The 55,124-nt window shown below is 63.9% G+C and carries 55 protein-coding genes, 1 pseudogene and 1 riboswitch (1 of these 57 running past the window's edge); of the genes and pseudogenes, 28 read left to right on the top strand and 28 right to left on the bottom strand.

Annotated features, from left to right (window positions below):
• Positions 1–19 precede the first annotated feature (19 nt).
• Positions 20–949, top strand: coding sequence for an electron transfer flavoprotein subunit alpha/FixB family protein (locus tag ACYG9Z_RS10385; protein WP_023685323.1), 930 nt, complete (start codon positions 20–22; stop codon positions 947–949).
• A gap of 120 nt (positions 950–1,069) precedes the next feature.
• Positions 1,070–1,948 carry a 3-hydroxybutyryl-CoA dehydrogenase gene (locus tag ACYG9Z_RS10390; RefSeq protein WP_023671668.1) on the top strand — a complete coding sequence of 293 codons (879 nt, stop codon included), beginning with the start codon at positions 1,070–1,072 and terminating at the stop codon, positions 1,946–1,948.
• A gap of 27 nt (positions 1,949–1,975) precedes the next feature.
• On the opposite strand, the gene ACYG9Z_RS10395 is transcribed toward ACYG9Z_RS10390, so the two are convergent.
• The 3 genes from ACYG9Z_RS10395 to ACYG9Z_RS10405 all read right to left on the bottom strand — a co-directional run bounded on the left by ACYG9Z_RS10395 (position 1,976) and on the right by ACYG9Z_RS10405 (position 5,304).
• Positions 1,976–3,910, bottom strand: a complete 1,935-nt coding sequence (locus ACYG9Z_RS10395; protein ID WP_050586831.1) for a PAS domain S-box protein — start codon at positions 3,908–3,910, stop codon at positions 1,976–1,978.
• A gap of 202 nt (positions 3,911–4,112) precedes the next feature.
• On the bottom strand, positions 4,113–4,751 hold the full coding sequence (locus ACYG9Z_RS10400; protein ID WP_023671666.1) for an NrsF family protein: 639 nt from the start codon (positions 4,749–4,751) through the stop codon (positions 4,113–4,115).
• Position 4,752: 1 nt separating this feature from the next.
• Positions 4,753–5,304, bottom strand: coding sequence for a sigma-70 family RNA polymerase sigma factor (locus ACYG9Z_RS10405; protein WP_023751704.1), 552 nt, complete (start codon positions 5,302–5,304; stop codon positions 4,753–4,755).
• A 204-nt stretch (positions 5,305–5,508) separates the two neighbouring features.
• On the opposite strand from ACYG9Z_RS10405, the gene ACYG9Z_RS10410 reads away from it, so the two are divergent.
• The 3 genes from ACYG9Z_RS10410 to ACYG9Z_RS10420 all read left to right on the top strand — a co-directional run bounded on the left by ACYG9Z_RS10410 (position 5,509) and on the right by ACYG9Z_RS10420 (position 9,321).
• On the top strand, positions 5,509–6,516 hold the full coding sequence (locus ACYG9Z_RS10410; protein WP_023751703.1) for an iron ABC transporter substrate-binding protein: 1,008 nt from the start codon (positions 5,509–5,511) through the stop codon (positions 6,514–6,516).
• A gap of 154 nt (positions 6,517–6,670) precedes the next feature.
• On the top strand, positions 6,671–8,242 hold the full coding sequence (locus ACYG9Z_RS10415; RefSeq protein WP_023751702.1) for an ABC transporter permease: 1,572 nt from the start codon (positions 6,671–6,673) through the stop codon (positions 8,240–8,242).
• Positions 8,239–9,321, top strand: a complete 1,083-nt coding sequence (locus ACYG9Z_RS10420) for an ABC transporter ATP-binding protein (protein WP_023751701.1) — start codon at positions 8,239–8,241, stop codon at positions 9,319–9,321. The genes ACYG9Z_RS10415 and ACYG9Z_RS10420 overlap by 4 nt, the downstream gene beginning before the upstream one ends.
• Positions 9,322–9,356: 35 nt before the next feature.
• On the opposite strand, the gene ACYG9Z_RS10425 is transcribed toward ACYG9Z_RS10420, so the two are convergent.
• The 4 genes from ACYG9Z_RS10425 to ugpB all read right to left on the bottom strand — a co-directional run bounded on the left by ACYG9Z_RS10425 (position 9,357) and on the right by ugpB (position 13,550).
• Entirely contained in the window at positions 9,357–10,418 is a 1,062-nt protein-coding gene (locus ACYG9Z_RS10425) for a sn-glycerol-3-phosphate import ATP-binding protein UgpC (protein ID WP_023751700.1), read from the bottom strand.
• Positions 10,419–10,425: 7 nt separating this feature from the next.
• The gene (gene ugpE, locus ACYG9Z_RS10430; RefSeq protein WP_023751699.1) at positions 10,426–11,274 is read right to left on the bottom strand and encodes a sn-glycerol-3-phosphate ABC transporter permease UgpE; all 849 of its coding nucleotides are present in this window, start codon (positions 11,272–11,274) and stop codon (positions 10,426–10,428) included.
• A gap of 9 nt (positions 11,275–11,283) precedes the next feature.
• Positions 11,284–12,168 carry a sn-glycerol-3-phosphate ABC transporter permease UgpA gene (gene ugpA, locus ACYG9Z_RS10435; protein WP_023731064.1) on the bottom strand — a complete coding sequence of 295 codons (885 nt, stop codon included), beginning with the start codon at positions 12,166–12,168 and terminating at the stop codon, positions 11,284–11,286.
• 71 nt (positions 12,169–12,239) lie between these two features.
• Entirely contained in the window at positions 12,240–13,550 is a 1,311-nt protein-coding gene (gene ugpB, locus ACYG9Z_RS10440) for a sn-glycerol-3-phosphate ABC transporter substrate-binding protein UgpB (RefSeq protein WP_023726977.1), read from the bottom strand.
• Between the two features lie 479 nt (positions 13,551–14,029).
• On the opposite strand from ugpB, the gene ACYG9Z_RS10445 reads away from it, so the two are divergent.
• Positions 14,030–16,477: a bifunctional diguanylate cyclase/phosphodiesterase gene (locus ACYG9Z_RS10445; protein WP_023751698.1), complete on the top strand. Its 2,448-nt coding sequence runs from the start codon at positions 14,030–14,032 to the stop codon at positions 16,475–16,477.
• A 91-nt stretch (positions 16,478–16,568) separates the two neighbouring features.
• Here ACYG9Z_RS10445 and tlpA read toward each other — a convergent pair whose 3' ends face one another.
• The gene (gene tlpA / locus ACYG9Z_RS10450; protein WP_023734604.1) at positions 16,569–17,261 is read right to left on the bottom strand and encodes a thiol:disulfide interchange protein TlpA; all 693 of its coding nucleotides are present in this window, start codon (positions 17,259–17,261) and stop codon (positions 16,569–16,571) included.
• 34 nt (positions 17,262–17,295) lie between these two features.
• On the opposite strand from tlpA, the gene argH reads away from it, so the two are divergent.
• The 3 genes from argH (at position 17,296) to lysA (ending at position 20,320) form a co-directional block, all read left to right on the top strand.
• The gene (gene argH, locus ACYG9Z_RS10455) at positions 17,296–18,696 is read left to right on the top strand and encodes an argininosuccinate lyase (protein WP_023735182.1); all 1,401 of its coding nucleotides are present in this window, start codon (positions 17,296–17,298) and stop codon (positions 18,694–18,696) included.
• 68 nt (positions 18,697–18,764) lie between these two features.
• Positions 18,765–18,971, top strand: a complete 207-nt coding sequence (locus ACYG9Z_RS10460; RefSeq protein WP_023751697.1) for a hypothetical protein — start codon at positions 18,765–18,767, stop codon at positions 18,969–18,971.
• A gap of 80 nt (positions 18,972–19,051) precedes the next feature.
• Positions 19,052–20,320: a diaminopimelate decarboxylase gene (gene lysA, locus ACYG9Z_RS10465; RefSeq protein WP_023751696.1), complete on the top strand. Its 1,269-nt coding sequence runs from the start codon at positions 19,052–19,054 to the stop codon at positions 20,318–20,320.
• 20 nt (positions 20,321–20,340) lie between these two features.
• Here the strand turns inward: lysA and ACYG9Z_RS10470 are convergent, their stop codons facing one another.
• The gene (locus ACYG9Z_RS10470; RefSeq protein ID WP_023694025.1) at positions 20,341–20,643 is read right to left on the bottom strand and encodes an ArsR/SmtB family transcription factor; all 303 of its coding nucleotides are present in this window, start codon (positions 20,641–20,643) and stop codon (positions 20,341–20,343) included.
• Between the two features lie 50 nt (positions 20,644–20,693).
• Here ACYG9Z_RS10470 and ACYG9Z_RS10475 point away from each other — a divergent pair, with 50 nt between their 5' ends.
• The 3 genes from ACYG9Z_RS10475 to ACYG9Z_RS10485 all read left to right on the top strand — a co-directional run bounded on the left by ACYG9Z_RS10475 (position 20,694) and on the right by ACYG9Z_RS10485 (position 24,773).
• Positions 20,694–21,635, top strand: a complete 942-nt coding sequence (locus tag ACYG9Z_RS10475) for a threonine/serine dehydratase (protein WP_023751694.1) — start codon at positions 20,694–20,696, stop codon at positions 21,633–21,635.
• Between the two features lie 136 nt (positions 21,636–21,771).
• Positions 21,772–24,360: a TIGR02302 family protein gene (locus ACYG9Z_RS10480; RefSeq protein WP_023751693.1), complete on the top strand. Its 2,589-nt coding sequence runs from the start codon at positions 21,772–21,774 to the stop codon at positions 24,358–24,360.
• A gap of 41 nt (positions 24,361–24,401) precedes the next feature.
• The gene (locus ACYG9Z_RS10485; protein ID WP_023685340.1) at positions 24,402–24,773 is read left to right on the top strand and encodes a glyoxalase superfamily protein; all 372 of its coding nucleotides are present in this window, start codon (positions 24,402–24,404) and stop codon (positions 24,771–24,773) included.
• Here the strand turns inward: ACYG9Z_RS10485 and ACYG9Z_RS10490 are convergent.
• The gene (locus tag ACYG9Z_RS10490; RefSeq protein ID WP_023685341.1) at positions 24,770–25,633 is read right to left on the bottom strand and encodes a LysR family transcriptional regulator; all 864 of its coding nucleotides are present in this window, start codon (positions 25,631–25,633) and stop codon (positions 24,770–24,772) included. The two genes, ACYG9Z_RS10485 and ACYG9Z_RS10490, sit on opposite strands and share 4 nt — an antisense overlap.
• A 224-nt stretch (positions 25,634–25,857) precedes the next feature.
• Between ACYG9Z_RS10490 and ACYG9Z_RS10495 the strand changes: the two genes are divergently transcribed.
• Positions 25,858–26,808: a DMT family transporter gene (locus ACYG9Z_RS10495; protein WP_023751692.1), complete on the top strand. Its 951-nt coding sequence runs from the start codon at positions 25,858–25,860 to the stop codon at positions 26,806–26,808.
• Positions 26,809–26,815: 7 nt separating this feature from the next.
• On the opposite strand, the gene ACYG9Z_RS10500 is transcribed toward ACYG9Z_RS10495, so the two are convergent.
• The 3 genes from ACYG9Z_RS10500 to ACYG9Z_RS10510 form a co-directional block, all read right to left on the bottom strand.
• Entirely contained in the window at positions 26,816–27,187 is a 372-nt protein-coding gene (locus tag ACYG9Z_RS10500) for a response regulator (protein WP_460222812.1), read from the bottom strand.
• 65 nt (positions 27,188–27,252) lie between these two features.
• Positions 27,253–27,795: a hypoxanthine phosphoribosyltransferase gene (hpt, locus tag ACYG9Z_RS10505; RefSeq protein ID WP_023673315.1), complete on the bottom strand. Its 543-nt coding sequence runs from the start codon at positions 27,793–27,795 to the stop codon at positions 27,253–27,255.
• Between the two features lie 23 nt (positions 27,796–27,818).
• Positions 27,819–28,454, bottom strand: coding sequence for a hypothetical protein (locus ACYG9Z_RS10510; RefSeq protein WP_023751691.1), 636 nt, complete (start codon positions 28,452–28,454; stop codon positions 27,819–27,821).
• Between the two features lie 179 nt (positions 28,455–28,633).
• Between ACYG9Z_RS10510 and ftsE the strand changes: the two genes are divergently transcribed.
• The 3 genes from ftsE (at position 28,634) to ACYG9Z_RS10525 (ending at position 31,128) form a co-directional block, all read left to right on the top strand.
• The gene (ftsE, locus tag ACYG9Z_RS10515) at positions 28,634–29,293 is read left to right on the top strand and encodes a cell division ATP-binding protein FtsE (RefSeq protein WP_023685344.1); all 660 of its coding nucleotides are present in this window, start codon (positions 28,634–28,636) and stop codon (positions 29,291–29,293) included.
• The gene (locus ACYG9Z_RS10520; RefSeq protein ID WP_023673312.1) at positions 29,286–30,275 is read left to right on the top strand and encodes a cell division protein FtsX; all 990 of its coding nucleotides are present in this window, start codon (positions 29,286–29,288) and stop codon (positions 30,273–30,275) included. The genes ftsE and ACYG9Z_RS10520 overlap by 8 nt, the downstream gene beginning before the upstream one ends.
• Before the next feature lie 133 nt (positions 30,276–30,408).
• Positions 30,409–31,128, top strand: coding sequence for a YdcF family protein (locus tag ACYG9Z_RS10525; RefSeq protein WP_023673311.1), 720 nt, complete (start codon positions 30,409–30,411; stop codon positions 31,126–31,128).
• Positions 31,129–31,133: 5 nt separating this feature from the next.
• On the opposite strand, the gene ACYG9Z_RS10530 is transcribed toward ACYG9Z_RS10525, so the two are convergent.
• Complete coding sequence (locus ACYG9Z_RS10530; RefSeq protein ID WP_023751690.1) at positions 31,134–31,766, bottom strand: pyridoxamine 5'-phosphate oxidase family protein; 633 nt, start codon at positions 31,764–31,766, stop codon at positions 31,134–31,136.
• A 112-nt stretch (positions 31,767–31,878) separates the two neighbouring features.
• Between ACYG9Z_RS10530 and ACYG9Z_RS10535 the strand changes: the two genes are divergently transcribed.
• Complete coding sequence (locus ACYG9Z_RS10535; RefSeq protein WP_023685345.1) at positions 31,879–32,784, top strand: LysR family transcriptional regulator; 906 nt, start codon at positions 31,879–31,881, stop codon at positions 32,782–32,784.
• A gap of 116 nt (positions 32,785–32,900) precedes the next feature.
• Complete coding sequence (locus ACYG9Z_RS10540; protein WP_023742891.1) at positions 32,901–33,710, top strand: lysophospholipid acyltransferase family protein; 810 nt, start codon at positions 32,901–32,903, stop codon at positions 33,708–33,710.
• A gap of 69 nt (positions 33,711–33,779) precedes the next feature.
• Here the strand turns inward: ACYG9Z_RS10540 and ACYG9Z_RS10545 are convergent, their stop codons facing one another.
• The 3 genes from ACYG9Z_RS10545 to ACYG9Z_RS10555 form a co-directional block, all read right to left on the bottom strand.
• A complete protein-coding gene (locus tag ACYG9Z_RS10545; RefSeq protein ID WP_023751689.1) occupies positions 33,780–34,406 on the bottom strand; it encodes a LysE family translocator in 627 nt (208 codons plus the stop codon).
• 83 nt (positions 34,407–34,489) lie between these two features.
• The gene (locus tag ACYG9Z_RS10550; protein WP_023751688.1) at positions 34,490–35,437 is read right to left on the bottom strand and encodes an aldo/keto reductase; all 948 of its coding nucleotides are present in this window, start codon (positions 35,435–35,437) and stop codon (positions 34,490–34,492) included.
• Between the two features lie 164 nt (positions 35,438–35,601).
• The gene (locus ACYG9Z_RS10555) at positions 35,602–36,135 is read right to left on the bottom strand and encodes a gamma-glutamylcyclotransferase (protein WP_023673305.1); all 534 of its coding nucleotides are present in this window, start codon (positions 36,133–36,135) and stop codon (positions 35,602–35,604) included.
• Between the two features lie 124 nt (positions 36,136–36,259).
• Between ACYG9Z_RS10555 and ACYG9Z_RS10560 the strand changes: the two genes are divergently transcribed.
• Both ACYG9Z_RS10560 and ACYG9Z_RS10565 read left to right on the top strand, forming a co-directional pair.
• Positions 36,260–37,258: a DUF2125 domain-containing protein gene (locus ACYG9Z_RS10560; RefSeq protein ID WP_023751687.1), complete on the top strand. Its 999-nt coding sequence runs from the start codon at positions 36,260–36,262 to the stop codon at positions 37,256–37,258.
• Positions 37,259–37,382: 124 nt separating this feature from the next.
• A complete protein-coding gene (locus tag ACYG9Z_RS10565; protein ID WP_023751686.1) occupies positions 37,383–38,306 on the top strand; it encodes a sugar kinase in 924 nt (307 codons plus the stop codon).
• Positions 38,307–38,313: 7 nt separating this feature from the next.
• On the opposite strand, the gene ACYG9Z_RS10570 is transcribed toward ACYG9Z_RS10565, so the two are convergent.
• Complete coding sequence (locus tag ACYG9Z_RS10570) at positions 38,314–39,249, bottom strand: prephenate/arogenate dehydrogenase family protein (protein WP_023735196.1); 936 nt, start codon at positions 39,247–39,249, stop codon at positions 38,314–38,316.
• A gap of 4 nt (positions 39,250–39,253) precedes the next feature.
• Positions 39,254–40,363, bottom strand: a complete 1,110-nt coding sequence (hisC, locus tag ACYG9Z_RS10575) for a histidinol-phosphate transaminase (protein ID WP_023686716.1) — start codon at positions 40,361–40,363, stop codon at positions 39,254–39,256.
• Between the two features lie 126 nt (positions 40,364–40,489).
• A riboswitch (SAM riboswitch) is annotated at positions 40,490–40,567 on the top strand.
• A 60-nt stretch (positions 40,568–40,627) separates the two neighbouring features.
• Between hisC and metX the strand changes: the two genes are divergently transcribed.
• Entirely contained in the window at positions 40,628–41,797 is a 1,170-nt protein-coding gene (metX, locus tag ACYG9Z_RS10580) for a homoserine O-acetyltransferase MetX (protein WP_023685352.1), read from the top strand.
• The gene (gene metW / locus ACYG9Z_RS10585) at positions 41,794–42,408 is read left to right on the top strand and encodes a methionine biosynthesis protein MetW (RefSeq protein ID WP_023685353.1); all 615 of its coding nucleotides are present in this window, start codon (positions 41,794–41,796) and stop codon (positions 42,406–42,408) included. The genes metX and metW overlap by 4 nt, the downstream gene beginning before the upstream one ends.
• A 7-nt stretch (positions 42,409–42,415) precedes the next feature.
• On the opposite strand, the gene ACYG9Z_RS10590 is transcribed toward metW, so the two are convergent.
• Entirely contained in the window at positions 42,416–42,736 is a 321-nt protein-coding gene (locus ACYG9Z_RS10590; RefSeq protein WP_023685354.1) for a DUF1330 domain-containing protein, read from the bottom strand.
• A 248-nt stretch (positions 42,737–42,984) separates the two neighbouring features.
• On the opposite strand from ACYG9Z_RS10590, the gene ACYG9Z_RS10595 reads away from it, so the two are divergent.
• Positions 42,985–43,920: a glycosyltransferase family 2 protein gene (locus ACYG9Z_RS10595; protein ID WP_023673297.1), complete on the top strand. Its 936-nt coding sequence runs from the start codon at positions 42,985–42,987 to the stop codon at positions 43,918–43,920.
• A 51-nt stretch (positions 43,921–43,971) separates the two neighbouring features.
• On the opposite strand, the gene ACYG9Z_RS10600 is transcribed toward ACYG9Z_RS10595, so the two are convergent.
• From ACYG9Z_RS10600 to ACYG9Z_RS10610, 3 genes are all read right to left on the bottom strand, one after another.
• On the bottom strand, positions 43,972–44,760 hold the full coding sequence (locus tag ACYG9Z_RS10600; RefSeq protein ID WP_023685356.1) for a DUF1194 domain-containing protein: 789 nt from the start codon (positions 44,758–44,760) through the stop codon (positions 43,972–43,974).
• 64 nt (positions 44,761–44,824) lie between these two features.
• Positions 44,825–46,645, bottom strand: coding sequence for an ABC transporter ATP-binding protein/permease (locus tag ACYG9Z_RS10605; protein WP_023737439.1), 1,821 nt, complete (start codon positions 46,643–46,645; stop codon positions 44,825–44,827).
• 137 nt (positions 46,646–46,782) lie between these two features.
• On the bottom strand, positions 46,783–47,565 hold the full coding sequence (locus ACYG9Z_RS10610; RefSeq protein WP_023670688.1) for a class I SAM-dependent methyltransferase: 783 nt from the start codon (positions 47,563–47,565) through the stop codon (positions 46,783–46,785).
• 118 nt (positions 47,566–47,683) lie between these two features.
• Between ACYG9Z_RS10610 and gloB the strand changes: the two genes are divergently transcribed.
• Together gloB and ACYG9Z_RS10620 are read left to right on the top strand one after the other, a co-directional pair.
• Positions 47,684–48,451: a hydroxyacylglutathione hydrolase gene (gloB, locus tag ACYG9Z_RS10615; protein ID WP_023670687.1), complete on the top strand. Its 768-nt coding sequence runs from the start codon at positions 47,684–47,686 to the stop codon at positions 48,449–48,451.
• Positions 48,452–48,471: 20 nt separating this feature from the next.
• Complete coding sequence (locus ACYG9Z_RS10620) at positions 48,472–48,903, top strand: cupin domain-containing protein (RefSeq protein ID WP_023699114.1); 432 nt, start codon at positions 48,472–48,474, stop codon at positions 48,901–48,903.
• On the opposite strand, the pseudogene ACYG9Z_RS10625 reads toward ACYG9Z_RS10620, so the two are convergent.
• The 3 genes and pseudogenes from ACYG9Z_RS10625 to ACYG9Z_RS10635 form a co-directional block, all read right to left on the bottom strand.
• Positions 48,900–49,573 (bottom strand): annotated as a pseudogene (locus ACYG9Z_RS10625) (lysoplasmalogenase). The gene ACYG9Z_RS10620 and the pseudogene ACYG9Z_RS10625 overlap by 4 nt on opposite strands.
• Complete coding sequence (gene yddG / locus ACYG9Z_RS10630; protein ID WP_023714980.1) at positions 49,570–50,457, bottom strand: aromatic amino acid exporter YddG; 888 nt, start codon at positions 50,455–50,457, stop codon at positions 49,570–49,572. The pseudogene ACYG9Z_RS10625 and the gene yddG overlap by 4 nt, the downstream one beginning before the upstream one ends.
• Before the next feature lie 44 nt (positions 50,458–50,501).
• A complete protein-coding gene (locus ACYG9Z_RS10635) occupies positions 50,502–51,302 on the bottom strand; it encodes a DUF3108 domain-containing protein (RefSeq protein WP_023714981.1) in 801 nt (266 codons plus the stop codon).
• A gap of 260 nt (positions 51,303–51,562) precedes the next feature.
• Between ACYG9Z_RS10635 and rpmB the strand changes: the two genes are divergently transcribed.
• From rpmB to ACYG9Z_RS10650, 3 genes are all read left to right on the top strand, one after another.
• Positions 51,563–51,859 (top strand): 50S ribosomal protein L28, encoded by a 297-nt coding sequence (gene rpmB, locus ACYG9Z_RS10640; RefSeq protein WP_023670682.1) that lies wholly within the window; start codon positions 51,563–51,565, stop codon positions 51,857–51,859.
• A 162-nt stretch (positions 51,860–52,021) separates the two neighbouring features.
• Positions 52,022–52,702, top strand: coding sequence for a queuosine precursor transporter (locus tag ACYG9Z_RS10645; RefSeq protein ID WP_023737438.1), 681 nt, complete (start codon positions 52,022–52,024; stop codon positions 52,700–52,702).
• Positions 52,703–52,705: 3 nt separating this feature from the next.
• On the top strand, positions 52,706–53,377 hold the full coding sequence (locus tag ACYG9Z_RS10650) for a polyamine aminopropyltransferase (protein ID WP_023714983.1): 672 nt from the start codon (positions 52,706–52,708) through the stop codon (positions 53,375–53,377).
• Between the two features lie 5 nt (positions 53,378–53,382).
• Here the strand turns inward: ACYG9Z_RS10650 and ACYG9Z_RS10655 are convergent, their stop codons facing one another.
• The gene (locus tag ACYG9Z_RS10655) at positions 53,383–54,408 is read right to left on the bottom strand and encodes an esterase-like activity of phytase family protein (protein ID WP_023737437.1); all 1,026 of its coding nucleotides are present in this window, start codon (positions 54,406–54,408) and stop codon (positions 53,383–53,385) included.
• Positions 54,405–55,124, bottom strand: partial view of a cobaltochelatase subunit CobT gene (gene cobT, locus ACYG9Z_RS10660; RefSeq protein WP_023737436.1) — the final stretch only. The gene runs 1,179 nt beyond the window's last position; 720 of the gene's 1,899 nt are visible here — the last part of the coding sequence; the start codon falls outside the window, past its right edge; the stop codon is at positions 54,405–54,407. The genes ACYG9Z_RS10655 and cobT overlap by 4 nt, the downstream gene beginning before the upstream one ends.

A 55,124-nucleotide genomic window follows, 5' to 3' on the forward strand; every position in this document is an offset into this window, starting at 1 on the left:
ACTGGAAGGAACAGATAAAATGACCATTCTCCTCATCGCAGAACACGACAACGCCAGCCTTTCCGACCAGACCGCGAAGGCGCTCTCGGCGGCGCTGCAGATCGGTTCGGACGTGCATGTGCTGGTCGCCGGCAAAGGCGCCAAGGGCGCGGCCGACGCCGCTGCCAAGCTCGAGGGCGTGAGCAAGGTGCTGCTGGCCGAGGCCGACGAACTGGCCGAGCGCCTCGCCGAACCGCTCGCCGCACTCGTTGTCTCGCTGGCCGGCGCCTACGACACCATAATCGCGCCGGCGACCTCGTCGGGCAAGAATGTCGCGCCGCGCGTGGCGGCCCTGCTCGATGTCGCGCAAGTCTCCGAGATCATCGAAGTGGTTTCACCAGACACGTTCAAACGGCCGATCTATGCCGGCAACGCCATCCAGACGGTGCAGTCGAGCGACGCCAAGAAGGTCATCACTGTGCGCACCGCCTCCTTCCAGGCTGCCCCGGAGGGCGGCTCGGCAGCTGTCGAGACGGTCAAGGCCGCGGCCAATCCCGGCCTCTCCACTTTCGTCGAGAACAAACTCTCGGAAACCGACCGTCCGGAGCTGACCTCGGCCAAGATCATCATTTCGGGCGGCCGCGCGCTCGGTTCCTCGGAAAAGTTCCAGGAAGTCATCCTGCCGGTCGCCGACAAGCTCGGTGCAGCCGTCGGCGCCTCGCGCGCTGCCGTCGACGCCGGCTACGCCCCGAATGACTGGCAGGTCGGCCAGACCGGCAAGGTCGTGGCGCCTGACCTCTATATTGCCGTCGGCATTTCCGGCGCCATCCAGCACCTTGCCGGCATGAAGGATTCGAAGGTCATCGTCGCCATCAACAAGGACGAAGAGGCGCCGATCTTCCAGGTTGCCGATTATGGCCTGGTCGGCGACCTGTTCGTCATCCTGCCGGAACTGCAAAAGGCGCTTTGACGCTTTCTGCCAAAGCGTATTAAATTGTGAAAGGGTGGGGTAGACGAAGCTGCCCCACCCTTTTAGTTTGCACTGCACAAAAAGCAGGCCGCAAAGGCCTTTTCGACGGGATCGCTGCAAATGGCCAAGATCGAGACGATCGGCATCATCGGCGCCGGCCAGATGGGCGGCGGCATCGCGCATGTATCAGCACTTTCGGGTTTCAAGGTGCTGATCTACGACGTCTCGCCCGACCGTATCGAGAAGGGTATTGCCACGGTCAGCGGCAACATGGCCCGCCAGGTCGGCTCCGGCAAGCTTGAGGAAAAGCTGCGTAACGAAGCGATGGCGCGCATTTCCGCAGCCCCCACCATGGCTGATCTCGCCGGTGCCGATCTGGTGATCGAGGCGGCGACCGAGGACGAGACGGTCAAGCGCAAGATTTACGCGCAGCTCTGTCCCCAGCTCAACCCGGAAGCCATTCTGGCGACCAACACCTCGTCGATTTCGATCACCCGGCTTGCGGCGCAGACCGACCGTCCCGAGCGTTTTATCGGCATACATTTCATGAACCCCGTGCCGCTAATGAAGCTGGTCGAACTGGTGCGCGGCATCGCTACCGAGGATCAGACCTTCGAGGCGGCCAAGGCCTATGTGAAACAGCTCGACAAGACGATCACCGTCTCTGAAGATTTTCCGGCCTTCATCGTCAACCGCATTCTGTTGCCGATGATCAACGAGGCGATCTACACGCTCTATGAGGGGGTCGGCTCGGTCGATGCCATCGACACCGCCATGCGGCTCGGCGCCAACCATCCGATGGGACCGCTGCAGCTCGCCGATTTCATCGGCCTCGACACCTGCCTGTCGATCATGCAGGTGCTGCATGACGGCCTGTCGGATTCGAAATATCGCCCCTGCCCGCTGCTGGTGAAATATGTCGAGGCCGGCTGGCTCGGCCGCAAGACCGGGCGCGGCTTCTACGACTATCGCGGCGAGCATCCGGTTCCGACGCGCTAACCACCAGAACGAAAGTTCCGTGCTCCCTCAGGACGCCGCTGCAAGCGGCGGCTCTGCTTGGCCGCTTGACCCGGTATCGTCAGGCGCCACGGAAACACAGCCGCGGCCGGCGGCCTTGGCCGCATAGCAGGCAGCATCGGCCCGGGCGATGATCTCGTCGACTTCACCGCTGTTGCTGTGGATTGGCGCCAGCCCGATGCTGGCATCGATCGCATGCGGCCGGCCGTCCCAGCTGAACTGCAGGCCGCGGATGGCGTCGATGACCGAGCGTGCGGCAATCCTGGCGCCGGCGCTCGGCCCGGCTTTCAGGATGACCGCGAATTCGTCGCCGCCGAGGCGGGCCACGATATCCTCCGGCCCAAGCGCACCGCGAATGGCCTCGGCAACCCGCTTCAGCAAGGCGTCGCCGGCGGCGTGCCCGCCAGTGTCGTTGACCAGCTTGAAATGGTCTAGATCGATGAACATGAAATGATGTTCGCCCGCCGGCCTGGCTGTGCCGGCCTTGCGGCTCCGGTCGACCAGTTCCTCCATGGTGCGGATAAAGCTCGAACGGTTGGCAAGGCCAGTCAGCGCATCATGCGCCGCGGCATAGGCGAGCTGGCGCTGCAAGGCGCGCGCATCGGTGAAGTCCTGGAAGACAATGACAAGACCGCAGAACTCCTGGCGGTCGTTCATGATCGGCGACACCACCTGGCGGATGCTGCAGCGTGTGTCGTCGCGACGGATGAGGACGGCGCGACTGTTCTGGTCGACAGGGCTGGCGCTGCCGAGCGCCGGCCGCGTCATGCCGATCCTTTGCCCGGTTTCTTCGTCCACCGCCCAGTAGACATGGCCAAGCGTCTTGCCGAGCGCCTCCGCGCCAACAACGCCGGTGAGCTTTTCGGCGACCGGGTTCATGAAGGTGATGCGGTTGGCGGCATCGGTGCAGATGACGGCGTCGCCGATCGACTGCAGCGTCACCCTCAGCCGCTCCTTCTCGTCGGCCAGCATTGCCGCCGATACGATGAGGCTTTCCTCGGTTTGCTTGCGCTGGGTGATGTCGGTCAGGCTGCCGATGGCCCTGACCAGCCGTCCGTCCTTGTCGCGTTCGAGCGTCTTGCCGCGGTCGAGGATCCAGACCCAGTGGCCATCCTTGTGGCGCATCCGGAACTCGGCTTCGAAGAACGGTGTCCTGCCCTCCAGATGGGCACGATCGGCTTCGGCGACGTTTTCGCGATCGTCGGGGTGGATCATCGCCAGCCAGCGGTCGGGGTCGCCGTCCAGTTCGCCATCGGCATAGCCCAGCATCTTCACCCAGGTGGCGGAGTAGGTGGTGCCGCCCTTCCGCATATCAAGATCCCAGACGCCTTGTCCGGCGCTGGCCAGGGCAAAATTCCAGCGCGTTTCGGCTTCGGCTATGCGCGCCTCGGATTGCTTGCGCGCATCGATATCCTCGATCTGGGAGACCAGGTAGAGCGGGCTCCCGCTCTTCTCGTCGCGAATGACGGAACCGGCAAGATGGGCCCATACCGGCGTGCCGTCCTTCCTGAGGTAGCGCTTTTCGAAGTGGAAGGCGTTGACGGTGCCCGCCCGCATGCCGTCCATCGTCTCACGGCCGATCTGCACATCGTCGGGATGGGTGATCTGGAAGAAGGTCAGCGCCTCGATCTCCTGCTTGCTATAGCCGAGCATGGCGGCGAAGGCCGGGTTGGTTTCATGGATGCGGCCGTCGAGGCCGACAATGGCGATGCCGATCGCCGAATCCTCCATGGCGCGGCGGAAACGCTGCTCGCTTTCGGCGATCTGCCGGCGGTCGTCCAGTATCCGGTAAATGAACAGGGCGGCGAGAATCAGCGCAACGGCGGCGACCGGCACCGATATCTGCAGGCAGAGTTTCAGCACTTCGGCGCTGACATCGAGCCCCGACAGCAGGAGCGCGACCACGGCAGCGCAAAGCCCTCCGGCCGCAAGCACCAAAGCCACGTGACTGTCAGCCCGCAGGCTTTTTCGCTCTCGTCGCATCACTGTGCATGCCACCCCATGCGCAACACATTTCTGCAAAAAACACTGGATGATCGATTTTAAGGAAAGGTTGCGCCGGAGCCACCGGCAACACGGTGAACCCGCAAACAATTCCCGGCATGATTAAGGATCGGTGATTATTGGGCGATCTTGGACGGCCCGGTCACCAGCGCACGAAGAACCGTCCCCCGAGCGCGCCCAGACCGGCGAGGACGGCGATGGCGAGCGTGTACCAGGTGGCGACGAAAAGCGGCGAATCGTCGAAGCAGTGCGCGGCGTAGAAGGTCGCCGCCAGGCCGCCGGCGAGCAGTCCCGCGACCGCCCCGGCCAACACCGGCCGCGTCGGCGCTCCATAGCGCAGCATCCACAGGAAGACGGCAAGCGGGCCGATTCCGATCAGCGGGATGAAGCCCATGCAGATCATCATGTTGGAGCCGACCATGCGCGTGCTCCACATCGGCTCCGGCACCATGAACAGTTCGAGAGCCACCGCCACGGCCACCAGCAGCGGCGCCGCCAGCATCCAGGCCGCGGCTCTTGCCGTCGAAGCGCCCGGCGTCGACAACGCCCGGACCAGGCCAAAGGCGGTGACGGCGAGCACGATGGTGAACACGAACTTCGCCAGGAACCGCATCGTGTGCATGGCGGTCATGATGTCGGGACGCGGGCCGATGGTGAGAAAGAAGACCAGAGCCGCGATCACCGCCGCGGCTGCCGCCGCCATCAACCAGGCCGAGCGCAGCGGCATCGCCTTGCTGCTTGTGTCGGCGTCGAGTGCCTTGATGAGATCCTCCGTCCTCATGTCACTGCCGCCCGAAGCGCCCCTGCCCAAATCGCTTGGCGATCGCGGCAAGCCCGCGATGCAGCGACACCCGCACCGCCGTCTCGCTGACGCCGAGCCTGGCCGCCGTCTCGCCGATGGAGCGGCCGTCGACCGAGATCGAAGAAACGACGGAACGCTGCGCAGCCGGCAGTCCGTCCAGCGCCCGGTTGATGTCGCGTTCGCTGACGGTCTCGGTTTCCGGCTCGGCAAAGGTCTCGGCGATCTCGTCGATCTCGATTTCGATGCGCCGTCCGCGCCGCCGGAAAGCATCGATCAGCTTGAAGCGGGCTATCGCATAGATCCATGGCAACACCGGCGCGTCCTGGCGCCAGGTATGCCGTTTCACATGAATGGCCAGCAAGGTTTCCTGCACAACATCCTCGGGATCGACCCCGCCCTGTACGATCTTGCGCCTCGCAAAGCCGCGAACCAGCGCGGCGATCCGGTGCAAAAAGTCGGCGTAGGCCCCTTCATCTCCCGCGATCGCGGCCCGCATCAGCCGGGAAAGCTCGGCCTCATCCTTGCCGCTCACAAGAGTTCACTCCCCGATCTTCGCGCCTCGGCACCGATTTGTTACGTGTCCGGCGAAATGATGTCCAAGCCAAAGTGCCGCAAAATCACGAAAGTTTGCGGGAGCGGCGACCGATTGAAGCAGCCGAGCAATGTTGACTACTGCTGTCAGGTATCGATAGGTGCAGCCTGCGAAACCAGAACCACCGAGATTGAGGATGACGCCATGAGATACACGCTCTCCACCCTAGCGGGGGCCACAGCGCTGGCCGTGAGCATGATCGCCGGGCCGGCGATGGCCGCGGATGCCGGCATCATCGTCTACAACGCCCAGCATGAGAGCCTGGCCAAGGAATGGGTCGAAGGTTTCACCAAGGAAACCGGCATCAAGGTCACGCTGCGCAATGGCGGCGACAGCGATTTCTCCAACCAGATCGTCGCCGAGGGCGCTTCTTCGCCGGCCGACGTGTTCCTGACCGAAAACTCGCCGGCGATGGCCATGGTCGAAGCGGCGGGCCTTTTCGCGCCGGTCGACGCCGACACGCTGGCGCAAGTCCCGGCCGAGTTCCAGCCGAGCAGCGGCAAATGGGTGGGTGTCGCGGCGCGCAGCACCGTCTTTGCCTACAACAAGACCAAGCTCACGGCCGAAAAGCTGCCCAAATCGATGCTCGATCTCGCCGATCCCGCCTGGAAAGGCCGCTGGGCAGCCTCGCCTTCCGGCGCCGATTTTCAGGCCATCGTCAGCGCGCTGCTCGAGCTCAAGGGCGAAGCCGCAACCGCCGACTGGCTGAAGGCCATGAAGGAGAATTTCACCGCCTACAAGGGCAACGGCACGGTGATGAAGGCGGTCAATGCCGGCGAGATCGAAGGCGGAATCATCTACCACTATTACTATTTCGGCGATCAGGCAAAGACCGGCGAAAACAGCAAGAACGTCGAACTGCATTATTTCAAGAACCAGGATCCCGGCGCTTTCGTCTCGATCTCCGGCGGCGGCGTGCTCGCCTCGAGCAAACACCCGAAGGAAGCCCAGGCGTTCCTCAAATGGGTGACCGGGAAAGGCGGCCAGGACGTGCTGAAGACCGGCACGTCCTTCGAATACGCTATCGGCAAGGACGCGCAGTCCAATCCCAAGCTGGTGCCGCTGGCCGACCTGCAGGCGCCGAAGGTCGATCCGGCGACACTGAACTCCAAAAAGGTGACGGACCTGATGACGGCAGCCGGCTTGCTTTAGGCTGGGTTCGTCCTAAAAGGGCAACGATTGCGCTCCTGCCGGACTTTCCGCAGGAGCGCTCTGTTTTCGAGATGGCATTGTCCATGACAACACATTGCGTTTCCGGCCGCGCCTGCGGCGCCCCCGCCCCGGCGGCAGTGGCGCGGTCGAGCTGATGCAAACTGCGGTCGATCTCGCACGTTCAGGCCAGACAGTCGGGCGGTCCCGCCGGAAGCCCATGTCCTGGATCGCGCTTGCCGCCATAATTGTCTCGCTGCTGTCGCTGCTGCCGCTGGCGTTCATCATCTGGATCGGTGTGCAGATCGGCTGGGACACTGCTTCGGCCCTGGTCTTCCGGCCGCGCGTCGGCGAACTTCTGGTCAACACCGTGCTTCTGGTGGCGCTCACCGTGCCGATCGCCACCGTGCTGTCGGTGACGCTGGCATGGCTGACCGAGCGCAGCGACCTGCCCGGCGCCCGCCTGTGGGCTTGGCTGTCGGTGGCGCCGCTCGCCATCCCCGCCTTCGTGCATTCCTACGCCTGGATCACCATGGTGCCGACCTTGCACGGCCTGTGGGCCGGCGTGCTGGTCTCGGTTCTCGCCTATTTCCCGTTCCTCTATCTGCCGCTGGCGGCGGCTCTGCGCCGGCTCGATCCTGCTTTGGAGGACGCAGCCGCAGCACTCGGCCTTGGACCATGGCGGGTGTTTTGGCGTGTCGTGCTGCCGCAGCTGAGACTGGCCATTTGCGGCGGCGCGCTGCTGGTCGGCCTGCATCTGCTGGCCGAATACGGCCTCTACGTCTTCATCCGCTTCGACACTTTCACCACGGCGATCGTCGACCAGTTCCAGTCGACCTTCAACGGTCCCGCCGCCAACATGCTAGCCGGCGTCCTGGTGACTTGCTGCTTCGTGCTGCTCGCGCTGGAGGTGCTGGTGCGCGGCGAGGAACGCTATGCCCGTGTAGGCTCGGGTGCCGCGCGCCGCCAGCAGCGCACCAGGCTCGGGCGCGCCACGCTGCCTTGCCTGGCTCTGCCTGCCATCACCACGCTGCTCGCCATCGGCGTGCCCTTCGTCACCATCGGCCGCTGGCTGGTCGCTGGCGGCGCCGATGTCTGGCGTTTGGACGAGATCGGCCTGGCGCTTGGCCAGACGCTGTTCCTGGCGCTGGCCGGCGCCTTGCTTGCGACCATCGCCGCCATGCCGATGGCCTGGATCTCGATCCGCGCGCCGGGACCGCTGCAGCGGCTGCTCGAAGGCTGCAACTACATTGTCGGTTCGCTGCCCGGCGTGGTCATCGCGCTGGCCTTGGTCACCATTACCGTGCGCATCGCCATGCCGCTCTACCAGACGCTGTTCACAATCCTGGTCGCCTATGCCCTGATGTTCCTGCCGCGCGCCTTGATCAGCCTCAGAGCCTCGATCGCACAGGCGCCGGTCGAGCTCGAACGCGCCGCCGCCAGCCTTGGCCGGCCGCCGCTGAAGGCGCTTTGGTCGACAACGATTCGCCTGTCGGCGCCGGGGGCTGCGGCCGGCATGGCGCTGGTCGCGCTCGGCATCATGAACGAGCTGACCGCCACCCAGATGCTGGCGCCCAACGGCACGCGCACGCTGGCCATGGCGTTCTGGTCCTATAGCGGCGAGATCGACTATGCCTCCGCCGCCCCTTACGCCTTCATCATGGTGGCGATGTCGCTGCCGCTGACCTGGCTGCTCTATGTCCAGTCGAAACGGATGGCCGGGCGATGAGCTTTCTCGAAATCAGCGGCCTTACCAAGCAGTATGGTCCGGTGGCCGCCCTTGCCGGGGTCGACCTCAGCGCCGCCAGCGGCAGTCGCACCGCCATCGTCGGCCCGTCCGGCTGCGGCAAGACCACCTTGCTGCGGCTGATCGCCGGCTTCGAGGCGCCGGACCAGGGCCGCGTCGTGCTCGACGGCGAAGTGCTGGCCAATGGCGGCCATGCGGTGCCCGCGTATCGCCGCGGCATCGGCCTGGTGGCGCAGGACGGCGCCCTGTTCCCGCATCTCAGCATCGCCGACAATATCGGCTTCGGCATGGCCCGCGGCGAGGACCAGCGCGCCGAGCGCATCGCCGAGCTCGCCTATACCGTTGGGCTCGACAAGGCGATCCTCAAACGCCGTCCGCATCAGCTTTCCGGCGGCCAGCAGCAGCGTGTGGCGCTGGCGCGCGCCATGGCGATGAAGCCCAGGCTGATGTTGCTCGACGAGCCGTTCTCGGCGCTCGACACGGGGCTGCGCGCCTCGATGCGCAAGGCCGTGGCCGAACTGCTCGAAGCGGCCGGCATCACCACCATCCTGGTCACCCACGACCAGGCCGAGGCGCTGTCCTTCGCCAGCCAGGTCGCGGTGATGCGCGACGGAAAGTTCTCGCAGGTCGGCGCGCCGCGTGAGCTCTATATGCAGCCGAAGGACCGCATGGTCGCCGAGTTTCTTGGCGACGCCATCATCTTGCCGGCAAAGATTTCAGGCGGCTTCGCCACCTCCTCGCTCGGCCGCATCGCCGTCGACTCGAAGGAGCGGCGCGACATCGCCCGCATCATGCTGCGACCGGAGCAGGTGCAGGTAAAGCGCACGTCGCGCGAAGGCATGTCGGGTCCTGCGGGCACGATCTTCGCCGAGGTGACGGACTCGGAATTCGCCGGCTCGATGTGCACCATTGCGGTGCGGTTGTTGAACAACCCCGATCCGCCCGACGCCGCGGCGATCGGCAGCACGCCGCTGATCCTGCGCAAACCGGGTATCGACGCGCCTTCCGTCGGCGAGATCGTGCGCCTGACCGTCTCCGGCAAGGCGCATGTCTTCGCCTGAACTGCCGATGCGTCGGATTGGCGCGAGCGGCTGCGTCAATCGACTCGTTTCCCAGCATTGTCGAACCAATGCAGCTTCTCGGCCCTGGCCACGACGCGCAGTTGATCGCCGGGTTTGGCCGTGGCGCGGCCGGCCACACGCACGACGATGCGGTTGCCGCCGGCGGCACAGTGAAGAAAGCTTTCGGCTCCCACAGGTTCGACCGCCTCGACCGCCGCAGGCAGAATAAGCGCGCCGGATGATGCCTCAGCACTGAAGGTGACGTCGGCATCCTCAGGGCGGAAGCCAAGCGTGGCGGCGTTCGTAGGCGCGAAGTCAACCGTCTTGCCGTCGGTCAGCGCCGGACCAGCCGGTCCTTGCAAAAGAGGCAAAAGGTTCATCGGCGGCGCTCCGATGAAGGAGGCGACGAAGGTCGACGCCGGCTTCTCGTAGATGTCGAGCGGCGCACCCGTCTGCTCGACCAATCCGCCATTCATGACGACGAGAATATCGGCCAGCGTCATCGCCTCAAGCTGGTCATGGGTGACGTAGACCGAGGTGACACCGAGCGAGCGCTGCAAATTCTTGATTTCGACCCGCATCTGGCCGCGCAGTTTGGCGTCCAGGTTGGAAAGCGGTTCGTCGAACAGGAAGACTTTCGGATTGCGCACGATTGCGCGACCCATGGCCACGCGCTGGCGCTGGCCGCCGGAAAGCTCGCGTGGGCGCCGGTCGAGCAGCGCCGTGAGTTCCAGCACCTTGGCGGTCGAGCGAACCCTGCTGTCGATCTCGTCCTTGGGAGTACCCCGGTTGCGCAATCCGTAGGCCATGTTGTCGTAGACCTTCATATGCGGATAGAGCGCATAGTTCTGGAACACCATGGCGATGTCGCGCTCGGTCGGACCGATCGTGTTGACGATCTTGCCGTCGATGGCGACGATGCCGGAAGAAATGGTCTCAAGCCCGGCGATCATCCGCAGCAGCGTGGACTTGCCGCAGCCGGACGGCCCAACCAGAACGCAAAGCTCCTTGTCGGGAATGGCGATCGAGACACCCCTCACCGCCTCGACGCCGCCGGGATAGACTTTCTTCACATCCTTCAGATCGACGGTCGCCATCAGCTTCTCACTTTTCGGTATCGACCAGTCCGCGCACGAACCAGCGTTGCATCAGCACCACGATCAGGATCGGCGGCAGGATGGCCAGCATCGCGGTGACCATGACCAGATGCCATTGGGTATCGGCATCGGCGAAGGAGACCATCTTTCTAAGTGCGATGACGATGGTGTTCATGTCGTTGCTGTTGGTGACGAGCAGCGGCCACAGGTACTGCGTCCAGCCATAGATGAAGAGGATGACGAACAGTGCTGCGATGTTGGTGCGCGACAGCGGCAACAGGATGTCGAAAAAGAAGCGCCATGGTCCGGCGCCGTCGACACGCGCCGCTTCCACCAACTCACCTGGAATGGTCATGAAGAACTGGCGAAACAGAAGCGTGGCGGTGGCCGAGGCGATCAGCGGAATGATCAGGCCGGCATAGGTGTCGATCATGCCGAGATCGACCATCACCTTGTAGGTCGGCAGGATGCGCACCTCGACGGGAAGCATCAGCGTGATGAAGATCAGCCAGAAGAAGACCATCCGAAGCGGAAAACGGAAGAACACGATCGCATAGGCCGAAAGGATCGAGATGAAAATCTTCCCCACCGCGATGCCGAGCGCCATGATCGTGGTGTTGAGCAGCAATCGGCCGACACTGACGCCGCCGATGCGGCCGACACCGCCGAACAGCGCCCCGCTGTAATTGTTCCAGACCTGGTCGCCGGGCAAAAGAGGCAATGGCGGCTTGAGGATGGTCTGCAGCGTCTGCGTGGAGGCAACGAAGGTGTAGTAGATCGGGAAAGCGACGATCAGGATGCCCAGGATGAGCACGGCGTGGGCGATGAGGGGGCGAAGCGGGGACTGACCAATCATCGCTCGCGCTCAACCGTAGTGGACTTTGCGTTCCACATAGCGGAACTGGATGGCCGTGAGTGAGATGACGATGACCATCAGGATGACCGACTGCGCGGCCGAATCGCCGAGGATCAAATTGACGAAACCGTCATTGTAGACCTTGTAGACCAGCGTCTCGGTGGCCTTGCCCGGCCCGCCGCCGGTGACCGCATGGACGATACCGAAAGTGTCGAACAGCGCATAGACCGTGTTGACGACCAGCAGGAAGAAGGTCGTCGGCGCGAGCAGCGGGAAAACGATGGTCCAGAAGCGCTTCGTCTCCCCGGCGCCGTCCATGGCCGCCGCCTCTATCAACGTCTTCGGCACTGCCTGCAGCCCGGCGACGAAGAACAGGAAATTGTAGCTGATCTGCTTCCAGGCAGCCGCGGACACCAGCAGGATCATGGCTTGGTTGCCGTTAAGCAAGGGATCCCAGGCGATGCCGAGACCTCTCAAGGCGTAGGCCAGCGAACCGATCGAGGGGTTGAACAGAAACAGCCACAACATGCCGGCAATCGCCGGCGCCACCGCATACGGCCAGATCAGCAGCGTGCGATAGAGGCCTTTGCCGCGCACCACCTTCTCGGCCATGACGGCAAGCAACAGGGCCACACCCATGGCGACGATCGCGGTCGCCAGAGAGAACACCAGCGTAACTTTGATCGAGTTGAGGTAGGCCGGGTCGGCCAGCACCTTGCGAAAATTGGCGAGCCCGACGAACTTGCTCTTCAGCCCGAACGGGTCTTCCCTGAGCATCGACTGGTAGAGCGCCTGCCCGGTCGGCCAGTAGAAAAAGATCAGCGTAATGGCGAGTTGCGGCGCCACCAACAGGTAAGGCAGGGTCTTGTTGGGAAAGACGACGCGTGGAGACAGGGTGATTCCCTCGCTATTCAGGAAATCGTCCACGCGGGTCCGCGTGGACGAGGTTCAACTGACAAATCGCTTCAGTTTCCGATCGCTTCCTGAATCGCCTTGTTGCCGCGTGCGACCGCGTTGTCGAGCGCCTGCTGCGCAGTCTGCTGGCCGGCCAGCATCTTCTCGAACTCCTCGTTCTCGATGTCGCGCACCTGCGGCAGGTTGACGAGGCGCACGCCCTTCGAGTTCTCGGTCGGCGCCTTGCCCAGCATCTGCAGGATCGGCGTCTCACGGCCCGGATTCTTGTCATAGAAGCCGGACTTCTTGGTCGCCTCATAGGCAGCGAGCGTCACCGGCAGATAACCCGACTTCTGGTGCAGATACTCCTGCACTTCGGTCTTGGACAGGTAGGAGAAGAACGCCGCGACGCCCTTGTATTCCTCGTCCGATTTGTTGCCGAACACCCACAGGCTGGCGCCGCCCGGCGTGGTGTTCTGGGGCGCGCCCTTGGCGTCACTATCATAGGGAAGCTGGCCGATGCCGTAGTTCATGCCCGACTTGACGATGTCACCGAGACCCCCCGACGATTCGGTGAAGATGCCGCATTCTCCGGCAAGAAAGATCTGCTTGGCTTCGGATGTACGGCCGCCATATTTGAAGGTGCCGTCCTTGGCCAGGTCGGCGAGCGCCTGGAAATGATTGACGAAGATCGGCGCATTGATCTTGAGCTCGACGTCGGTTCCGGCAAGTCCGTTCTGGTTGGTGCCATAGGAAACGTCATTCCAGGCAGCGAAGGCCTCAAGGTGGATCCAGGTCAACCAGGTCGAGGTATAGCCGCAGGAAGCGGCGCCGCTCGCCTTGATCTTCTTGGCGGCTTCCCACACCTCGTTCCAGGTCTTTGGCGGATTGTTCACATCAAGCCCGGCCTTCTGGAAGATATCCTTGTTGTAGTAGAGGATGGGCGACGAGGAATTATAGGGGAAGGACAGCATGGTCCCGTCCGGCTTCGAATAGTAGCCGACGATGCCGGGCAAATACTGGCTCTTGTCGAAGGTCACGCCGGCGCTGGTCAGCACATCGGCCACCGGCTTGATCGCACCTTCGGCGGCCATCATGACGCCGGTACCCACGTCGAACACCTGGATGATGTCGGGCGCTTGCCCCGCACGAAAGGCAGCGATGCCGGCATTCAGCGTTTCGGGATAGGTGCCCTTGAAAACAGGGAGAATTTCATAGTCGCTCTGGCTGGCATTGAAATCCTTGGCGATCTTGTCGACCACCTCGGCATTGGCGCCGGTCATTGCATGCCACCAACTGATCTGGGTGGCGGTGAAGGCGGAGGTGGTGGAAAGCAGGGTCAAGGTGGCGGCAACACCGGCCGCAAAGCCGAACAACTTCATGTTTCATCTCCCGTTTGTCATTGGCGAAAGGGGCGCTCCCGCGAACGCAATATGTGTCGCTGATGACAATCGGACAACGGATTTGTTGCTGTTTCGTGAATTTCATACCCGGCTAACTTCGCGCCCCCTCGCCTTGCAACGAGGACAGAGAGAAATGCCAAGCCGGCTCAGCGATAGAATGGGGCATGGTGGGCCTGCAAGGATCGCCGACCGCCCAGCGATGCGTGAAGGGCCCGCGTGACAGCGCCACGCACCTGCACCGTGCGGCCGCCAAACCGGCGCTCGGCCAGATCGAGATCGGCCGAGCGGCATCGCGCCAGGCGCTGCTGTAACCGTGCGTCTGGAATGAGACAGGATCGCCGCAACGTACAACCCGAAAAACCCGCTGTAGTTGTAGTTCGCATAACCGATTCTTCGTCAAGCGTGGCATACTAATCAAGTGGACGGCTTGATTGCTGTGGGAGAGCAGGTGGGGCGAGATGCTGACGGTCTATAATTGTATCGTGCATGAGCACGATCTGAGACTGGTCGCACTGGCAGCGCTCATTTGCGGTATTTCTTCCTTCTCGGCGGTCAACCTGCTTCGCCATGTCGACCGCTCGAGCGAGCGCAACCGCTATACCTGGCTGATGATAGCAGCCACTTCCACCGGCTTCGGTATCTGGGCGACGCATTTCATCGCAATGCTTGCCTTTTCTCCCGGAATCCCCAACGCCTACAATACGGAAATGTCGGCGCTTTCGCTCGCCGGTTCCGTCGCCCTGACCGCTGCGGGCATGTGGATCGCCACCTTGCGCCGGGGCATCGACTACCCTCTGGTCGGCGGCGCGGTCCTCGGCGCTGGTATCGCCGCCATGCACTATATCGGCATGGCCGCCTTCGAGGTCGAAGGGCGCATCGTCTGGAACCCGCTGCTGGTCGGCGTCTCGGTGCTGACAGGCGTCACCCTCGCCGCGCTGGCGCTGCTGGTCGTGTTGCGACGGCCGTCCATGCAGGCCACAATCGCCGCCGCCATCCTGTTGACGCTGGCGATCTGCAGCCTGCACTTCATCGCCATGGGCGCGGTGTCGATCTTCCCGGACTCCTCCATCGAGATATCGCAGTTCACGGTCGAACCGGTGTCGCAGGCCTTCGCCGCCGCTGCAGTCAGCATGGCTATCCTGGTGCTTTCAGCCGCAGCATTGTGGATCGACCTTCGCTTCCGGCGTCACAAGCTCGAGGCCGAGCGCATGCACGGCCTCGCCAACGCCGCCGTCGAGGGGCTGATCGTCTGCGACGGCGCCCGCATCGTCAGCGCCAATGACAGCATCGCGGCACTCACCGGCATTGCGCCGGAAGTGCTGAACGCGATGCTGCTTGGCGACCTCTTCGGCGAACGCACCGCGGCCGGCATGTCCGACTGCAGCGGACAGGCACAGGAAGCCGAACTCAGAGCCCATGACGGCGCCACCATCCCCGTCGAACTTATCGCCAGAAGCATCGACTATTGCGGCAAGCGGCACAGCGTGGTCGCCGTGCGCGACATCCGCGAACGCAGGAAGGCCGAGCAGGAGATCCTGCGCCTCGCCCATTTCGACCCGCTGACCGGGCTCCCCAACCGCCGCAGTTTCTCCGGCCGGCTCGAGGCCGAAATTGCCGCAATGGACCGCGGCGGCAAGGGTGGGCATCTTGCGCTGCTGCTGCTCGACCTCGACCGCTTCAAGGAAGTGAACGACCTGTTCGGGCATGGCGCCGGCGATGCCATGCTGCAGAAGGTGGCGCTATGCGCCTCCGCCGTGCTCCGCCACGGACAGATGCTGGCGCGTCTCGGCGGCGACGAGTTCGCCATCATCGCTCCGAACCTTCCCGATCCGCAGGCGGCCGGCCGCATCGCCGAGGCGGTGCTGGCGGCCATGCGCGAGGAAAACCGGCTGTCGGTCGGTGGCGGGCTGGTGTCGGCCAGCATCGGCATTGCACTTTATCCGCTCGACGCCGATGAGCCGACACTCCTGGTCAGCCACGCCGACACCGCGCTCTACCGCGCCAAGGCCGAGGGCAAGGACACTTACCGTTACTTCGAGGCCTCGATGGGCGCCGAGGCGCGAGACCGGCGCGTGATGGAGCACGAACTGCGCCAGGCCATGGCGCGCGATGAGTTTCGCCTCGTCTACCAGCCACAAAAGGAGATCAGCAGCGGGCGGATGGTCGGGTTCGAAGCGCTGATCCGCTGGCGCCATCCGCAGCGCGGCGACGTGTCGCCGGCGACCTTCATCCCGGTGGCCGAAGACAGCGGCGTCATCATCCAGATCGGCGAATGGGTGCTGGCGACGGCCTGCGCCGAGGCAGCGCGCTGGAAGAACCCTCTCACCGTCGCGGTCAATGTCTCGGCGGTGCAGCTCCACAATCCGAATTTCAGCCGCAAGGTGCATGAAGTCCTGCTCGGCTCCGGCCTGACGCCCGGCAGGCTCGAACTCGAGATCACCGAAACGGCGCTGGTCAAGGACATGCCGCGCGCGCTGGCGACCTTGCGCCAGGTGAAGGCGCTTGGCGTGCGTGTGGCGATGGACGATTTCGGCACCGGCTACTCCTCGCTGTCCAATCTCCGCGCCTTCCCCTTCGACAAGATCAAGATCGACGGCTCATTCATCAAATCAGTCGACAGCAACGGCCAGGTGGCAGCCATCGTGCGCGCCGTTCTGGGGCTTGGCCGCGGTCTCGGCCTGCCGGTTCTGGCCGAGGGCGTCGAGACGCTGGGCGAGCTGAAATTCCTCGACGCCGAGGCCTGCGAGATCGGCCAGGGCTACTATCTAGGCCGGCCCAACCCGATCGAGGCGTTCAGCGAACTGACCGGCGTCGCGGCACCGGCGGCACAAGACGACGCCGGCGTCAAACAACGCGGCGGCAGCATCTTGATGCTGCCGCCGGCGGCGGCCCTGCGCTCAGCCTAGAGCAATTAGTGTGAAACGGTTTTCCGTCCGAAATTGCGTCGAAACAAAAAAGTTAGCGCGGGTAGCCGTTTCGACGAAACGGTGAACCGCTCTAAGGGGCGAGTGCGGCCTCGACCAGGCGCTTGGCATCCGGTCCTGACCATTCGGCCGGTCCGTTCATATGCGCGATCAGGCAGCCTTCGCCATCGATCAGCATGGTGACGGGGAGGCCTAGCGCCAAGCCACGCGTCTTGACGTCGTTGAACAGCGCCAGCGTCGAATCGCGGTAGTAGCCGAGCGACCCGATGCCGATATCGGCGAGGAACTTCTTGGGCTTCACATCGTCGCCGGCATCGACATTGACCGCGACCACTTCGAAGGCATCGCTGCCCTTTTCCTTCTGCAAGGCGTCGAGCGCCGGCATTTCGGCGCGGCAGGGCGCGCACCACGTTGCCCACAGATTGAGCAGCACGGTCTTGCCGGCATGATCGGCGAGCGTCATCGGCTTGCCGTCGGGACCGTTGAAGGCGAGACTTTCCAGCGACTGCGGCGGATCGGCGGGCAGCAATGCCGCAACCTGGCCGGTGGCTGCGGCGGCAACTTTTTTGGCGCGGTCGCTCTTGGCGGCGCAGGCGACGTCGTCCTTGCTGTTGCCCGCGCCGGCCGCAGGTGCGCTGCCGGTGGCTGCGTTGTTGCCAGACCCGCTCTCGCTGACATATACCGCGACCGCGCCGGCCAGCACGCCCGCCAGCAAAGCGGCGAGGATCAGGCGCGGGGCCGGGAAGTATCTGTTACCGTCTGCCATTTTCTAAGACTGCTCCGGAGCACGGGTTATAGCGATGAGCGACAAGAAGGCCAGCAACCAGATGTGGGGCGGACGTTTTGCCTCGGGTCCGGCCGCGATCATGGAAGCGATCAACGCGTCGATCTCGTTCGACCGCAAACTTTATGCGCAAGACATAAGAGGTTCGGTCGCCCACAGCGAAATGTTGGCTGAAACGGGCATTATTTCGGCGGCCGATCAAGACAAAATCGCTCAAGGCCTGAACACGATCCTGAAAGAGATCGAGGCCGGCACGTTCGAGTTCTCGACCCGGCTGGAAGACATTCACATGAACATCGAGGCCCGCCTTGCCGATCTGATCGGCCCGGCCGCCGGCCGCCTGCACACGGCGCGGTCACGCAACGACCAGGTGGCGGTGGATCTCCGGCTCTGGGTCAAGGACGAGTGCTTTCGCGTCGCCGAGGCGCTGAAGGGGCTGATCTCAGCCTTGCTCGACCGCGCCGAGGAGCATGCGGCGACCGTGATGCCCGGCTTCACCCACATGCAGGCGGCGCAGCCGGTGACCTTCGGCCATCATTGCATGGCCTATGTCGAGATGTTTTCGCGCGACCTGTCGCGGACCCACGATGCCATCGAGCGGATGGATGAAAGCCCGCTCGGCGCGGCAGCGCTTGCCGGCACCAGTTTTCCGATCGACCGCCACAAGACCGCGAAGGCGCTCGGCTTTCGCGAGCCGATGCGGAATTCGCTCGACAGCGTCTCCGACCGCGATTTCGCGCTGGAGTTCTTGAGCCTGGCCGCGATCTGCGCCACGCATCTGTCACGGCTCGCCGAAGAAATCATTATCTGGTCGACGCCGCAATTCGGCTTTGTCAGGCTGTCGGATTCCTTCTCCACCGGCTCCTCGATCATGCCGCAGAAGAAGAACCCGGACGCCGCCGAACTGGTGCGCGGCAAGACCGGCCGCGTCACCGGCCATCTGGTCGGCCTTTTGACGGTGATGAAGGGCATGCCGCTGACCTACGGCAAGGACATGCAGGAAGACAAGGAATCGGTCTTCGACGCCGCCGAGACGCTCGATCTGATGCTGGCGGCGATGACCGGCATGGTGCGCGACATGACGGTCAATGCCGCCGCCATGAAAAAAGCCGCCGGCTCGGGCCACGCGACCGCGACCGACCTCGCCGACTGGCTGGTGCGCACGCTGGGCCTGCCCTTCCGTGAGGCACACCATGTCACAGGCCGCGCTGTGGCGTTGGCCGAAGAGAAGAAGGTGAGCCTTGAAAAGCTGGCGCTGGAGGATCTGCAGTCGATCAATCCCGGCATCACCCAGGACATCTTCTCGGTTCTGGCCGTGCAGAATTCGGTCAAGAGCCGCACCAGCTTCGGCGGCACCGCGCCGTCGGAAGTCAGGAAGCAGATCCGCAGCTGGAAAAAGCGCATCGCCAAGGCATGATGCCGGGGTGCAATGCGCCTAAAACTCGGTTAAAAGCGCAGCACATAAAGTTTCGGACGGATGGATCGATGACCGCAAGCAGGATTTTGGTGACGCTGACGCTGCTGACGGCGATGGCTGCCGTGACCGCTTGCGGCCGTAAGGCCGGTCTCGACACGCCCTATGAAGAGGCCGTCCAGGCCCGCAAGGACGCCGAGCGCGCCAAACAGCCGGTACCGCCGGAGCCGGAAAAACCGGTCGTGGACAAGAAGTTCATCCTCGACCCGCTGATCTAGAGCCGATGAGACCGGCTTGGTCTTTCTGACCAGGTCTCGTGCTAACCAGGTCTCGTGCTCCAACTTCCGGAAACACTCTCGTGAACCATTTCGATTACCGCGACGGCGTGCTCCATGCCGAGGACGTGGCGATACCAGACATCGCCGCAAGCGTCGGCACGCCGTTCTATTGTTATTCGACGGCAACCTTGACCAGGCACTACCGGGTGTTCGCCGGGGCCTTTGCCGGGCTCGACACGCTGGTCTGTTACGCCTTGAAGGCGAATTCCAACCAGGCGGTGCTGCGAACGCTGGCAAAGCTCGGCGCCGGCGCCGACACCGTCTCGGAAGGCGAAATGCGCCGCGCGCTCGCCGCCGGCATCCCGGCCAGCAAGATCGTATTCTCGGGCGTCGGCAAGACCGCGCGCGAGATGGATTTTGCGCTCGAGGCCGGCATTCTCTGCTTCAATGTCGAATCCGAGCCGGAGCTTGAATTGCTGTCGGCCCGCGCCACCGCGCTCGGCAAGGTGGCGCCGGTCTCGCTGCGCATCAACCCGGATGTCGACGCCAGGACGCACAGGAAGATCTCCACCGGCAAGGCCGAGAACAAGTTCGGCATTCCCTGGCAACGGGCGCGCCAGGTCTATGCCCGCGCGGCCGGGCTGCCGGGCACCAAGCCCATCGGCATCGATACCCATATCGGCAGCCAGATCACCGAGTTGCAGCCCTTTGACGATGCTTTCGCGCTTCTGGCGGAACTGGTCGGCGCGCTGCGCGCCGATGGCCATGCCGTCGAGCATGTCGATCTCGGCGGCGGCCTCGGCATCCCCTACCGCACCGACAACAGCCCGCCGCCTTTGCCCGATGCCTATGCCGAGATCGTCAGGAAGCATCTGACAAAGCTTGGAGTGAAGGTGATGTTCGAGCCGGGCCGGCTGATCGTCGGCAATGCCGGCATCCTGGTCTCGGAAGTGATCTTCGTGAAGGAAGGCGACGCCAAGAACTTCCTCGTCGTCGACGCCGCCATGAACGATCTGATCCGGCCGACGCTCTACGATGCCTTCCACGACATCAAGCCGGTGGTGCAGCCGCCGGCCGACACGCCGCGCATGGCGGTCGATGTCGTCGGCCCGGTCTGCGAGACAGGCGACTATCTCGGCCTCGACCGTGACCTGCCCCGGCTCAAGTCTGGCGACCTAATTGCCGTCACCACCGCCGGCGCCTATGGCGCGGTGCAATCCGGCACCTACAACACCCGCCTACTTGTGCCTGAGGTTCTGGTCGACGGCGACCGTTTCCACGTCGTGCGCCGGCGCCAGACCTATGACGAGCTGATCGGCCTGGATTCGGTGCCCGACTGGCTGAAATAGAAGCCGCAGCGCCGGCTGCGCTACAGCCGGTTCTGGATGAGCATCCTTGTGTCGGCGATCCTGTCCTCGTCGCGGCGGTAGAACGTCCATTGCTTGATGCGCTTGGGGCGCAGCAGGCCGGCCTGGGTAAGCACGCGCATATGTTCGGAGAGCGTCGCCTGCGTAATGCCGAGCTTCTCCGCGATCAGCAGCGCGCAAACGCCGTCCTCGACCAGATCGCCGTCTGCCTGGGCCGGGAAATGCGCCTGCGGATCCTTCAGCCAGTCGAGGATCTGCAGCCTGCGTTCGTTGGCGATCGCCTTGAAGACATCAACCTCTTGCATTTAGCCATTTTGCCAAGTTATTAATTGCTGTCAATCCCAAGGAGATGGTCATGACGAACGGCAACACCGTCACGCGCGAACGCATTGCCGCGATGGAACCGCGCATCCGCCGCTATATCAGGCACACGCCGGTGCTGCGCGTCGACATGGCCGATTTCGACCGGCCGCCGCTGGCGGTCGACCTCAAGCTCGAATGCCTGCAGCATTCCGGTTCGTTCAAAGCGCGCGGCGCCTTCACCAATCTGCTCGAACGGCCGGTGCCTGCGGCCGGCGTCGTCGCCGCATCGGGCGGCAATCATGGCGCCGCGGTCGCCTATGCCGCCATGCGGCTTGGCCACAAGGCGACGATCTTCGTTCCCGAAGTCAGCCCACCGGCCAAGCTGCAGCGCATCCGCGGCTACGGCGCCGAACTGATCGTCGGCGGCGCCCGCTATGCCGAGGCGCTGGCCGCCAGCGAGGCTTTTGCTGAAAAGACCGGCGCGCTGCAGATCCATGCCTTCAACCAGGAGGAAACATTGGTCGGCCAAGGCACGCTCGGCCTCGAAATCGAAAACGATCTGCCCGACATCGACACGCTGCTGGTCGCTGTCGGCGGCGGCGGCCTGATCGGCGGCATCGCCGCCTGGTTTGCCGGCCGCATCAGGATCATCGCCATCGAGCCCGAAGGCGCGCCGACGCTGCATCACGCCTTCGAAGCCGGCCACCCCGTCGATGCGCCGGCCGAAGGCGTCGCCGCCGATTCGCTGGCGCCCAAGCGCGTCGGCGAGATGATGTTCCCGATCGCCGAGGCTTTTGTCGAGCGCTCCATCCTGGTCACCGACGACGCCATCATTGCCGCGCAGAAGGCGCTGTGGGAGCGGGTGCGTATCATCGCCGAGCCGGGTGGGGCCGCTGCCTTTGCGGCTCTCTTGTCCGGCCGCTACACCCCGGCGCCGGGCGAACGGATCGCGGTCCTGGTATGCGGCTCGAACACCGATCCCACGAAATTCTAAACCTTGCTGCGACTGAAGTGGGACGCAAACCCGCCAAAGCTTTTCAAGTTTTCCGGAACCGCCTCGCCTTTGCCGTGTTTGCTGGTAAACTTCTGCTTGTTGAGTCCGGGCTATCCCGCCCGGGCAGGAAGGGCCAATGACGGAACGCCCCATTTCCAGTGGCGATCGCAGCCTGGCCGGGCGGCTTGCCCTGAGCCGGCTGGCGACACGGGTCTCGATGACGGTCGAGCGCGGCTGGCCGCTGCTTCTGCCGCTGCTCATCGTCGCCAGCCTGTTTCTCAGCCTCTCCTGGCTCGGCCTTTTCCCCCGGCTGCCTGACATTGCGCGCATTATCCTGGTCACGGCGTTCGGTATTGCCACGCTGGCGGCGCTCTACCCGCTGCGTTTCTTCAAGCTTCCATCCGCCGCTGAAATCGACCGCCGTATCGAGGCCGCCAACCAGCTGCAGCACAGCCCGGTGCTGGTGCAGACCGACCGTCCCAGCGGCAAGGAAAGCATCTTTTCCCAGGCGTTGTGGCGCGAACACCAAAAGCGCATGGCCGACAAGCTCGGCAGCCTTGGCGCCGACCTGCCGCGTACCCGCGTGCCGGAGCGCGATCCGTGGGCATTGCGTGCCGTGGCGGCGCTGCTGTTGGTCACCGCTTTTGCCTTTTCCTTCGGACCGTCCGGCGGCAGGCTGTCCGATGGTTTCAGTGCGCATGCGGCGCGCGACATCATACCGCCGCGCATCGATGCCTGGGTGACCCCGCCGGCCTATACCGGCAAGCCGCCCATCTTCTTGACCGCGCCAGTCATCGATGGCAACGCCAAGCAGGCGGTTGCCACCTTCACCGTGCCGCAAGGCAGCGACGTCTCGCTGCGCGTGACCGGCGGCTCCGGCGAGGAAACGCTAAGCTTTGCCGACAAGGGCGGCAATGCTCGCGCCATCGACCCGTCGGGACCACAGGTGGCGGCCGTCAAGGCAGCGGCGGTCAACCCCGCGACCCCCAAGCTGCGCCAGTTCACCGGCAAGCTGACCGCCGACGGCACGCTGACGCTGAAGTCGGGCGAAGCCGATCTCGGTCGCTGGGCCTTCGCGGTGATCCCCGACAAGCCGCCGACGATCCGCTTCGTCGGCGAGCCCAAGCGCGCCGTCAACGGCGCCTTCGAGCTCAACTACCAGATCGACGACGACTATGGCGCGGCCACCGCCAAGGCGGTTTTCGCGCTGGCCGATCCGGCGGCGCCCGATGCGCATCCGCTCTACGGTCCGCCTGACCTGCCGCTGGCGCTGCCGCGCCGCGGCGGCAAGGCGAACGCCGCCAAGACCACCAAGGACCTCACCGAGCACGTCTGGGCCGGCGCCAGCATCAAGCTGTCGCTTGTCGCCACCGACGATGCCGGACACACCGCGACCAGCGAAACCAAGACTATTGTGATGCCGGAGCGGCCCTTCGCCAACCCGCTGGTGCGGGCGGTGGTCGAGCAGCGCCGCCTGCTGGCGCTCGACGCCAATGCCAAGCCGCGCGTGCTCGACCTGATGGACGCCATCACGCTGCGGCCCGAGGACACGTTCGACAACATGTCGCATTACCTCGCCATCATGAGCGCCCGCAGCCGGCTGAAGATGTCGGACAGCGACGATCAGTTGCGCAACGAGGTTGCCTATCTCTGGGAAATCGCGCTCGGCATCGAGGAAGGCAATCTCTCGTCCGCCGAAAAGCGGCTCCGCCAGGCCCAGCAGGCGCTGCAGGACGCCATCAAGCGCGGCGCCAGCGACGAAGAGATCGAAAAGGCGATGAAGGAACTGCGCGAGGCGATGAACGAATTCCTGCAGGAATTCGCCGAGCGCGCCAAGCAGAACCCGAACGCGCCGCAGATGCAGCAGAATGGTCGCGAGCTGCGTCAGAGTGATATCGACCGCATGATGGACCAGATCGAGAACCTGGCGAAGTCGGGCGACCGCGACAAGGCGCAGGAGCTGCTGTCGCAGCTGGAAAACATGATGAACAACCTGCAGGCCGGCCGTCAGCAGCAGGGCGGCGAGCAGGACAGCGAGATGCGCCAGCAGATGGACAAGCTGGGCGAGATCATGCGCCGCCAGCAGGAGATGATGAACGACACCTACCGCATGGACCAGATGCAGCGCGGAGATAATCAGCAGCCCGGCGAAGGCAATGGCGACGACCCGGACCAGCCGGGCGTCGGCAAGGATCGCGATCCTCTCGCCCGGCCGAAGTCGATGACACCGCAGGAATTCGCTGATGCGATGAAGCAGTTGCAGGAAGGCCAGGGCCAGTTGCAGAGCGAACTCGACAAGCTGAAGAAGGGCCTGGAAGGCATGGGCATGCAACCCAATGAGGGGTTTGGCGACGCTGGCAAATCCATGGGCAATGCCGAAAAGTCGCTTGGCGAAGGCGAAGGCGACCAGGCAGTCGGCCACCAGGGTCGCGCGCTGGAAGCGCTGCGCAAGGGCGCCAAGGAGATGATGAAGCAGCTGCAGGCGATGCAGGGCGACCAGGGCGGCAGCCAGGAAGGCGGCCGCCAACAGGACGCCGGCCGCGATCCGCTGGGCCGACCGCGCGCCAGCCGCGGACCCGATTTCGGCGATTCGGTGAAGGTGCCCGACGAGATCGACGTGCAGCGCGCCCGCCAGATTCTCGAGGCGATTCGCAAGCGGCTCGGCAACGCGCTCAGCCCCGACATCGAGCGCAGCTACCTCGAGCGGCTGCTGGAGCTGAAGTAGCCTCCAAGGCAACATCCGTCGAACTGAATGGTATCAGCGCCATGCCGAAACTCGGTGCCGTCACGCCCATCCTGCGCATCTTCGACATCGCCAAGGCACGCGAATTCTATGTCGACTTTCTCGGCTTCAAGGTCGAGTTCGAGCACCGCTTCGACGACAATGCGCCGCTCTACATGGGTGTAATCCGCGACGGCTGTGTCCTGCATCTGAGCGAACATCATGGCGACGGCGCGCCGGGTATAGCCATGCGCATCAAGGTTGAGGACATCGCGGCGTTGCACCGCGAACTGATCGGCAAGAGATACCGCTACGCCCGGCCGGGCCTCGAAACCACGTCGTGGCAGACCCGTGAAGTGTCGGTCGGCGACCCCTTCGGCAATCGCCTGCATTTCTACGAGGATGCAACAGACTAAGCCGGCCGGTTGACGAACGCCTCGCGGATCGCCTCCTGCATGCCGTCGATAGCTTCGCCTGAGGCATTTGGGCTGCGGTGCATCACCACATTCGAGGAATCGATATGGCCGAACCCGTCAGCGGCGGTGAGTTCACGACAGCCATCCGGAATATTGCTGTGCGAGATCGGCGCGATCGCCAGGCCAGAGGTGACGGCGAGCTTCAGGCCGCCGGTGGTGTCGCTGGTATAGGCGACACGGTAGGCCAGCCCACGCTGCTCAAGCGATTTGATGGCAAAGTCCTTGCACCAGCCGGCCCGGTTGTAGAGCGCGATCGGCACCGGCCGCTCCTCATGCATGTGATGCAGGCTCGATGTCACCCACACGGTCGGATCGTGCATCAGCACCTCGCCGCCGGAAGGATCCTGCCATTCGAACACCACGGCGAGGTCGAGTTCACCGGCCCCCAACGCTGCCAGCTGGGCGCCCGAATGTGCATAGCGCACGGTGACCTCGACCTTGGTGTGACGCTTCGAGAAGGCGCCGAGCGCGCGCGACAGGATGGCGTGACCATATTCCTCGGGAATGCCGATGCGCACAGGCCCGCCAAGCGGTGCCGCCGCCATCGATGCCGCCGTCTCGTCGAGCAGAGAGACGATGCGGCGGGCATTGACGATCAGCTCGCCGCCACGGCGCGTCAGCGCCACGCCGCGCGAGCCGCGTTCGAACAGGCTGTCGCCGACCAGCTCCTCGAGCTTCTTCATCTGCATCGACACCGCCGACTGGGTGCGCCCGGCCTGCTCCGCCGCCCGGGTGAAATTGCCCGCTTCGGCAATGGCGACGAAGGTGCGCAGGAGATCGCTGTCGAGGGTTGGCCGCATCGAATCCGTCATAAGCAAATTTGATCTCTGGTATCATTCCAATTCGTTTGCAACATGTCAAACGCCGCAGCATAGTCCGCTCACCCATTGGATATGCCGCCGCGAAACCGGCTGCGGACCAATCAAAGAGTCCTCACTCATACCCGCTGCCCGAAACGGTGGCGGGTTCTTTTTACCCAGGCCGGGCGCCTGCGGGCAGTTAAGGCAAGGGCCGGCAGAACAACATGCGCAACCGGATCGTTCTCGGCATCATCAGCCTGTGCCTTGGCGTGCTGGTGTTCTCGCTCCAGGACCCGCTGGTCAAGGCGGTGTCGGCCGGCTATCCCGTGACCGAGGTGATGTGGATCCGCTCGATCGTCGCTTTGCCGATCCTGGTCGTTCTCGTTCGCGCCGATGTCGGCCTGCGGGCCATCGCCTCGAAGCGGTTCGGCCTGCTGACGATACGCGCCTTCATCCAGTTCTCCTCCTATACGGTCTACTATCTGGCGATCGCTGCCTTGCCGCTCGCCGACGCGGTGGCGCTCTATTTCATGGCGCCCCTGTTCATCATGGCGATAGCCGGGCCCTATCTCGGCGAGCGGGTATCCTGGCAGGCTCTCGCCACCGTGCTGATCGGCATGCTGGGCGTGGTCGTGATGCTGCGCCCGGGCGCCGGCCTGTTCGACTGGGCGGCGCTGCTTTCGTTGGGCTCGGCTTTGCTCTACGGCTTTTCACAGCTGATGGCGCGCAAGATCGGCGACACCGAATCCTCCACCGTCATGGCCTTCTACCAGAACGGCGCCTATCTCGTCGGCGCCGCCGCGGTTGCCGGCACATTCTGGCTTGCCGGCATTACCCACGCGGTCCATCCCAGCCTCGAATTCCTGGTGCGGCCATGGGTTTGGCCGACGACACCGGACTTCCTCAAGATGGCCGCCTGCGGCTTCGTCGCTTCGGCCGGCATGATCCTTCTATCGCAAGCCTACCGGCTGGCGCCGGCCAACCGCGTCGCCACCTTCGAATACACAGGGATCATCTGGTCGCCGTTGTGGGGCTTTCTGTTCTTCAACGAGGTGCCGCGCTCGACCACCGCCATCGGTGCCGCGCTGATCATCGGCGCCGGCCTGCTGGCGCTCAACACCGAGCGGCGCAGGGGCGCGGCGCCCGTGCTTGCCGCAACACAGGATGCCGCGTGAATCAAGACTATGCGAAGCAGGCCAGCGCCTGGTCGACGCGCGAGCGGATTTCGGCCAGCGTGAAGGGCTTCTGCACGACATCGATAATGATGCCGTTCAACTCCTCGGCGCGCTCGCGCTGGTCGGCATAGCCGGTCATCAGCAAGATCTTCATGTCAGGGAAAAGCCTGGCCGCGGCGATCGCCATCTCGATGCCGTCCATCTCCGGCATGCGGATGTCGGAGACGACGAGGTCGTAACCGCCGCCCGCCGCGCCGATCATCGCCAGCCCCTGCGCGCCATCGGCGGCAATGTCGATTGAATGTCCGGCGCGTTCGAGCGCGCGGGCGGCGAGGGTGCGGACGGACTCATCGTCCTCGACGATCAGAAGCTTTGCCATGCGCCGGAATTTGGCGGGCAAAAGTTGACTTTTTCTGAAAATTTGAAACGTCGAGAAGCCTTTTCTCAGGCGTCGCCTTTCACGACGCCGACAAACGGCAATTCGCGGAAAGCGTGAGCGACGTCCATTCCGTAACCGACGACGAAATAATCGGGACAGTCGAAGCCGACATAATCGGCATTGAGCTCGGTCTGGCGGCGCATGCGCTTGTCGAGCAGCACCGCAATGGCGCAGCTTTTGGCACCGCGCGACAGCATCAGATTGCGGGTGAAGGAGAGCGTCTTGCCTGACTCCAGGATATCGTCGATCAGCAGCACGTCGCGGCCGGCGACCTCATTGTCGATGTCGCGCAGCACCCTCACCTCGCCGCTGGTGGTGCCGGCGCCATAGCTGGAGATGAAGATAAACTCGACCTCCGGCGACAGCCCGACATCGTGCATGGCGCGGATCAGATCGGCGGCGAAGATGAACGAGCCCTTCAGCACCGAAATCACCAGCAGGTCGTGATAGTCGTGCTCGGCGATCTCCTTGGCGAGTTCGAGATTGCGCCGCGCGATCGCGGACGCCGAAAACAGGACCTCGATGTCCTTGCCGCGCACAACTGGCATCAACAACCTTTCCAGAGAACCGACTAGCCGGCGAAGGTGACCGCCACAGCCTTGACGCCGTTTCTAGGCACATCGAGGCGGCTGGAAAAGCCGAATCTTTCGCCGGGCGCCAGAGAACGGTTGGATGTCCCCAGAGTATAACGGGTGATGCGGCTGTCATTGCCGGTGACACGTATCTCCAGCGGCGGCAATTGTCCCGCCTTCAAACCGTCATTGACGGCCTCACCATCCACGAACAGCACCGGGGCGGGTCCTGAGGCGTCGACACGCGACGTGACGCCGGCAATGCTGAGTACGGCGCCCTCCGGCTGTTCGACTGACCAGAACGGCGTCTGGCGCACCAGCGCGTGGCCACCCGAGACCCAGAAGGCGGCAAGCGCCGCACCGATGCCGGCAATCCAGAAGATCGGCCCGCCACGCGATGCCGACCGCCCGGCTGACGCATCTGATTTGCGCAGCATCTCCATGCCTTCCATCGACGGCGTCGTGATGTCGCGCGCCGGCGTCGGCATGGCTTCTATCAGTGGGATCAGCTGCGGCAGCACCTCATAATCCGCATCGACGATGTCGGTCGCCACAGGCCGCGATTCCGGTGCGACACTTGTCCCGGTCATGATTTCGCCGGAAACCGGGCGCGCGGTTCGTTGCTCAGCCATCATGGCCCCGCTGTTGCCTCTTCGTTTCTTTTGCGTAAATGGAAATGGTTAACGCTTCCCCACCGGCCCCTTGTGACGCACTCAAAAACAGCGAGAATTAACCGACGGTTAACCATGGCGGCCGATGGTCGTTGGACAGAAAGGGCTGGCACGCCGCCGCCACACACCTCAGGTCGTCGCACGTGATCCGCTTCGAAAATGTCGGCCTCCGCTATGGCATGGGTCCGGAAATCCTCCGCGACATCTCCCTGCACATTCCGGAGAGCTCCTTCCAGTTCCTGAGCGGGCCCTCCGGCGCCGGCAAGACGACGCTGCTGCGCCTTCTGTTCATGTCGCTGAAGCCGACACGCGGGCTGATCACCATCTTCGGCAAGGACCGCTCGCGCATCTCGCGCGCTGAACTGCCGCATCTCAGGCGCCGCATCGGCGTGGTGTTCCAGGATTTCCGCCTGCTCGACCACATGACCACCTATGAGAATGTCGCTCTGCCGCTGCGCGTGCGCGGCCGCGAGGAAGCGAGCTACCGCACCGACGTCACCGAACTTTTGAAATGGGTTGGCCTGGGCGAGCGCATGCATGTGCTGCCGCCGGTCCTTTCGGGTGGCGAAAAGCAGCGCGCGGCAATCGCCCGGGCCTTGATCGAACAGCCCGAAATCCTGCTTGCCGACGAGCCGACCGGCAATGTCGACCCGCCGCTGGCGCGCCGGTTGCTCAGGCTGTTCATTGAGCTCAACCGGCTCGGCACCGCGGTGGTGATCGCCACTCACGATCTCGGCCTGATGGAGCAGGTCGACGCGCGCCGCATGATCCTGGCCGGCGGAAGGCTGGATATTTATGACTGAGCTATCGGCCGAACAGCTGCATGAAGACGCCGCCGAGCCCGCGACGACGACGCAGCGCGTCCAGCGCCGCATGGCGCCGATCGTGCCGGCGCAGAATATTGCCGGCCGCGCCTTGGTGCTGGTCATCGCCATCATGACCTTCCTGTCCTGCCTGACTTTCGGCGCCGTCACGCTGGTGCGCGACACTGCCTCGGTCTGGGAAAACCAGATCTCGCGCGAGGCGACGATTCAGATCAAACCGGTCGACGGCCTCGACATGGAGGCAGCCCTTGCCCAGGCCTCGCAGATCGTCGGCGAATTCCCCGGTGTGAAGGAAACCCGGATCATCGATCGCGACGCCACCGCGCGTCTGTTGGAGCCATGGCTGGGCTCGGGCCTGAATATCGACGAATTGCCGGTGCCGCGCCTGATCATCGTCACCATCGACGAGACCAGTCCGCCCGACTTTAGCGCCATCCGTGCGGCGCTCACGCCCAAGCTGCCGAGTGCTTCGCTCGACGATCACCGTACATGGGTCGACCGGCTGGTCGCCATGGCCCGCACCACGGTCACCATCGGCATCGCCGTGCTGGTCCTGATGCTGTCGGCGACGGTGCTGACCGTAGTGTTTGCGACGCGCGGCGCTATGGCGGGTAACGGCCATATCATCGAAGTGCTGCATTTCGTCGGCGCCGAGGCGCGCTTCATCGCGCGCGAATTCCGCTGGCATTTCCTGGTCACCGGCATGAAGGGCGCGGCCGCCGGCGGCGCAGCCGCGATCCTGGTTTTCATCGTCTTTTCCTGGTGGTCGTCGCGCAACATGGCAACGCCGCAGGCCGACCAGGCCACCGCTTTGTTCGGCAATTTCGCCATCGGATCGGCAGGCTATCTCGGCGTCGGCCTGATGGTGCTGGTGATCGGCGGACTGACAGCGGCGACCTCGCACGCCACCGTCGTCGCCTATCTCAGCGACATCGATGTCCGCCAGCCGGATGCGGGGTGAACCGTGAGGGCAGAAGCGAAAACAGTTCGGGGGCAAGGACAGGAATGGAAGGGACGATCACGGATCGAAAACCGACGTAACGCAATGTGCGCTTTTTTCCTTACCAAAAAGGCATTTCAGGATTAACCATAGGATGATGAACGCGCGGGAGTCGACCGGAACGGCTGGACAGATGCCAGTGGTGCGTTTGCGTGTGCGTACCGGGCTGGGCCGTTTGCGCACCGCCCTGCGTCTCGCCTCCCTCTGTCTACTGCTGCTGGTGGCCCTGTTTGCCGGTGGCTTCGGCTGGTTCGCCAGCAAGGTCAGCCACATGACGACCCCGACCAACCCGGCCAAGGCCGATGCGATCATCGTCTTGACCGGCGGTCAGGCCCGCCTCGACGCAGCACTCGATCTGCTTGCCTCCGGCAAGGGCGAGCGGCTGCTGATCTCAGGCGTGCATCCCTCTGCCAGCCGCCGCCAATTGCAGGCTGCTACCGGCGGCGACAAGGCGCTGTTTTCCTGCTGTGTCGACATCGACCGCGCCGCGCTTGACACGATCGGCAATGCCGAGGAAAGCGCTAAATGGGTGGAGAGCCACGCCTATGGCAGCGTCATCCTCGTCACCAACAATTACCACATGCCGCGCAGCCTGCTCGAGATGGGCCGCCTGCTGCATGGCGCCAGGCTTGAACCCTATCCGGTGGTCAACACCAATCTGGACAATGGCGACTGGCTGACCAAGCCGGAAGCGCTACGCGTGCTTCTGACCGAATACAGCAAATACCTGCTGGCGCTTGCGCGCGGCGTCGTCCCGGTCCGCCAGACCGCCGACAGCGTCGCTCTGGCCGAGGTTTCGACCGCCAAGGACTGAGTCGATTACCGCTTGGCCGTGCCGTCTTCCGCGCCACTCAGCCGCGCAATCTCCTGTTCGAGGCGTTCGATCCGTTTGTCGCGTTCGGCAAGTGCAGCCGCCACGTCGGCAGCCTCGAATCGCTGCGGAATGTGTTGCGGGCAATTGGCATCCCAGGCCGAGACGGTGAACAGGATGACCTGCTCGGGGCGCGCCTTGTAGTCCTGCGGCATCAGCCTTGCCAGAAGCTCGGCATCGTCCTCGACGACGCGCGCCGTGCCCCAGATCTTGACGCGCTGGCGATGCGCATAGTCGATCAGGAACAGGAATGCCTGGTTGTTGTCGGCGAGATTCCCCTGCGTGATGAACTGCCTGTTCCCGGAGAAATCGGCAAAGCCGATGGTCTTCTCGTCCAGCACCTTGAGGAAGCCGGCTGGCCCGCCGCGATGCTGGATATAGGGCTGACCCTCGCCATTTGCCGTCGACAGGAAGACGCTGGTCTGCGCCGCGATGAAGTCGGCGAGGTCGGGCGTCATATGGGCGCGCCATCCGCCGCGCTCCTCGGCGCTGGCATAGCCCTTGCGCGAACCTTTGCGGGTCTGGATCGCCTTGACCGTCGGCGTGAAGGCGACATCGCTGGTGAAAGTATGAGCATTCATGGAAGCCTCCGCGAGGCCGAAACACGGCCATTGTACGAAGAGGTAGGTCCTTCCATGTTTTGGATGTAGATGGCATAGTTGCAAGCTATCTTTCCAATTTCCGGAAGAAATTATGGATCGTCTCGAAGCCATGTCGCTGTTCGTCGCCGCGGTGGAAGCGGGCAGCCTTTCCGCTGCCGGCCGCCATTTCGGCATTCCACTGGCAACGGTCAGCCGCAAGGTTTCCGACCTCGAAAAGCACCTTCAGGCGCGCCTGCTGAACCGTTCGACCCGGCAGCTCACGCTGACCGATGCCGGCCAGGCCTATCTCGCCGCCTGCCGCCGCATCCTCGGCGAGGTCGGCGAAGCCGAACGCACCGCTGCCGGCGAATACAGCACGCCGACCGGCGACCTGTTCATCACCGCGCCGGTCGTCTTTGGTCGCCTGCACGTGCTGCCTGTCGTCACCGAATTCCTGGCGGCTTATCCTCAAGTCAACATTCGCCTGACGCTGGCTGACCGGATAACCCAACTGGCGGAGGAACATCTCGACCTTGCCATCCGCATCGGCGAGCTTGCGCCTTCGAGCCTCATTGCCATCCGCGTCGGCGCGATCCGTCGCGTCGTGTGCGCCAGCCCCGCCTATATCGCCGCGCATGGCATGCCGCGGACGCCGGACGATCTGGCCGCGCATGAATGCATCAGTTTCGAAGGGCCTGCAGCGCTCGCCAGCTGGAGCTTTGCCGGCGACAAGGGCGAACTGATCGTGCCGATCCACTCACGGCTGCGCGTCAACACGGCGGAAGCTGCAATCGATGCCGCGATTGCAGGCGCCGGGATGACGCGGGTGCTCTCCTACCAGATCGCGGACGCAGTACGTTCCGGCGTGCTCGTCCCGGTCTTGCGACCCTTCGAGCCGCAGCCGTGGCCGGTGAGCCTCGTCCATGCCGGCCAAGGCCTGCTGGCGGTGAAACTCAGGGCGTTCCTCGATTTCGCCGCTCCGCGGCTGAAGCAGCGGCTATTGCAGGCGACGTGGTGAGTTGAGACTGGCTTTGAGTCAGTGGCGAGCCGGCCTATGTCAGGCCATTGCGGCGTTTCCTTTTTGCCCGCGCTTGGTGTAACCAACGCACACCTCCTCAACGGGCCCTTCCCCGCATGCTCTATATCCGCTCGCTGGCGTTCAACTTCGTCTTCTATGTCAATCTGATCGTCCAGATGGTCCTCTGGACCCCTTACTACTTCCTTTCGCCACGCCATCGCGCCTGGTTCGTGCCGAAATTCTGGTCGCGCACCAGCCTGTGGCTCTACGACAAGATCGCCGGCACGAGGAGCGACATCACCGGCGTCGAGAACCTGCCGGAGGGCTCTTTCATCCTGGCGCCGAAACACCAGTCGTTTTGGGACGCGATCGCTTTCTTTCCGTTCCTCCACGATCCGCTTTATATTCTGAAGCGCGAGCTGACCTGGATCCCCTTCTTCGGCTGGTACATCCTGAAGATGCGGATGATCCCGGTTCACCGCGGCAGCCGCTCCAAGGCGTTGAAGCAGGTCGTTGCATCGACAAAGCAGGAGATGGGGCGCAATCCGCGCCAGCTGATTATCTACCCCGAAGGCACGCGCCGAGCGCCAGGCGACGAGCCGGCTTACAAATACGGCATTGTCGAGCTCTATACGCAGCTTGGCGTCCCGGTGGTACCGGTCGCCCATGTCGCCGGCCTCTATTGGCCTCGCCGCAAATTCTTGCGCTTTCCCGGCACCATCAAGGCCCGCTTCCTGCCGCCGATTCCGCCCGGGCTCGGCAAGGACGAATTCATGGACAGGCTGATCGGCGATACGGAAGTCGCCTGCGACCAGCTGCTGATCGAGGCATCGCAGGCTCCTAACCCGCCGCAAATGCCGCCGACGGCGGTCAAGCGGCTGGCCGAACTCGCCGCGGCCGCCAAAGCAATTCCAGGAAAAGTGTGAGCGGTTTTTTCCGTCCTGAATTGCGCCAAAACAAAAAAGACCAAAGCTTGATCTCTTCTGCGGGCCGGCTCAAGGCCACGCCGCCAGCGCCGTGGTCAGCACCAGCGTCGCCGCGAAGGCCAGATTGATGATCCGCGACGCCAGCGGCTGGCGCAGGGTGCGGGCGAAGGCCGCGCCGGCCAGCAGCCACAGCACATGGATGGCGACGATCATCAGGGTGAGAACCGCCAGCCTGGCCGGGATGCCGAGAGCATCGGCGCCGGCTGCGGTCGCGGAGCCAGCAAGGACCGCAGCAATCGCCACATAGGCTTTCGGGTTGGCAACGGCGAGCAGTAAGCCGCCGAGGAAGGTCGGCAGAACCGCGCTGCTGTCACGCGCGGCCAGCGGCGGCGCTGTCGCTATTTTGTAGGCGAGGTAGAGAATATAGGCGGCGGAAGCGACCGCCAGCACTGGCGCTACGCCCGGCATCGAGGTGAGGATAGCCTTGATGCCGGTGGCCACTACCAGCAGCACCGCGACCGTGCCCAAAATCATCCCCGATGTGTAGTGAAGCGAATTGCGCAGGCCGAAGGCGGCCCCTATCGCCGTGACGCTGATCGTCGCCGGGCCAGGACTGCCCATGACGACGGTTGCCGCCAGCACCAGCGCCAGCAATTGCTGCCAGGGCTGCGCCTGCGAAAGAATGTCTGCGGCCATGCTGCCTCTTCTCCACAATAATGGAGAACAGTGTGGCAAGGCGGACAGCCGTCGTCTTGAACGATCGTGCCGAACCTGCGCGGCTAGGCGCTGGCCTTGTCCAGCGCCACGAGATCCTCCGCGCTGAGCTTCAGCGATGCGGCGCGCACCAGGCTGTCGACCTGGTCCAGCGTCGTGGCGCTGGCGATCGGCGAGGTGATGCCGGGCTGCGCCATCACCCAGGCGAGTGCTACTTCCGCCTGCTTGGCCGAATGGCGCGCCGCCACAGTGTCGAGTGCGGCCAGAATGCGCATGCCGCGCGCATTGAGATAAGCCTTCACGCCGCCGCCGCGTTCACTTTTGCCGAGATCGGCCTCGCTACGGTATTTGCCGCTCAAAAACCCCTTGGCGAGGCTGAAATAGGTGATGACGCCGATATCCTCGGCCACGCACAGATCATGCAGCGGCCCGTCGAAGGATGAGCGGTCGTAGAGATTGTATTCCGGCTGCAGCACGCTGTAGCGCGGCAGCCCGCGCAGGCTGGCAACATCGAGCGCGGCGCGCAGCTGGCCGGCGTCAAGATTCGAGGCGCCGATATGGCGGACCTTGCCGGCAGCGAGCAGCTTCTGGTAGGCGCCGAGCGTCTCCTCATAAGGGGTTGTCGGGTCCGGCCAATGCGAGAGATAAAGGTCGATCACGTCGGTCTGCAATCGCTTGAGCGACGCCTCGACTGCCCTTTCGATATGGGCAGCGGACAGATCCTTCTTGCCTTGTCCCATATCCGAGCCGACTTTGGTGATGACGATGATCTTGTCACGGTTGCCGCGGCTTTTCATCCATTTGCCGATGATGGTCTCGGACTCGCCGCCCGCGTGGCCGGGCACCCAGCGCGAATAGGCATCGGCCGTATCGATAGCGTTGAGGCCGGCGTCGCCGAACCGGTCGAGCAGGTCGAAGGAGGTCTTCTCGTCCGCGGTCCAGCCGAAGACATTGCCGCCCAGGACCAGCGGCGCGATGGAAAGGTCGGTTTGACCGAGACGGCGTTTTTGCAAGACGGGGCTCCGTGGGCTGGCGGCGGGCGACCCGAATGCTCCGGGCCGCAGCTAAGCTAGGTCTCGCCGCGCCGAGGTCAAAGGCCTCAGCCAATTTTTCCAGCGGGCCAGCGCTTCACAAAGGCGCAAGAGCTTCGCCTGCAGGCTCGCCGTGGTCTACTGGCTCACGAGGCGATCCGCTTCGCCACCTCTTCCAGCCAGTGGTCGCTGATACCCAGCGCCGCGAGATGCTGCAGCGTGTTGAGCACATAGTCCTCGTTGTTTCCGGACTGGCCGACGGCGCCACGGATAACACCTGCCGCATGCGCGGGGTCGAGCCCGCCGGCATACTGCTCATGCTGGCGGTCGACGATATAGGCGACCGCTTTCACTCTCTCTCCCGCGGCCGCCCCATTCCCGTCGAGGCTGATATCGAGCACACGCTCGAGGTAGACGCTGGTCACCAATTCGCGCTCGCGCAGATAGGTCAGCACCTCATCGCGCAGCTCGCCGGGCACGCGAAAGGCCAGCCCGATGCAGGAGCCGCCACGGTCGAGGCCGAGCACCAGGCCCGGCCGCTGACGCGTGCCGCGATGCACGAAGGAATAGACGCAGAGCGACCGGCGGTAGCCGTAAAGCCGCGCGCGGCGGGTCTCGACATGCGCGAATCCCGGTCGCCAGATCAGCGAGCCGTAGCCAAAAACCCAAAAATCGCCCATATCGCCAAGCCTGATTGCACGAGAGTGACGCCGCCGCATCGGAATCGGTGCTCTTCTGTTCTTTTTGCTTGTTGCGTAAGCCACAGTCCACCCGCAACACGCCCGCGTTAATGAAAGCCGCAGCATGACGTCAAGTGACGAGCGTCCGTCGAAGTTTCGCCGCCGGCTGATGTGGCTCGCTGCCTTGGTCGTTATGCTGTTCGGCGTCTACAGCGCGGTCTGGTTCTATGTCGCCGGTCGCGTCAGCAGCGAAGCCGACAAAGCGGTAGCCTCGCTCAAGGACAAAGGCATCGAGGCCGGCTGCGCCAACCTCACCGTCAGCGGCTACCCCCTGAGTTTTGCCATCTCCTGTGACAATCTGGCTTACGAGGACGACGCCAGGAACGTTGCCGCCTCGGCAGGCAGCTTCAACTTCGTTGCAGAGCTCATCCGGCCTTTGTCGCCTGCCGCCGAGTTGCGTGGGCCGCTGCGCACCTCGGTGCCGGGGATGGCGCCGCTATGGATCGATTGGGACAATCTGCAGGCCAATGCCAGGCTCTCCTGGCCCTTGCCACGCAGCATTTCGCTGCAGGCCGAGAGCTTGTCCGGCCAGACCGATCCGGCCGACGACACCGACCCGGTTTCACTATTCAGCGCCGGAACGGCGGCGGGCGAGTTGCGGCCGGACGGTCAGGACCTTGGCTATACCGGAAGCTTCACCGATCTTGAGATCGACGCCGACGCGATCGGCGGGCGCGTGCTGCCGCCGCTCGACGGCAGCGGCGACGCGACGCTGAAGAACGGCGTCGCGCTGATGAAGACGCAGGCCAGGAGCCTGCGCGGCCAGGCGGTCGGCATCCACAAGCTCGATCTGTCGTCGGGAACCGCGCGCATCACCGTCTCCGGCCCGGTGTCGGTCGACGCCAACGGCCAGGTCAATGCCGACCTGACGATCAAGCTGCAGGATCCCAAAGCCGTGGCGGCAATCCTCGCCACCGCAATCCCCGAGCAGAAGAGCCAGATCGAGCAAGGCTTTGCCGGTCTGGCGCTGCTCGGCAACGAACCGTCGATGCCGCTCAAGGTGGTGAAGGGCAAGGTCTCGCTCGGCTTCATTCCGCTGGGCAAGATCAAGCCGCTCGATTAGAGCAATTCCAGGAAAAGTGTGAGCAGTTTTCCGTCCGGAATTGCGTTAAAACAAAGAGACAGAGCATGATCGCAAAGAGCGGCAACGGCTTTTGGGGAGAGATCATGCTCGAGCAAGCCGACGCATGAACCGACCGGTGAAACTGCTGAGCGTTGGCGCGCTGACGCTGGATACCATCCTGCGCGTCGAAACCCTGCCCACGCATCAGGGCAAGTTCATCGCCTCGGACGGCATCCAGATCGCCTCGGGCATGGCGACAAGTGCTGCCTGCGCCGCCCGCCGTCTCGGCGCCGAGGTGTTCCTGTGGGCAAGTGCAGGTGACGATGCCGTCGGCGACCAATTGCTGGCCGGCATCGAGGCCGAGGGCGTCGATTGCGACTTTGTCCGCCGCGTCGAAGGCGCCCGCTCGGCGCTGGCCGCGATCCTGGTCGACGCTCATGGCGAGCGCATCATCGTGCCCTTCTACGACCCAAAGGCGCAGGCCGACCCCGAGGCGGTGCCTGTCGCCGATCTTTCCGGCTTCGATGCCGTGCTGGTCGATGTGCGCTGGCCGGGCGCCGCTGCTCTTGCCTTGACCGCCGCGCGCGACGCCGGTTGCCCGGCAATCCTCGACGCCGACACGGCGCCGCTGGAGGTGCTGGAGCGCCTGGTGCCGCTGGCATCGCACATCGTCGCTTCGGAGACGGCGGCACGCATCGTCTGCGGCCATGCGCTGGACCCCGAAACCGCCTGTGCCGACCTCGCCAGCCGCACCGACGCCTTCGTGGCGGTGACCGGCGGCGCCTCGGGAAGCTGGTGGCATGACCGGTCCGCCGGATGCGTGCGCCACATCGCGGCGCCGAAGATCAAGGCGGTCGACACGCTTGCCGCCGGCGACGTCTTCCACGGCGCCTTTGCTGTCGCGTTGGCGGAAACCATGGCGATCGAGCAGGCGTTGCGCTTTGCCAGCGCGGCGGCCGCGCTCAAATGCCAGCGCTTCGGCGGCCGGCTGGGCGCGCCGGACCGGGCCGAGACAATGGCCATGGTCGCGGCGACCTGGCCCGTCTGAAACAGATTTAACTTTTCACCGGGTGCTCGACCGCCTGCCGGCCGAAATCCGGCACGTCGATATCCTGGCCGGCCTCGATGATCGAACGGCGAACGGCCCGGGTGCGGGTGAACAGGTCGAACAGCTTGTCGCCGTCGCCCCAGCGGATCGCCCGCTGCAGCGAGGCGAGGTCCTCCGAAAAGCGCGCCAGCATTTCCAGGATGGCATCCTTGTTGTGCAGGCACACGTCGCGCCACATGGTCGGGTCGGAGGCGGCCAGACGGGTGAAGTCGCGGAAACCGGAAGCCGAATATTTGATCACTTCCGACTTGGTCACCGATTCCAGATCGTCGGCCGTGCCGACGATGTTGTAGGCAATGATGTGCGGAAGATGCGAAACGATGGCCAGCGTCATGTCATGATGCTGCGGGTCCATCGTGTCGATGTTGGAGCCGCAGCGCCGCCAGAATTCCGACAGCTTTTCCAGCGCGGCCGGATCGGTTCCCGGCAGCGGCGTGAAGATGCACCAGCGGTTTTCGAACAGCTCGGCGAAACCCGCATCCGGGCCCGATTTCTCCGTACCCGCCAGCGGGTGTCCCGGAATGAAGTGCACGCCGTCCGGCACATAGGGCTGCATTTGCGCAATGACGGAGGCCTTGGTCGAACCGACATCGGTGAGGATGGCGCCTTTTTTCAGCGCCGCTGCGATCTCTTGCGCCACCTCGCCCGACGACCCCACTGGCACCGAGACGATGATCAGGTCGGCGTCGAGGACCGCTTCCCTGGCGTCGGTGGTGTAGCTCTCGCCAAGACCGAGCTCCTTCGCCCGCGCCAGCGTGGCCGGGCTGCGCGTCGCGATGGCGACATGGCGGGCCAGGCCCTCGCGGCGGATGATGCGGGCCAGCGACGAGCCGATCAGGCCGATGCCGACCAGCGCGATCTTTTCAAACATCGGTGCTGTCATTGTTTCAGCTTTTCAGGAATGTCGTGAGGGCATCGATGACGCCGCGATTTGCTTCTTCGGTGCCGACGCTCATGCGCAGCGCATTGGGAAAGCCATAGCCGGTAACGCGCCGCAATATATAGCCGCGCTGGGTGAGGTAATCGTCCGCCGCCTCAGCCGAATGCCTCTTGTCGTCGGGAAAGTGGATGAGGACGAAATTGCCGACGCTGGGCGTCACGCGCAGCCCAAGCTTCGTCAGTTCTTCATTCAGCCAGGTAAGCCAGGTCTCGTTGTGCAACGAACTGCGCTCGACATGGGCGCGGTCGCGGATGGCGGCAATGCCGGCCTCGATCGCTGTTGCGTTAACGTTGAAAGGGCCGCGGATGCGGTTGATGGCATCGACGATGTGCAGTGGGCCATACATCCAGCCGATGCGCGCGCCGCCAAGGCCGAGCTTGGAGAAGGTGCGGGTCATGACCACATTCTGTGCGCTGCCCGCCAGCTCGATGCCGGCCTCATAGTCATTGCGCCTGACATATTCGGCATAGGCCGCGTCGAGCACCAGAAGCACGTTGCCCGGGAGAGCGGAATGCAGGCGGCGGACCTCCTGGAACGGCAGATAGGTTCCGGTCGGATTGTTGGGATTGGCGAGGAAGATGATTTTGGTCCGCGGCGTCACCGCGGCCAGGATCGCGTCGACGTCGGCGCGTTCCTCGGTTTCCTTGATCGTCACCGGTGTCCCGCCGGCCGACTGGATGTAGATCTTGTAGATCATGAAGGCGTGTTCGGTGATGATGGCCTCATCGCCGGCCGCCAGATAGGTCTGCGCCAGCAGGCCCAAAATCTCGTCGGAACCGTTGGAGCAGATGATGTTTGCCGGGTTGAGGCCATGCACCTCGGCGATCGCCTCGCGCAGCCGGCGGGCGGTGCCGTCGGGATAGACATCGAGCTTGCTGGCCACTTCGCGCGCGGCCTCGATCGCCTTCGGCGACGGGCCGAGCGGGTTCTCGTTCGACGACAATTTATGGACCTTGGCGACGCCGGCCGGTGCTGTGCTCTTGCCCGGCACATAGGCGTCGATGTCCATAATGCCCGCGCGGGGCGTCGGTCGTGCCTTGTCCGCTGTCTTGTCCATGTCGCAAATCCATCGAGAATGCCTCCGTCCGGAGGCCGCAGCGGAAATACAAGCCGTAGCCGCGAATGTCGAGAGGCGGGCAATAGCTGGCCGTTGACGCCGGGCCGCACGAGTTCTAGAAGAACGCAACAGTTCCGTGGTGATTTGGCCGGTCGGCTTGCAGCCACGTTAAACAACTCGCTAAAGGGCCGTTTGCGTGACGTAACCGGCTTTGCGATCGCATTGCCGGTTTTTTATTGCCTGACGGCGGGCAAGGAGAGTCACATGGCCGCGCTCCGCGCTACAAAAACCAACAACGAGGCCGACAACCCGTCGAGCCCTGTGTTGCGTTTTGGCCCTGACAAGCCGCTGAAGCTTGACGCCGGCACGCTTTTGTCGCCGTTCCAGATCGCCTACCAGACATATGGCGCCCTCAACGATGCCCGCACCAACGCCATCCTGGTCTGCCACGCGCTGACCGGCGACCAGCATGTCGCCAGCACCAATCCGGTGACCGGCAAGCCCGGCTGGTGGGAAGTGCTGATCGGTCCCGGCAAGATCATCGACACCAACCGCTTCTTCGTCATTTGCTCCAACGTCATCGGCGGCTGCCTCGGCTCCACCGGTCCGGCCTCGACCAATCCCGCCACCGGCAAGCCCTACGGCCTCGACCTGCCAATCATCACCATCCGCGACATGGTGCGGGCGCAACTGATGCTGGTCGACCATTTCGGCATCGAAAAGCTGTTTTGCGTGCTCGGCGGCTCGATGGGCGGCATGCAGGTGCTGGAATGGGCGTCATGCTATTCCGAGCGCGTCTTCTCGGCCCTGCCGATCGCCACAGGCGCACGCCATTCCTCGCAGAACATCGCCTTCCACGAGGTCGGCCGGCAGGCCGTCATGGCCGATCCGGACTGGCATGGCGGCAAATATTTCGAGCACGGCAAGCGCCCGGAAAAGGGGCTCGCCGTGGCGCGCATGGCCGCCCACATCACCTATCTGTCGGAAGCCGCCCTGCATCGGAAATTCGGCCGCAATCTGCAGGACCGCGAAGCGCTGACCTTCGGTTTCGACGCAGATTTCCAGATCGAAAGCTATCTGCGCCACCAGGGCATGACATTCGTCGACCGCTTCGACGCCAACTCCTACCTCTACATGACCCGTTCGATGGATTATTTCGACCTCGCCGCCGACCATGGCGGCCGGTTGGCAGATGCCTTTGCCGGGACCAAGACCCGCTTCTGCCTGGTGTCCTTCACCTCGGACTGGCTGTTCCCGACCGAGGAGAGCCGCTCGATCGTGCATGCGCTTAACGCCGCCGGCGCCTCCGTCTCGTTCGTCGAGATCGACACCGACCGCGGCCATGATGCCTTCCTGCTCGATGAACCCGAACTGTTTGCCGCCATCAAGGGCTTCATCGGCTCGGCGGCCCGCGCAAGGGGGCTCGCCTCATGAGCGTCAATGGCAGCCAGCGCGTCGACCTCGAAGTCGTGGCCAACCTGATACCGCCGCAGTCGCGGGTGCTCGATGTCGGCTCCGGCGACGGCCTGCTGCTCGAACTCCTGCAGGAGACTAAGCAGGTCGACGGCCGCGGGCTGGAGCTGTCACAGCGCGGCGTCAATGAATGCGTGGCGCGCGGTCTCTCGGTCATCCAGGGGGATGCCGATACCGACCTCGAATTCTATCCGGACAAGGGTTTTGACTTCGTCGTCCTGTCTCAGACGCTGCAGGCGACCCGCAACCCGAAGCTGGTGCTCGACGAGCTGCTGCGAATCGGCAACCGCGCCATCGTCTCCTTCCCCAATTTCGGCCACTGGCGGGTGCGGCTGTCGCTGTTCGTCAAGGGCCGGATGCCGGTAACCGCGGACCTGCCCTATTCCTGGTACGACACGCCCAACATCCATTTCTGCACCATCCGCGACTTCGTCAATCTGGTCGAGGAACTCGGCGCTTCGGTCGAGAAAGCCACCGCGCTCGACGGCAACGGCCAGAAGATCGGCCTGTCGATGCCATGGTGGTTCTGGAATTTCTTCGGCCAGCAAGCGGTGTTCTTGCTGAAGCGGTAGTTTGCCCCTATTCCAGCACGTTCGTCGCCTTGTGCGGGTGCTGAACGCCATCGGCGATGATCACATCGGCGTGGGAGTTGTCGGTGCGCAAGGCCAGAATCTCCCGATAGGCTGATGAATCGTACCAGCCCCACGCATGCGCCCTGTCCGGAAACTCGATGACGATCAGATGCCCGGGCCATTCGTTTTCGACCACGTCCATGTCGCCGCCGTGGACAAGGAAGCGGCCGCCGAACGGCTCCAATGTGGCGTCGATCCTCTGCAGATACTCGACAATCTGCGGGCCCATTGTGACTTGACGCATATGGGCGACGGCGTAGGCGGCCATGGCTGAACTCCCTGTGAGATCGAAGCCCGACGACCGGCTTCGTTGGCGCAATCTGCAGACATGATGGCCATCGGTCGATTACGTCTGGGGTAATCGGCCGGCTTACCGGCGTCCTGGCTCAACAGTTTGTGATGACATTGCCGCTGGTTTTTTGTAGCGTCGAATCGAATGCCATCCCGGGGTAAGGCTTGGACGGCGACCATCAAAACCTCCGGCCTCCAGGCATTTCGGGGCACAATCGAAGCAACATGTCCAAGGCAACCGACCTCGCTCCGCTGATCTCGGTGATCACACCGACGCACAATCGCCGCAGCAAGGTGGTGCGCGCCGTGGAGAGCGTGCTGGCGCAGAATTTTCCCCGGTTCGAACACATTGTCGTCGATGACGGCTCGACCGACGGTACGGCAGCCGCACTTGCCGAAATCCGCGATCCACGGCTGATCTATGTTGGCTCGAAATGGCGCGGCGCCAATGCCGCCCGCAATGCCGGCATCGAGCGGGCGCAGGCGCCGGTGGTGACATTCCTCGATTCCGACGACGTCTATTTGCCGGATCGCCTGGCGCGGACGCTGGAGCAGTTCGACAACAATCCCTCGCTCGAAGTGCTGATCAGTTCCTTCGTGTCGCTGAAGGGCAATCGCCGCACCAACTGCGTCAACCGCGAAGCGCTGCTGAGCCGCGACTCGCTGGAGCGGGCCCTTGTCGCGCAGACCATCTTCATTGCCGGGTCGGCAATCACCGCCCGGCGCGAGTCGCTGCTGGCCATCGGCGGCTACGACAGTGACGTCACGCGCATGCAGGATCGCGAATTGTTGCTGCGCTTTGCCCGTCGCAGCGGCGCGCAGCTGTCCGAAGTGATCGACTGGAAAAAGTACAACTCGGAGAATTCGATCTCCGGTCGCCGGGACGGCTATGTCGAAGCCTATGCGAGCTTGATCGACAAGCACCCCTATATCGCCGACCGCTACCCCTACATTCCGCCTTACATGATCGCCCGGCAGCTCATCGCCGATGCACTCAAGGGCAGGGTTTCGCAGGCGTTCTCCGGCTATATGGCCAACCGGTCGTCGAAGGCGCTTGGCTATTCGCTGCCGCAGCTGTTGCGTGGCTATGTCGGCGGCCGGCGCTGGCGCCGCGATCTCTATGCCGAATTTCGCGACAAATACGGTGCACGGCCGGCCTGAAGTTTGCCGACAAGCCGCGCAGCGGCTTTCCCCTCCGAACTGCCTCAAACCTCATTTGTCGAGTTCCGGCAGATATGGGTCGGAATATAGCCGCCGGTCGCGTTCGCCCTGCAGGCAGTCCATGGGTGCGGCGGCATCGATCGGGACCACGGTCGCATCGGCGATGCCGCTCACCTCCAGGATCAACTTGCGGCGTATGGCGGTGGCGAATTCCGAGGCCGCATAGATCGGCAACACGAAGGAGCCGGGCCCACCGGTGACGCAGTCGTCATAATACTGGTCGAGATGGCTGAAGGTCGGCGACGGGCTGATCAGGATCGGCAGGCCGTTGATGACGATGCCCTTGGCCACCGCCGCATCGCGTGTCGTGGCGACGGGCAGCCCGGTGTTGTTGGGACCGTCGCCGGAAATGTCGATGACGCTGCGTGGCGCATCGAACCCCGTGCCCTCGAACAGCCCGGCGCCGAAGGCAAGCGCACCGGAAATCGAGGTGCCGCGAAAGCTGCGGAACGGCCGCGCTTCTATTCTGTCGGCGAAGGCGTTGGCGCTCTCTGCGCTGTCGATCACCTGCCAAGCGATGACGCCATCCTCGCGCACGACGCCCGCCCATTCGAAATAGGCAAGCGCGATGCGCCCGGTGGTTCCCGAGCGCACGGCCTTGATGAAATCGGGATGCCTGAGCGCCTCGACATAGCCAGCGCGCTGCAGCGCGAACTCCCTCTCGTCCATCGACTGTGAGATGTCGACGGCCAGCACCAGTTCAACATCCACGGCAACGGCCGGGGCAGCCACGGGCGTGGTGCAGGCAAGGCAGGCAAGCAGGCCGAGCGCATCGAGCATGGCCGCACCACGGATGTTTCGACCCGTGAATCTTCGCCGCGATCGCGGCGAAATAAAGCCCCTTCTACTTCTTTCGCCGCACGGCCGCTTTCGGCGGCGGGTCGATGGCGCCGGTCCTGACTCGGGCGGGTTTCAGTGGCGCAGCACCCGTATCCTTCACGATGTTCAATGCGCGTGGAAAGAAATGACCATTGTGCAGTCCGCGCCCGATGTTGAGGATCGCGGTCTCCGGCAGGCGTTTCTCCAGCATGGACAGTACCCTTCGCAGCGAAGGACCATCGAACGCGTCCATCGCTTCGTCGATGATCACCCATTTCGGCTGCCGCAAGGCCAGCCTGGCGAAGGCCAGCGACCGCTGTTCGTCATCGTTGAGTTCACGCTCCCACCGTGCGGAACGGTCGAGCGAGGATGACAGCCGCTCGAGCCCGACCTCGGCCAGTACCGCCCCAAAATCAGCATCGCCAGCCGGCGCCGAGCCATTCGGATGCAGCACTTCGCGTAACGTGCCGGCAGGAAAATACGGAACACGCGGCACGAAAATCGGCGTTTCTCCGGCCGGCAAGCCGATCCGCCCGCTGCCCCAGGGCCAAAGGCCGGCAATGGCGCGGAAGAACAATGTCTTGCCGGCGCCTGGGTCGCCGGTGATCATGACGCGCTCGCCGGGATGGATCTCGACATGGCTGTCTGAAAGTTTGGTGCAGCCCTCCGGCGAGGCCACTTGGAGCTTCTCGAAGGTCAGGCTGCCATTGGCGTTGTCGCCGAATTCGATGCGCTTTTCCTTGTCGTGCAGCACATCGGTTTCATCGAGCGCGATGCGGAAGTCGGCAACGCGCATCAGCGTGGCGCGCCAGTCGGCTATGCCGCCGATATTGTTGATGAACCAGCGCAGCGACGAGTGCACCTGGTTGAAGGCGCCGACCGCCATCATCAACCCGCCAAAGCTGATATCGCCTGAAAAATAGACCGGCGATGCCACAAGGATCGGCGCCACCACGGTGATCCAGCCATAGGTATCGGTCACCCAGGAAAGGTTGATTTGCGCTTTGTAGATGTTTCGCATCGCGCCCAGCACCGTGCCAAGGTCGATTTCGAGCCGTCTCTTGGCATCGGCTTCGCCGTGATAGAGCGCGATGGCGTCGACATTCTCGTTGACGCGCACCATCCCGGAACGCAGCTCGGCCTCGCGGGTGTAGCGGTCGCTGTTGAGGCGGATCAGCGGCCGCCCGACCAGCCAACTCAGCCAGGAGGCGATGCCGGCATAGAGGAACGCGGCCCAGACCATGTAGCCCGGTATCGCCAGCGACCAGCCGTTGATGTGGAAGACGAAGCCCGACGAGAGTTGCCAAAGCACGCCGACGAACGACACCAGCAGGATGAAGGATTGCAGCAGGCCGACGCCGAGGTCCGTCGACAGATCGGACAGATGCGCGGCATCCTGCTGCATGCGCTGGTCGGGATTGACGCCGATGGCGCCGGCATTGGCGAGCCGGAAGGCCCGCGCCGGCCGCATCCATTGGTCGATCAGGTCGAGCGTCAGCGCCTCGCGCAGCTTCAGCCGGATCATCTGGTTGAGCCAGGTCTGAGCGATGTTGAGCAGCAGCAGCGTGCCGGCAATCACGGCAAAGATCATCAGCTGATGCAGGAAGGCCGCCATGTCGCGACGCGCCAGCGCATCGTAGAAAGGCTGGTTCCAGCGGTTGAGCAGAACCTGGCCGATCGACGTCGCGACGATGACCGCCATAATGCCGACCGACGTCCAGACCAGCCACTTGCGCACCGGTGAGCCTATCAGCGCCCGTTTGATCGTCGCCACCTGATCGCGCAGGCTGCTGGCTTCGACGGTTACCGGCTGAGCGGTGGCGGACTTGTCCGGTTGATCAGCCATGCACGAGGTCCTTGCGTTCAGAAGCGTTGCTGAAACCAGATGGAGATACTTGAAGGCATCCGCCGCTCAAACGGACCGCGAATGCATCTGCGACAGGTAGGTGGGAAAAACCCACGCAACACCAGTTTTCATGATGATCACGAAGGTGTCACCTGACGCGTCGTCGATGTCACCCCTTCCGCCCGGCGGCCAAGCCGCGTCGCACCGTGCGGTGACAGTACCGGCACGAAGACACGGCGCGAGGCGCGCTGCGCGACCGGCACGCCCTGATAGAGCCGCTTCTGCGCCTCGACCACGATGACGCCGGAAAAGATCGGCCAGAACCGCCGGCCGGCGCGCTCCAGCACATTGTGGAACCGCATCATGAAGCGCCGCGGCGATGGCGGGAAGAACAGCGCGTCGGACCAGGAAGCCGGTGTGAAATTCGCCTCGCGCAGCAATTCTGTCAGCTGGCCGCGCGAGAACGGCCGGCCATTGCCGAACGGCGTGTGCTCGAACCGCGCCCAGACACCGCGCCGGTTGGGCACGACGATGACGACGCGCCCTGCCGGCGACAGCACCCGCCAGATCTCGTTCAGCGTCTCGCGCGGGTTTTCGACATGTTCGAGCGAATGCACGAGCAGCATGCGGTCGATGCAGGAATCGACCAGCGGCAATTCCTCGTCGAAGACCAGCGCCGTAGCCGTCGGCCCGTTCGCCGGCCAGACGACGGCGCCTTGCGTAGCAGGCATGAAGGCAAACACCCGCTCGGCATCGGTGCCGAACCGCTCCAGCCACGGCAAGGTATAGCCGAGCCCGACCAGCCGCTCATTGGGCACTGTTGCCCATATTGAGGACAGCGCCATGGTGATCGAGCGTTCAGCCAGGCGGCCGAGCGTGGTCGAATAGAAGGAGCGGAGATCGACGATATCGGAATGCATGCGCGGGACGGTAGCTGCGATGCCGCCCAAGTTCAACAAAGCCGGCACGTTCTGCAAAGCTAGAGTGACATCGGCGGCCAAGCGCCCTATGTCTGCGCCAACAGATGGAGAGATGCCAATGCCCGTCGAAATCGAACAGTTCATGTGCCGCAGCGACAATTTCGGCGTGCTGGTGCATGACCCGAAAAGCGGCGAGACCGCCATTATCGACGCGCCCGAAGAAGCGCCGATCATTGCCGCGATCGAGCGTACCGGCTGGAAGCCGACGATGATCCTGACCACCCACCACCATGTCGACCATGTCGAGGCCAATCTGGCGCTGAAGGAGCGCTTCAAGCTGCGCATCGTCGGACCGGAGGCTGAAAAGGAAAAGATCCCCGGCATCGACGAGACCGTCGGGCAAGGCTCGGTCGTCCATCTCGGCGGCGAGCGGATCGATGTCATCGCCACGCCCGGCCACACTGCGGGCCATGTCTCCTATCATTTTCCGGCCTCGAAAGTGGCGTTCACCGCCGACACTTTGTTCGCGCTCGGCTGCGGCCGGCTGTTCGAATGCAAGCCGCCGGTGATGTATGAGTCGCTGAAGAAGCTCGCCGCACTCCCGGCGGACACGGTCATCTATTGCGGCCATGAGTATACGCTTTCGAACGCCCGCTTTGCGTTGACCGTCGACCCGACCAATTCGGCGCTGAAAGAACGCGCCGCCAAGATCGAGACCCTGCGCGCCGACAACAAGGCGACGCTGCCGACCACGATCGGCGAGGAATTGTCGACCAATCCGTTCCTGCGCTGGCACGACCCGGCGATCCGCAAGCATCTCGGTATGGAGGAGGCCTCCGACGCCGAAGTGTTCGCGGAAATCCGCAAGCGCAAGGACAATTTCTGAGCATCGTTCCGGGATCAGCCATGACCAGCGCCGCTGAAATCATCGCCATGCTTGGCCTCAAGCCGCATCCGGAAGGCGGCTGGTATGCCGAGACCTTTCGCGACGGCGCCGGTGGCGCGCGTGGCCATTCGACGGCGATCTATTTCCTCCTTGAACAGGACCAGATTTCGGCCTGGCACCGGGTCAAGGACGCGGCCGAGGTCTGGCACTTCCATGCCGGAGCGCCGCTGGCGCTGTCGATGTGCGAGGAAGGTAGTCCAATGCTTAACCAGGTGATCGAGCAGGTGCTCGGCATTGAGCTTGCGGCGGGCGAGCGGCCGCAGATCGTCGTGCCGGCCGGCTGGTGGCAATCGGCGCGCAGCCTCGGCGAATGGACGTTGGTCGGCTGCACCGTGGCGCCGGGCTTCGACTTCGCCGCGTTTGAAATGGCCGAGCCGGGCTGGCAGCCTTAGGCCAGAAGAAAACCAAGAGTTATGCAGAGCTGGGCGGCGTAGTACAGCACCCAGACCGCATAACGGATGCCGGCGCGATAGGGTGCTATTGCCGGAACCAGGAATTTCTCGCGGCAAGCAGCCCGTCCGATGCCATGAACATAACAGCGCCGCCGATGACCCACGGATTGTCGAGCGTCAACGCCGAGATGCCCATCGCCAGAATGGCCGCGATATAGACGGCGATCGGCACCCGCAGGCCGGGACTGACACGGCGCCAGAGTGCTGCCAGCATGACGACTGCGAAGGCCGCCATGGCCAGCGCGATGGCGCCGCGCCATGTCTCGGTGCTGAGCACATCCAGCCCGCCGCCGCTGCGCAGGAAGAGCGGCACATAGAGGACATGCGCCGCAAGGAAGCTGGCCAGCCCGCCGAGGAAGGCCTTTTCGCCGTCACGCGACAGGAAGGCGTCGCCGACGGCGCTGAGCGCCAGCGCCGCGACGAGCAACAGCTGCCCACCTTGCATGAAGGCCAGCGCCGCAAGCATGGCCACGGACAGCGTCTTTGCCGCCGAGCGGGCCAGCGTCGGCCGCATATCCAGGGTGAGGGCGTAGATCACCGCCGCCACCAGCGAAAAAATCAATGTGGCGTTGGCATTGGCGTCAATGCCGCCGGCAAACGGCATCGTCATGCGCTTGCTCCACCCGTTGCCGCCTTGCGCAGGAACAACGATTTCGCCGCCAGCGCCGCGCCGCCGGTGATCAGCACGCAGGCCGCCAGGATACGCAGCGACGGCTCGGCAACGCCCGCCGCGATCAGCACCAATGTCGACAGCAGTGGCGCCGCATAGCTTGCCGCGCCGAGCACCTGGATGTTGCCTCGTTTGACGCCGATATCCCAGGCGTAGAAGGCGGCACCCACCGGCATCAACCCCAAACCAACCACCGACAGCCACTGGCCGGGGCCATCGGGCAGCACCGTCTTTTCCAGCAGAAGATGGCAGATGAGGGACAGGGCTGCCGTGGCGGCGCAGAACCAGGTGACGATCGAGGTCGGCACCGCCGGAAAGCGCCGCGACAGCAGCGAATAGGACGACCACAGCAGCGCACACACGGCCGCCATCGCATAGCCGAAGGTGTAGCGAGCATCGAAGGCGAGGCCGCCACCCTTGGTGACGATCAGCACGGTCCCGGCGAGCCCGAGCAGCGCGCCCACGACATGGTTCCAGGCCAGCTTCTCGCCCGGCATCAGCGCTGATCCCAGCACGATCAGCAGCGGCCACAGATAGGCGATCAGGCTTGCCTCCACCGCCGGCGCGTTGCGCAGCGCGGTGAAATAGAAGAAATGGTAGCCGAACAGTCCGGCAATGCCGATCACCCAGACCTGGCGTGGGATCTTCAGGCTTTTATCGGTCGCCGGCATGAACAGCCGGGCAACCAGCCCGACCGCGGTGCCGATGGTGAAGGTGATGGCCGAGAGCAAGAATGGCGGCACGGCGCCCGACGCATCGGTGAGCAACGCCAGCAGCGCCCACATGGCGACCGCCGAGAAACCGATCAGTGTTGCGCGCCCCATGCCCGTCTCCGGCGACGCGCCCCATTCTATTCGGGTGGGCGCGTCTATTCAGTTGCTTCGAACCGCCCCGCGCTGACAGTCAAGGTGCCGATCTGCGTCCCGACCGTGGCGTGGATGGGCGCATATATGCCGGTTTGGCCGAGCGGTGCAAACGTCACCATCATCTGGCTCTTCTTCTTCAGGTAATTCAGCGCCTTGCGGCCCTTGCGGTAGCCTGCCACCGGCTCGAAGCTCATCTTGCAGGTAACGGTGTCGCCCTTGTAGCCCTTGACCGAGATCGATCCTTTCGAGGCGTAGGTCAGCGTCAGGTCGGCGCGCATCTCGCCGTCATAGAATTTCACCTTGCGCCCACAGACCTGGTCGAGGCTGTCGGCATGGATGACGGTAGCCGCCATCGGATCGAGCACCGATGCCAGATCGTTGCTGCCCAGCGGTATCCAGTTTTTGGGATTGCGCTTTTTCGGTTCGGGAATGACCTGGGTGGCGGTCACCGCGCCATTGGCAAAGCGGATATCGACCATGGAAGCCTTCTTGCCGGACTTATAATCCGCGCGAAATACCTGTGGCTGCATCTGCTTGCCCAGGATCTTGCCCTTTGACGAGATCGTGCCGCTCGTGTCGTCGAACAAGGTGGCGAGACCCGCGCTGGAGACGGTGCCGTCTATGGAATAGTTACCGCCTTCGTAGTGGCTGGAAAATGTCGCCTTGGCCACGGAAAGGCCGAGGAACGACACCGTGTATTCGCCCTTGAAGGACTGTGCGGTGGCTGCGGGCGCGGCAGCAAGGGTGGATGTCGGCAAGGCGGCGACAAGTATGGCGACAACGGCATGTGACGGGCGAAGCATGGCGGGCTCGGTCCTTGATTTTTTTATCCGGAGCGCGGGCGACTCCGGCTTGATATGTCCCTGTCCGACCGCTTATAGGCTGAATTCCGGCCTTTATGTGAAACGCTCGTCACAGTCGTGGGTAAGCCGGAGCTTGACGCATTGGCGAAATGCAACTATGGAACGCCAACTTTTCCATAAGGCCGCCTGACTGAAACCGCGCGCCACCCGGCGCGGGCGAACAAGGTTTGGCAGGCTAGACAGAACTGAAGGTTAGAACCATGTCCCGCACCTGCGAACTCACTGCCAAGGCAGTCCAGACCGGCAACAATGTGAGCCACGCCAACAACAAGACCAAGCGCCGCTTCCTGCCGAACCTCGTCAATGTGACGCTGATTTCGGAAGCGCTGAACCAGAATGTGCGCCTGCGCATTTCGGCCAACGCGCTGCGTTCGGTCGAGCATCGCGGCGGCCTCGACGCCTTCCTAGCCAAGGCCGACGCCAAGGAATTGTCGCAGCGCGCGCGCCTGTTGAAGAAGCAGATCGCCAAGAAGCTGGCTGACCAGCCCGCCGCTTAACGATATCAAGGCGGGGGACGACCGCCCTGAGCATCGGAGCAATCCGATGCTCAAAACATTAAAGGCAGCAGCATCGGAGCAATCCGATGCTCAAAACTTGCAAGGCAGCGCGATCCGGATTTCGGCTAGCGCCTGGCTGGTTCCATTACCCAGAATAAAAAAATGACTTCCTTCTCGCGATATCTGCCCTTTGTGGCCGCCATGGCGCTTGTCGTCGTGGCATCGAACATCCTCGTGCAGTTCCCGATGCAGGGCCAGGCCGGCGGTCTGTCGCTGGGCGACATCTTGACCTGGGGCGCCTTCACCTATCCCTTCTCCTTCCTGGTCACCGACCTTGCCAACCGCCGCTACGGGCCGACCGTGGCGCGCCGCATCGTCCTTGTCGGCTTCATGACCGCTGTGGTCTGCTCGATCCTCGTCCCGCCCTTCCTGTTTCGCCACGGCCTGATCGAGTTCGAGACATCAGCCGACCGGCTGGTGCGCATCGCCACAGCTTCCGGCGCGGCCTTCCTTTGCGCGCAATTGCTCGACGTCACCGTGTTCAACCGGTTGCGCCGGCAGAGCTGGTGGCGCGCGCCGATCGTCGGCACGCTGGTCGGCTCGGTGTTCGACACCCTGGTGTTCTTCAGCATCGCCTTTTCGGCCGCCTTCGCTTTTGCCGGCCCGAACGACAGCTTTGCGCTGGAGACGGCGCCGCTGATGGGCGTGCTGCCGTTCGAGACCATGCGCTGGGTCTCCTGGGCGCTGGGCGACCTCTCGGTGAAGCTGATCATCGCTGTTGTGGCCCTGATCCCCTACCGGCTGCTCGCCGCCCACTGGAGCCAGCCGGCCGTGGCTGTCTAGGCCGTGATTCCCTGGGTCCAGCTCGGCTCGGCCAAAACGCCTGACGGCGGACAGGAACTGCGCCTCAAGCAGCGCGGCAGCGAATTCTCGATCATGCTCGGCACCAATGAGCTGATGAACAGCCGCCTCAGCGGCTCCGAGGAAGCGCTGGCCAAGCTCTCCTGTGAAAAGATCGGCGGCCGCGCCCAACCGAAAATCCTGATCGGCGGCCTCGGCATGGGTTTTACGCTGCGCGCTGCGCTTGCCCAATTGGGCGCCGACGCAGGCATCACGGTTGCCGAGCTAGTCCCCGCCGTCATCGCCTGGGCGCGCGGCCCCATGGAGGCGGTCTTCGCCGGCTGTCTCGACGATCCCCGTGTGACGGTTCGCGAAGCCGACGTCGGGCACATCATAAGATCCGACAAGGCAGCCTGGGACGCCATCCTGCTCGATGTCGACAATGGCCCCGAAGGCATCGTCTACAGGGGCAACGACGCCCTCTATGGCGCTGCCGGCCTCGGCGCGGCGCGTGCAGCGCTCAGGCCCGGGGGCGTGCTGGCTGTTTGGTCGCAAGGCCCCGATGCCGGCTTCACACTTAGGCTCAAGCAGGCGGGCTTTGTCGTGGACGAGGTGAAGACGCGCGCCAATGGCAAGCGCGGCGCGCGCCACGTCATCTGGATCGCCACCAAGCCTTAGGGCTCTCAATCCTGGTGCAGGATGAATTCCAGATAGAGGTTGCGCTGCAGGATCGAATGGTTGTCGTCCGAGATCAGCGACACCATCAGCGCTCCGTCATCGCGGGTCCAGACGTCGAGCCCTTCCATATTGTCGATCTGGTAGCCCATATCGGCTTCCATCAGCACCGGCCCGTCGGCAACCGCGCCCTTCTCGACGCTTTCGCCATAGATGCGTCGCAGCCGCATCCTGACACCGCCGGCCATCGAGAAACTGCGCTCCAGCAGCAAGAGATCGCCATTCGGCAGGAAAGCGCCGTCGGTGATGTCGAAATCGCCGTTGCGCTTGACCGTGAAGACGCCCTTGTGCGGCCCTTCGATGATGGCGGCATAGATGTTGCCAGCCTTGTCCAAGCTCTTTTCCGAGACCACGACGAGGCCGCCCTCGTGCTGGCCGTTGGGATTGGCGTGGGTGACGGTCTCGAAACCGCGGTTCTGTCGCAGTTCGCGGGCTGGAACCAGAAAGTTCAGTTGCTTGAACGGCGCCGTCATGTTGCTGGGGTCGATCTTGAACTGGGCGACGCGGTGATCGCGCTCGAAGCCGACGGTGGCGATGCCGTCCTTGACTGCAAGGCCCTCGGCATCGACTTCCCATTTCCTGTCGATCGGCCGGCCCTTCTCATCGACCATCTGCTGCATGCGGAAATTCTGGATGCCGGACGGCCGCTTGTCGGCATCATGGGTGATCGAGCCGAAGAACCAGAAGCCCGTATCGGCGACGCCGATGAAATCGCTGCCGGGTTTGACGAACCGAAATGCCGACAGCGCGCCGAAATCGCGCGTCGTCGAGTTCATCTCAAGACCGCCGACGAATTCCAGCGGCCCAAACTGCTTGTCGGCGCTGCCGATATGGAAGGTGGTGATCGGCCGCGCCGAGACTTGGACCGGCTCGACCGCGCTTGGGCCGGCGGCGATGGCCGGCGCAAACGCCATGCCGGACAAGGCAGTGACCGCGAAGAGCATCTGCCGAAACCCGCCGCGCAAGAAAATCATCCGGCGCGCCGGTAGCCGCCGCGGCGTGTATCGCGCACGTTTTCCTCGGCGAACAGCGAGGCCAGCTGCTCGGTCATGGCGCCGGCCAGTTCCTCGGCATCGACGATGGTGACGGCGCGCCTGTAATAACGGGTGACGTCGTGGCCGATGCCGATGGCCAGAAGCTCGACCGGCGAGCGCGTCTCGATCAGCTCGATGACGGCGCGCAGGTGCCGCTCGAGATAGTTGCCAGGATTGACCGACAGCGTCGAATCGTCAACCGGCGCGCCGTCCGAGATCATCATCAGGATCTTGCGCTGTTCGGGCCGGGCGATCAGCCGGTTGTGCGCCCATAACAACGCCTCGCCGTCGATGTTTTCCTTCAGCAGGCCCTCGCGCATCATCAGGCCGAGATTGCGCCGGGCGCGACGCCACGGATGATCGGCGGATTTGTAGATGATGTGGCGCAGATCGTTGAGCCGGCCGGGGTTCGGCGGCTTGCCGTCCTTCAGCCACTTCTCGCGAGCCTGTCCGCCCTTCCACGCGCGCGTGGTGAAGCCGAGGATCTCGACCGAGACGCCGCAGCGCTCCAGCGTGCGCGCCAGAATGTCGGCACAGGTGGCGGCAACCGTGATCGGCCGACCGCGCATCGAGCCCGAATTGTCGAGCACCAGCGTCACCACCGTGTCGCGGAATTTGGTGTCGCGCTCCTGCTTGAACGACAACGGCTGCATCGG

The organism is Mesorhizobium sp. RSR380A (assembly GCF_054719385.1).

Coding starts and splice junctions, on each gene's coding strand:
- ACYG9Z_RS10385 (WP_023685323.1), top strand. CDS start 20: ATGACCATTCTCCTCATCGCAGAACACGACAACGCCAGCCTTTCCGAC.
- ACYG9Z_RS10390 (WP_023671668.1), top strand. CDS start 1,070: ATGGCCAAGATCGAGACGATCGGCATCATCGGCGCCGGCCAGATGGGC.
- ACYG9Z_RS10400 (WP_023671666.1), bottom strand. CDS start 4,751: ATGAGGACGGAGGATCTCATCAAGGCACTCGACGCCGACACAAGCAGC.
- ACYG9Z_RS10410 (WP_023751703.1), top strand. CDS start 5,509: ATGAGATACACGCTCTCCACCCTAGCGGGGGCCACAGCGCTGGCCGTG.
- ACYG9Z_RS10415 (WP_023751702.1), top strand. CDS start 6,671: ATGCAAACTGCGGTCGATCTCGCACGTTCAGGCCAGACAGTCGGGCGG.
- ACYG9Z_RS10420 (WP_023751701.1), top strand. CDS start 8,239: ATGAGCTTTCTCGAAATCAGCGGCCTTACCAAGCAGTATGGTCCGGTG.
- ACYG9Z_RS10425 (WP_023751700.1), bottom strand. CDS start 10,418: ATGGCGACCGTCGATCTGAAGGATGTGAAGAAAGTCTATCCCGGCGGC.
- ugpE (WP_023751699.1), bottom strand. CDS start 11,274: ATGATTGGTCAGTCCCCGCTTCGCCCCCTCATCGCCCACGCCGTGCTC.
- ugpB (WP_023726977.1), bottom strand. CDS start 13,550: ATGAAGTTGTTCGGCTTTGCGGCCGGTGTTGCCGCCACCTTGACCCTG.
- ACYG9Z_RS10445 (WP_023751698.1), top strand. CDS start 14,030: ATGCTGACGGTCTATAATTGTATCGTGCATGAGCACGATCTGAGACTG.
- tlpA (WP_023734604.1), bottom strand. CDS start 17,261: ATGGCAGACGGTAACAGATACTTCCCGGCCCCGCGCCTGATCCTCGCC.
- argH (WP_023735182.1), top strand. CDS start 17,296: ATGAGCGACAAGAAGGCCAGCAACCAGATGTGGGGCGGACGTTTTGCC.
- ACYG9Z_RS10460 (WP_023751697.1), top strand. CDS start 18,765: ATGACCGCAAGCAGGATTTTGGTGACGCTGACGCTGCTGACGGCGATG.
- ACYG9Z_RS10470 (WP_023694025.1), bottom strand. CDS start 20,643: ATGCAAGAGGTTGATGTCTTCAAGGCGATCGCCAACGAACGCAGGCTG.
- ACYG9Z_RS10475 (WP_023751694.1), top strand. CDS start 20,694: ATGACGAACGGCAACACCGTCACGCGCGAACGCATTGCCGCGATGGAA.
- ACYG9Z_RS10480 (WP_023751693.1), top strand. CDS start 21,772: ATGACGGAACGCCCCATTTCCAGTGGCGATCGCAGCCTGGCCGGGCGG.
- ACYG9Z_RS10485 (WP_023685340.1), top strand. CDS start 24,402: ATGCCGAAACTCGGTGCCGTCACGCCCATCCTGCGCATCTTCGACATC.
- ACYG9Z_RS10490 (WP_023685341.1), bottom strand. CDS start 25,633: ATGCGGCCAACCCTCGACAGCGATCTCCTGCGCACCTTCGTCGCCATT.
- ACYG9Z_RS10495 (WP_023751692.1), top strand. CDS start 25,858: ATGCGCAACCGGATCGTTCTCGGCATCATCAGCCTGTGCCTTGGCGTG.
- ACYG9Z_RS10500 (WP_460222812.1), bottom strand. CDS start 27,187: ATGGCAAAGCTTCTGATCGTCGAGGACGATGAGTCCGTCCGCACCCTC.
- hpt (WP_023673315.1), bottom strand. CDS start 27,795: ATGCCAGTTGTGCGCGGCAAGGACATCGAGGTCCTGTTTTCGGCGTCC.
- ACYG9Z_RS10510 (WP_023751691.1), bottom strand. CDS start 28,454: ATGATGGCTGAGCAACGAACCGCGCGCCCGGTTTCCGGCGAAATCATG.
- ACYG9Z_RS10520 (WP_023673312.1), top strand. CDS start 29,286: ATGACTGAGCTATCGGCCGAACAGCTGCATGAAGACGCCGCCGAGCCC.
- ACYG9Z_RS10525 (WP_023673311.1), top strand. CDS start 30,409: ATGATGAACGCGCGGGAGTCGACCGGAACGGCTGGACAGATGCCAGTG.
- ACYG9Z_RS10530 (WP_023751690.1), bottom strand. CDS start 31,766: ATGAATGCTCATACTTTCACCAGCGATGTCGCCTTCACGCCGACGGTC.
- ACYG9Z_RS10535 (WP_023685345.1), top strand. CDS start 31,879: ATGGATCGTCTCGAAGCCATGTCGCTGTTCGTCGCCGCGGTGGAAGCG.
- ACYG9Z_RS10540 (WP_023742891.1), top strand. CDS start 32,901: ATGCTCTATATCCGCTCGCTGGCGTTCAACTTCGTCTTCTATGTCAAT.
- ACYG9Z_RS10545 (WP_023751689.1), bottom strand. CDS start 34,406: ATGGCCGCAGACATTCTTTCGCAGGCGCAGCCCTGGCAGCAATTGCTG.
- ACYG9Z_RS10555 (WP_023673305.1), bottom strand. CDS start 36,135: ATGGGCGATTTTTGGGTTTTTGGCTACGGCTCGCTGATCTGGCGACCG.
- ACYG9Z_RS10560 (WP_023751687.1), top strand. CDS start 36,260: ATGACGTCAAGTGACGAGCGTCCGTCGAAGTTTCGCCGCCGGCTGATG.
- ACYG9Z_RS10565 (WP_023751686.1), top strand. CDS start 37,383: ATGAACCGACCGGTGAAACTGCTGAGCGTTGGCGCGCTGACGCTGGAT.
- ACYG9Z_RS10570 (WP_023735196.1), bottom strand. CDS start 39,249: ATGACAGCACCGATGTTTGAAAAGATCGCGCTGGTCGGCATCGGCCTG.
- hisC (WP_023686716.1), bottom strand. CDS start 40,363: ATGGACAAGACAGCGGACAAGGCACGACCGACGCCCCGCGCGGGCATT.
- metX (WP_023685352.1), top strand. CDS start 40,628: ATGGCCGCGCTCCGCGCTACAAAAACCAACAACGAGGCCGACAACCCG.
- metW (WP_023685353.1), top strand. CDS start 41,794: ATGAGCGTCAATGGCAGCCAGCGCGTCGACCTCGAAGTCGTGGCCAAC.
- ACYG9Z_RS10590 (WP_023685354.1), bottom strand. CDS start 42,736: ATGGCCGCCTACGCCGTCGCCCATATGCGTCAAGTCACAATGGGCCCG.
- ACYG9Z_RS10595 (WP_023673297.1), top strand. CDS start 42,985: ATGTCCAAGGCAACCGACCTCGCTCCGCTGATCTCGGTGATCACACCG.
- ACYG9Z_RS10600 (WP_023685356.1), bottom strand. CDS start 44,760: ATGCTCGATGCGCTCGGCCTGCTTGCCTGCCTTGCCTGCACCACGCCC.
- ACYG9Z_RS10605 (WP_023737439.1), bottom strand. CDS start 46,645: ATGGCTGATCAACCGGACAAGTCCGCCACCGCTCAGCCGGTAACCGTC.
- ACYG9Z_RS10610 (WP_023670688.1), bottom strand. CDS start 47,565: ATGCATTCCGATATCGTCGATCTCCGCTCCTTCTATTCGACCACGCTC.
- gloB (WP_023670687.1), top strand. CDS start 47,684: ATGCCCGTCGAAATCGAACAGTTCATGTGCCGCAGCGACAATTTCGGC.
- ACYG9Z_RS10620 (WP_023699114.1), top strand. CDS start 48,472: ATGACCAGCGCCGCTGAAATCATCGCCATGCTTGGCCTCAAGCCGCAT.
- yddG (WP_023714980.1), bottom strand. CDS start 50,457: ATGGGGCGCGCAACACTGATCGGTTTCTCGGCGGTCGCCATGTGGGCG.
- ACYG9Z_RS10635 (WP_023714981.1), bottom strand. CDS start 51,302: ATGCTTCGCCCGTCACATGCCGTTGTCGCCATACTTGTCGCCGCCTTG.
- rpmB (WP_023670682.1), top strand. CDS start 51,563: ATGTCCCGCACCTGCGAACTCACTGCCAAGGCAGTCCAGACCGGCAAC.
- ACYG9Z_RS10645 (WP_023737438.1), top strand. CDS start 52,022: ATGACTTCCTTCTCGCGATATCTGCCCTTTGTGGCCGCCATGGCGCTT.
- ACYG9Z_RS10655 (WP_023737437.1), bottom strand. CDS start 54,408: ATGATTTTCTTGCGCGGCGGGTTTCGGCAGATGCTCTTCGCGGTCACT.